Raw genomic sequence first — 56865 nt, 5'->3', positions numbered from 1 at the left:
GCTGCTCGTCGCGGTGCACGACTGGGACGGTCCGCGCGTCCTGGGTCTGATCCACCTCAAGGACGTCGTCAAGGACGGGATCAGGGACCGGTTCGCCGAGCTGCGGCGGATGGGCATCCGCACCATCATGATCACCGGTGACAATCCGCTGACAGCACGCGCGATCGCCGCCGAAGCGGGCGTCGACGACTATCTCGCGGAGGCCACGCCCGAGGAGAAGCTCGGCCTGATCAAGCGGGAGCAGGAGGGCGGGAAGCTGGTGGCGATGACCGGCGACGGCACCAACGACGCGCCGGCTCTCGCGCAGGCGGATGTGGGCGTGGCGATGAACACCGGGACCTCGGCCGCCAAGGAGGCCGGGAACATGGTGGACCTGGACTCCAACCCCACCAAGCTGATCGAGATCGTCGAGATCGGCAAGCAACTCCTCATCACCCGGGGTGCGTTGACGACCTTCTCGATCACGAACGACGTGGCGAAGTACTTCGCGATCATCCCGGCGATGTTCACCGGCGCGTATCCCGGCCTGGAGGCGCTGAACATCATGGGCCTGCACAGCCCCACGTCGGCGATCACCTCGGCGATCATCTTCAACGCGCTGATCATCGTGTCGCTGATCCCGCTGGCGCTGCGCGGCGTGCGCTACCGGCCCGCGTCGGCGCACGATCTGCTGCGCCGCAACCTCGCCCTGTACGGCCTCGGGGGCCTGATCCTGCCGTTCGTCGGCATCAAGCTGATCGACCTGGTGATCTCCACGGTCCCGGGGCTCGGCTGACCACAAGGCTGACCTCAATAACGCTGACCTCAAAAACCATGTGACGCCCGGCGCCCGATCGTTGAGACTCCACGCGTGGCCACCATGAGCGTCGACGGGGGCCGTGCTCGCGGCAGGCGGTGTGGTCCTGCTGATGGAGGGAATGGCCCTGGGGATGGCCGTCGCGGCACTGGTGGCGGTGCCCTTCGGCGTGGCCGAAAGCGGAACGGCGCTGATCCAGGAGTCGCTGCTCTGGTCGCAGTGGATCGCGGTGCTGTGCGTGATGGCCGCGTCGGCGGGCGCCGCACGGGGCACCCGCCCGGACCTGTGATCGGGGGAAGGCCAATGATGTTGGGCGAGCCGGGCGTTGACGGGCTGAGCGAGGTTGTGGGCGCGCTGCGGGAGTGGCAGTACGACGGGGCGCCGATGCAGCTGCATCCGGGGGACCTGGGCTGGTTCTGGCGGTTCGGTGCGCAGGCTACGGCCGCGGCGGTCCGGACGTGGAGCCGGGGCGGACGGACCCTCGCCGTCGGGCTGCTTGACGGTCCCGGTCTCTTGCGGCTGACGATGGCACCGGATGCCCGGCGGGACGAGGAGCTGGCGCGGCAGCTGGTCGAGGACGTGACCCGGCCGGAGCGCGGCGTGCTGGGAGGGGGGAAGGTGGCAGTCGACGCGCCGGCGGGCGCGCTGGTCCACGATCTGCTGTCCGACCACGGCTGGGGCACCGACGAGCCGTGGACGCCGCTGCGCCGCGACCTCATGGAACCGGTGAGCGACCCCGGCGTTCGGATCGAGGTGATCGCGCCGGAGCGGGCAGATGTGCGGACCGCCGTACAACGGGCTGCGTTCGGCAAGTCGACGTTCACGGACGAGCGCTGGCGGGCGATGGCGGCCGGATCGCCGTACGCCGACGCGCGATGTCTGGTCGCGTACGACGGTCGGGGCAATGCGGTGGCGGCGGTGACGGTGTGGTCGGCCGGTCCGGGCAGGCCCGGGTTGCTCGAGCCGATGGGCGTGCACCCAGAACATCGCGGTCACGGTCACGGCAAGGCGATCACCGTCGCCGCTGCGGCCGCGCTCCAGGAGCTGGGCTCGTCGAGCGCGATCGTCGCCACCCCGAGCCGCAACGCCGGCGCCGTCGCCACGTACAAGTCGGCCGGATTTCAGCAACTCCCCGAGATCCGGGACCGGTTCCGGGATGCCTAAGCGCTCCGCGGGAAGTGCGGTTATGAACGCGCGGGCCGGTGGGGGCTGGTCACTCCCCCAAGTTCTCGGCTTCGGTCGAACAGGGGGACCCCCTTCGCGGCGGAGCCGCACATGTCACAGCCCCGCGCCCCTTACGGGGCGCGTACCGCACCGGACTTCACCGAGGATGCTTAGCCAGGGCGTTTCTGTTCAATCACCTGGCCAGTCCCGCAGGGTTGTCTTCGGCGGCCCGCAGGACGCCGAGCTGGAGCGGCTGCTTGCGCTCGGCGCAAGGCCCGCCGACGTCGGCCAGACGGGCAACGAGAGCTGGCACGTCCTTGCCGACCCGGAAGGCAACGAATTCTGCCTCCTGCGCCGCCGGATCAAGCCCGTCTGACGAGCTCAGGACAGCACGCGGTAGGTCACATACGTGACCAGGTCGCGAACACGAACGCGCGCGCCCGTCAGGGCCTCATCAAGGACCGCGCCGTCCTCTTGAGGCACTGACCGGCTGCCGGTTGGATGGACGACGTGAACAGCTTCTCGCGCCGTGACGACCGGCCGCCTCATACGGCGGTGCCGGTTCCGCGCGCTGTTCACCCGACGGTGCGCTGACACCGCACCTCTCCCAACGGCCGTACGCGGCTTTCGCGTTGCCGTGCCTCCGCACACGCACAGCCCTCACCGGGGGCCGCCTGGCGTGCGCGCCCACTCACGAATCCCAGGAACAAGACCATGTCTTCTGCGTCTTCTGCACCCCTGTCCGGACGGACCGTCCTGATCACCGGAGCCACCTCCGGGATCGGCTACGAGACCGCTCGGCTCCTCGCCGAACGCGGGGCCACCGTGCTGGTGCACGGCCGCACCGCCGACGAGGCGCAGGCGGCGACCGACCGCCTCGTCGCCACCGCCGGCATCGACGCCGACCGGCTCTGCCCGTTCGCCGCCGACTTCACCCACCTCGACGAGGTCGAGCGCCTTGCGCACCGTGTGGTCACCGAACACCCGCGTCTGGACGTGCTGGTGAACAACGCGGGCATGGCCGCCCCGGAGCGGCACACCATCACTCCGGACGGCAACGAGATCGCCTTCCAGGTGAATTTCCTCGCGCACTACCTGCTCACCGGCCTCCTTGAGCCCGCGCTCACCACCGACCCGGGTGGCCGCGTCGTCAACGTCTCGTCCTCGCTGCACCGCACGGCGTCCATCCAGTGGAACGACCCCAACCGCGCCCGCCGTTACTCACGCCTTGCCGCGTACGCCCAGTCGCAGCTGGCGCTCACGGTCTTCGCCTCGGACCCGCGCGTCACGGCGGTCTCGGTGCACCCCGGTGTGTGCGAGACGGCGCTGATGTCTCTGTACGCCAACGAGGGTGTGTCCCCCGTACAGGGCGCCGCGCACGTGGTGCGTCTGTGCGACCCGGCGACGGAGATCGTCAACGGTGCGTACTACGACCGTGACGAGCGGGTGGAGCCGGCCGCGGCCGCCACGGAGGACCGCACCGTCAAGCGCCTCAACAAGCTCGCCGACCTCCTGGTCGGCCACACCGCCACCACTTGAAAGACACGACCTGAAAGGCATCACCACGATGTCCAAGCGCGCCCGGAAGAAGAAGGCCCGCCGCAAGAAGAAGGCCAACCACGGCAGCAAGGCCGGCCAGAGCTGAGGCCGCGGGTGCGGCCTTCTGCGCCACCGCAGAAGGCCGCACCCGCAGGGCGCCCCATCGCTTCACCCCCAGGAGGACCGTTCCGTGATCCAGCTCCAGCAGCACCGGCTGCCCGCACTCGCCGCCTGGTTCCCTGCCGGGGCGCCCGGCGCCGCGTCCCTGCCCGACCACGTCATCACCACGGGGGTGGGGAGCTGGTGGGCGGACCGGGCGCCGAGACCGCGGGTCGTGGCGGTCGGCTGCGCCGGACATGTGCTGCTGCGCGGCGACCCGGACGCCGTGGATCCCGCGGAGCTCGCCCCGTTCGCGGGGAGCCACGTCATGGCCGCGGATCGATTCCTGCCCCTGCTTGCCACCGCGTTCGACCGCGTCGTACCCGCCGAGCGCATGCTGTACCTCCACCGCGAACGGGTGTCCGCACCCCGGCCGCCGAGGGGCGTGACCGTGCGCCCGCTGGCCGCCGGCGACGCCGCGGCGCTCGCCGAACTCTCCCTGACCATCCCGAACTCCTCATGGATCCACGCCAGTTGGGGCGGCCCGGCGGGCCTCGCCGCCTCCGGACACGGCTGGGCCGCCTTCGACAGGGGCGGCCGGATCGCAGCCGTCGCCTGCGGCTACTTCGTCTCGGGCGCGTACGAGGACGTCGCCGTCGTGACCGCGCCCGAGCGCCGCCGCGAGCGCCTCGCCCTCGCCTGTGTCACGGCCCTGTGCGGGGACATCGCCGACCGCGGCCGCACGGCGAGCTGGTCGTGCGCGCGTGACAACAGGCCGAGCCGCCTGCTCGCCTGGACGGCCGGCTTCCGCCTCCAGCGCGAGTACGTCCACCACATCACCGGCAGGCCCGCCGTCAGGCGGCCGTCAACATGGCCGGGTGCGGCGTCAGTGGCGCGTCAAGGGTCGGCTGCGGCGGAGCACCTGGCCATGTGACGCCCCTAGCGTCGCCTCATGGCCCGACGCATGACGCGCCCCGCACGGCGCACCCCTGGTGGCCCCGATGCTCCCGGCCCCACGGAGCACGACAGGTGGACGCACGACCGGTCGACACACGGCCCGTGGACGCACGACCGCACCTGGGCCGGTGACGCCCGGTCCGCCGCGGGCTGCGCCGCGCTGCTCTTCGGGCTGCTGCTGGTGCTCGACGCGGCGACCGGCAGGCTCGACGCCCGGGGTGCGCTCCTGTGGCTCGGCCTGGGTGCGCTGCTCTTCGCCGTGCTGACACCGCCGCGCGTCAGGGCCCGCCCGGGGGTCCTTGTCTCCCGCGGCCCGCTCCGGCGGCGAACCGTACGGCTCGACGATCTCGTCGCCGTGCGCCGCAGCGACGGCATCGCGCCTCGCCTCGTCCTGCGGGACTCCTCCGGCGGTCAGGTCGTGCTCGATCCCGATGTCCTGGTCGCCAATCCGCCGCTGTGGCGTCTCGTGGAGGACGGCGCCCGCGCCTCCGCCGAGCGCGGATCGCTGCTGTGCGGGGCGACGGCACTGCGCCGGATCGCGGAGCGCGTCGAACATGACACAGCCGAAGGAGTCTTCAAGGCGTCCGGACTCCAGTAGCCGAGGGGCGCGTGGATCTCCGAGGGACGCGTATGCGCCGGTCAGAGGCCCCTTCGCCGTAGCCGTCCGCTCGTTTGAGATCAAGAGAGTTCGGAAGAGGTCAAGGTCACAGCCCTACTCGGCACCGAGTGCCAGGGGTTCCGCCCTAGCATCAGGGGCATGACGGTCCTGCCTGACGACGGGCTTACGCTGGCCGCCGAGTTCCCTGATGCGACCCATGAGCAGTGGCAGCGCCTGGTGGAAGGCGTACTGCGCAAGTCGGGTAAGGACGTATCGGGCTCGGCCGCCGAGGAAGCGCTGTCCACCGCGCTCGAGGACGGGCTTCGCACCCGCCCCTTGTACACCGCCCGAGAAGCCGCGCCCGAGGCCGGCTACCCGGGTTTCGCCCCCTTTGTCCGGGGCGGCACCGCCGCGGGCACTGCCGCGTCCGGCTGGGACGTGCGCCAGCGGCACGCGACCACGGACCCGGCGCGCACCAACGAGACGGTGCTCGCGGACCTGGAGAACGGCGTCACGTCGCTGTGGCTCGGCGTGGGTCCCGGCGCGCTTGCGGTGTCCGGACTCGCCCGGGCGCTCGACGGCGTCTTTCTCGACCTGGCCCCCGTCGCTCTGGACGCGGGCGCCGAATTCGAGCCCGCCGCACGTGAGTTGTTCCGTCTGTACGAGGTGCGCGGCGTCGCCGAGGACGCGGCGCGCGGCACTCTGGGCGCGGACCCCCTCGGGCACGAGGCGCGCACCGGTGAGCGGCTCGACGCCGCTGCCGCCGTCGAACTGGCCCGCGTCTGCGGGCAGCAGTACCCGAACCTGCGGGCGCTGACCGTGGACGCCCTGCCGTACCACGAGGCGGGCGGCTCGGCCGCGCAGGAGCTCGGCGCGTCCCTGGCGACCGCGGTCGCCTATCTGCGCGAGCTGACCGAGGCCGGGCTCTCGGTCGAAACGGCGTGCGCCCAGCTGGAATTCCGGTACGCGGCCACCGCCGACCAGTTCCTGACCATCGCCAAGCTGCGTGCCGCGCGGCGCCTGTGGGCGCGCGTGGCCGAGGTCTGCGGCGCGCCGCAGGCCGGTGCCCAGCGGCAGCACGCCGTGACATCGCCGGTGATGATGTCGCGTCGCGATCCGTGGGTGAACATGCTGCGGACGACGGTGGCCTGCCTCGGTGCGGGCGTCGGCGGTGCGGACGCCGTCACCGTCCTGCCGTTCGACCACTCGCTGGGCCTGCCGGACGCCTTCGCGCGCCGTATCGCCCGCAACACGTCGACGATCCTCCTGGAGGAGTCGCATCTGGCCCGGGTGATCGACCCGGCGGGCGGCTCCTGGTACGTGGAGCGGCTCACGGACGAACTCGCCCACGCCGCCTGGGAGTTCTTCCAGGAGATCGAGGGCGCGGGCGGCCAGGCCGCGGCCCTGCGCTCCGGTCTGATCGGCGAGCGGCTCGCCGCGACCTGGGCCAGGCGCAGCCAGAAGCTCGCCACGCGCCGTGAACCCATCACCGGCGTCAGCGAGTTCCCGCATCTGACGGAGCGTCCGGTCGAGCGCGACGCGTCCCCCGCCGAGCCGTCGGGCGGCCTGCCGCGGGTGCGTCGCGACGAGGCGTACGAGGCGCTGCGGGCCCGTTCGGACGCGCACCTCGCGGCGACCGGGGCCCGCCCCCGCGTGTTCCTCGCCGCGCTCGGCCCCGCCGCCGCGCACACCGCGCGGGCCTCCTTCGCCTCCAACCTCTTCCAGGCGGGCGGCATCGAAGCCGTCCACGACCCGGTGTCGGTGGACGCGACGACGGCCGCCGATGCCTTCAAGGCCAGCGGCGCCACGGTGGCGTGCCTCTGCTCCAGCGACGCGCTCTACGAAGAGCAGGCCGACGAGGTGGCCGAGGCGCTCAAGTCGGCAGGCGCGGGGCGGGTGTTCCTCGCGGGGCGGCCCGCCGAGCGCGCCGACGTCGACGCGTACGTCTTCGCGGGCTGTGACGCCGTGTCCGTGCTCTCCTCCACCCTCGACCACATGGGAGTGGCGTAATGCGGATCCCCGACTTCTCCGGTGTCGACCTGACGTCGGAGGCTCCCTCCGACGTCTCCAAGGACCAGTGGCGCAGCGCCGTCAAGGAGTCCTCGGGCAGGGCCGACGACGACCTCCTGTGGGAGACCCCGGAAGGCATCGCGGTCAAGCCGCTCTACACGGGCGCCGACCTGGAGGGCCTGGACTTCCTGGAGACGTATCCGGGTGTGGCGCCGTATCTGCGCGGCCCCTACCCCACGATGTACGTCAATCAGCCCTGGACGATCCGGCAGTACGCGGGATTCTCCACCGCCGAGGAGTCCAACGCCTTCTACCGCCGCAACCTCGCGGCAGGACAGAAGGGCCTTTCGGTCGCCTTCGACCTGCCGACGCACCGCGGGTACGACAGTGACCACCCGCGCGTGACGGGCGACGTCGGCATGGCGGGCGTGGCGATCGACTCCATCTACGACATGCGCCAGCTGTTCGACGGCATCCCGCTGGACAAGATGACGGTGTCGATGACGATGAACGGCGCGGTGCTTCCCGTACTCGCCCTCTACATCGTGGCCGCCGAGGAACAGGGCGTACCGCCCGAGAAGCTGGCCGGGACCATCCAGAACGACATTCTCAAAGAGTTCATGGTCCGCAACACCTACATCTATCCGCCCAAGCCCTCGATGCGGATCATCTCCGACATCTTCGCGTACACCTCGCAGAAGATGCCGCGCTACAACTCCATCTCGATCTCCGGCTATCACATCCAAGAGGCGGGCGCGACGGCCGACTTGGAGCTCGCCTACACCCTCGCGGACGGCGTGGAGTATCTGCGGGCCGGGCAGGAGGCGGGCCTGGACGTCGACGCGTTCGCACCGCGTCTCTCCTTCTTCTGGGCGATCGGCATGAACTTCTTCATGGAGGTCGCCAAGCTCCGCGCGGCGCGCCTCCTCTGGGCGAAGCTGGTCAAGCAGTTCGACCCGAAGAATGCCAAGTCCCTTTCCCTGCGCACCCATTCGCAGACCTCGGGCTGGTCGCTGACCGCGCAGGACGTGTTCAACAACGTCACGCGTACGTGCGTGGAGGCGATGGCGGCGACCCAGGGCCACACCCAGTCGCTGCACACCAACGCCCTGGACGAGGCGCTCGCCCTGCCGACCGACTTCTCCGCGCGCATCGCCCGCAACACCCAGCTGCTCATCCAGCAGGAGTCGGGCACGACGCGGACCATCGACCCGTGGGGCGGCAGCGCCTACGTCGAGAAGCTGACGCACGACCTGGCGCGCCGCGCCTGGCAGCACATCGAGGAGGTCGAGGCGGCCGGCGGCATGGCCAAGGCCATCGACGCGGGCATCCCGAAGCTGCGCGTCGAGGAGGCCGCGGCCCGCACCCAGGCGCGTATCGACTCCGGACGCCAGCCCGTCATCGGCGTCAACAAGTACCGCGTGGAGACCGACGAGCAGATCGAGGTCCTCAAGGTCGACAACTCGTCCGTACGCAGCCAGCAGATCGCGAAGCTGAAGCGGCTGCGCGAGGAGCGCGACGAGGCGGCCTGCCAGGACGCGCTGCGGGCGCTGACCGCGGCGGCCGAACGGGACCCCGGCCCGGGCCTGGAGGGCAACCTGCTGGCGCTTGCGGTCGACGCGGCCCGCGCCAAGGCGACCGTCGGCGAGATCTCGGACGCCCTGGAGGCCACGTATGGCCGCCACGCGGGGCAGATCCGTACGATCTCCGGTGTGTACCGCACCGAAGCAGGCTCGTCCCCGTCCGTGGAGCGCACCCGTACCCTCGTCGAGTCCTTCGAGGACGCGGAGGGGCGCCGGCCGCGCATCCTGGTCGCCAAGATGGGCCAGGACGGCCACGACCGCGGCCAGAAGGTCATCGCCACCGCCTTCGCCGACCTCGGCTTCGACGTGGACGTCGGCCCACTGTTCCAGACCCCGGCGGAGGTCGCACGGCAGGCGGTGGAGGCGGACGTACACATCGTCGGCGTCTCCTCGCTGGCCGCAGGGCACCTGACCCTCGTACCGGCGCTGCGCACCGAGCTCGCCGCCGAGGGCCGCGAGGACATCATGATCGTCGTGGGCGGCGTGATCCCGCCCCAGGACGTCCCGACACTCCTCGAGATGGGCGCCGCGGCGGTCTTCCCGCCCGGCACGGTGATCCCGGACGCCGCGTACGACCTGGTGAAGCGGCTGGCGGCCGACCTCGGCCACGAGCTGTGAGCATGGCGGCGCCGCGGATCGACATCGACGCGTACGTCAAGGGCGTACTCGACGGGAAGCGAGCGCAGATCGCGCGCGCGATCACACTCGTCGAGTCGACCCGCCCCCAACACCGTTCCCTCGCCCAGGAGTTGCTGACCCAACTGCTCCCGCACAGCGGGCGGGCGCGGCGGATCGGCATCAGCGGGGTGCCCGGCGTGGGTAAGTCCACGTTCATCGACGCGCTCGGCACGATGCTGACGGGTCTCGGCCACCGGGTCGCGGTCCTCGCCGTCGACCCGTCGTCGACCCGTACGGGCGGCTCGATCCTCGGCGACAAGACGAGGATGGAACGCCTGTCGGTCGACCCCGCCGCCTTCGTACGCCCCTCCCCCACCGCGGGGACGCTGGGCGGGGTCGCGAAGGCGACGCGCGAGTCGATCGTGGTGATGGAGGCGGCGGGCTACGACGTGGTGCTCGTGGAGACGGTGGGCGTGGGCCAGTCGGAGACGGCGGTGGCCAACATGGTCGACTCGTTCCTGCTCCTCTCCCTGGCCCGCACCGGCGACCAGCTCCAGGGCATCAAGAAGGGCGTCCTTGAACTGGCGGACGTCCTCGCGATCAACAAGGCGGACGGCCCGCACGAACGGGACGCCCGCTCGGCGGCGCGTGAACTGGCGGGCGCCCTGCGCCTGATGCACCCGGCGGACGCGGCATGGACTCCCCCGGTACTCAGCTGCAGCGCCCGCGAATCCAGCGGCCTGGACGAGGTCTGGGACCGCCTGGAACAGCACCGCACGCTCTTGGACTCCACGGGCCGCCTGGCCGCCAAGCGACGCGACCAGCAGGTCGACTGGACATGGACCATGGTCCAGGACGAACTCCTGGACCGCCTCCGCGCCCACACCGAGGTACGGCTGCTGGCCCCTGGCCTTGAACAGGGTGTGCGGGAAGGGACGTTGACGGCGACGTCGGCGGCCGAGCGGATCCTGGAGGCGTTTCAGGGGATCGAAGGGGCGGGGCAGTGAGCCGGTTTCCAGCTGCGGGTGCGTCGTGGCTGGTCGCGCCCACGCGGCGGAGCCGCACATGAGCACAGCCCCGCGCCCCTTCGGGCGCGGCCCGCGGCCTGCGGGGGCCGGCCGCCCTCCCTCGCGCTCACGCCTTAGGCCCGGGCAATGTGACAGCCGTCCGCACGCGTGCTTTCACCCCCAAACGCCCAGCGAAGGAGCTAGCTCACCCCATGACGCCCGACTCCGTCGACGCCACCGCCCCGGTTCTCCTGCACACCCGCGGCCGCGCAGGACACATCGTCCTCAACCGGCCGCGCGCCATCAACGCCCTCAACCACGCCATGGTGCGTCTGATGGACCACGCCCTCACCGACTGGGAGCGGGACGACGCGATCCGGACCGTGGTGCTCACCGGGGCCGGTGAGCGGGGGCTGTGCGCCGGGGGTGACATCCGCTCCATTCACGACGACATCCGTGCGGGCGGCGGCGCCGCCTCGGTGGCGTTCTGGCGCGACGAGTACCGGCTCAATGCCCGCATCGCCCGCTTCCCGAAGCCGTACGTCGCCGTGATGGACGGCATCGTGATGGGCGGCGGTGTCGGCGTATCGGCGCACGGCAGCGTGCGGATCGTCACCGAGCGGTCCCGGATCGCCATGCCGGAGACCGGGATCGGCTTCGTGCCGGATGTCGGCGGTACGTATCTGCTGACGCGGACGCCCGGCGAGCTCGGCACCCATCTCGCGCTGACCGGCGCCGCGGTGGGCGCGGCGGACGCACTGCTGTGCGGCCTCGCCGATCACTTCGTGCCCTCGGAGCGGCTTGCGGACTTCACCCAGGCGCTTGCCGACTCGGACGTGGACGATGTTCTTGACGCGTACGCGGACACAGCGCCCCCAGGTGAACTGACCGCCCACCGCGAGTGGATCGACGCCTGTTACGCCGCCGACTCGGTCGAGGAGATCGTCGGCAGGCTGTACGACTGCGGCGACCCGGCGGCCAAGGAGGCGGCCGAGACCGTTCTCGCCAAGTCCCCCACGTCCTTGAAGGTCACCCTCGCCTCGCTGCGCCGGGCCCGCGCGCTCGCCACTCTTGAGCACGTACTTGAGCAGGAGTACCGCGTCTCCCGCACCGCGATCACCGCACCGGACATGGTCGAGGGCATCCGCGCCCAGGTCGTCGACAAGGATCGAAACCCGCACTGGTCCCCCGCCGAACTCGCCCAGGTGACCGACGCGCAGGTGGCCCGCCACTTCGAACGGCACGGCGACGGCGGGCTCGGCCTGGCCCCCGCGACGGGCCCGCGATGACCACGCTGCACACGCCGCGTCTCGTGCTCCGACGCTGGCGCGAGTCCGACATCACCCCCATGACCACCATCAACTCCGATCCTGAGGTGATGCGCTGGATCGGCGACGGCTCGGTGCGCGACCAGGAGGAGCAGACGCGGAGCAGTGTGGGGCTGTGGGAGCACGGGTGGGAGACCGAGGGGTTCGGGCTTTTCGCCGTGGAGATCCGCGCCACCGGTGAACTCGCCGGGCTCACCGGTCTTTCCGTGCCGCACTACCTGCCCGAGGTGCTGCCTGCCGTGGAGATCGGCTGGCGTCTGGGCCGCCCCTTCTGGGGGCGGGGCCTGGCCACCGAGGCGGCGCGCGCCGCGCTCGACTTCGGCCTCACCGTCCGCGGCCTGGGGCGGATCGTCAGCATCGTCCAGGTGGGCAACGACGCGTCGGAGCGCGTCATGAACAAGCTGGGCATGCGCGTGGAGCGAGGGACAGTGGATCCCGCCTGCGGCCGCGCCATCCGCGTGCACGCGGTCACCGCGCCCGCTACGGCGGATCGATCTCCGTGACGACGGCGATGAGCTGGAACGGCAGCTCCTTGTCCCACTGGGAGACGCCGAGGGCCACCCACCGCCCGTCGACGCGCCACAGGTGCAGGTCCGGCACCGAGGCGCTCAGCGAGCCCCACGGCTCCGGTATGTCCTCGCCCGCGCCGTCCTCGCCGCCGCTCAGCGTCCGCTCGAAGAGGCTGTCGAGGCTGAATCTGTCCGGCGCTCCCCAGCGGTCGGCCAGGAGCACCGAGAGGCCGTCGCGCTCGGCCTCGTACTGCTCCTCGGCCGCCTCCCGCTCCGTGCCGTCGCCCTCCCAGAATTCCTCGCTCGTGAGTAACTCGGCGATGTGATAGCCGGGACCACCGGCGCCCGCGTCCGACCTGCCGTGCTCCGCGGGGAACTCCCGGGAGCACAGCAGGTCGATCGTGGCGAGATGCTGTGCCGTACTCATGACATCCAGTAAAGCGGCCACCACTGACAACTGGCCCGCCGTCAGGCCCCCGGGGTCACGATCCGGCCGCCGGGCCCCAGGGTGACGATCCGGCCTCAGGCATCGCGCCGCCGCACCGCCCACCACCCGGCGAGCAGCGCGGCCGCCGCCCACGCCGCCGAGACGGCAAGTCCCGCCCAGGGGCCGAGCGTTCCCGTCGGGTCCTCGTGGAGGACCTGCTGGCCCGCCCTGTCGGGCAGGTAGGCGGCCACTCCGGTCGCGATGTCCCCGACCACAAAGGACACGATCAGCGTGAAGGGGATGAGGATGCTCAGTACGGCGACTCCGCTGCGCAGCACCATGGTCAGGCCCGCAGCGAGCAGCGCCATGAGGGCGAGGTAGATCCCGCCGCCGACGCACGCGCGCACCGCCCCGTCATGGCCGAGGCCGATGGCCGCGTCCCCCATGAAGGCCTGCCCGGACAGGAACGCCGCAAAGCTGGTGACGATGCCCGTGGCCAGGGCGAGCGCGCCCACCACCGCGACCTTGGCGCCGTAGAAGAGCCCTCTCCTCGGCACCGCGGAGAGCGAGATCCGCAGGGCGCCGTTCACGTACTCGGATGACATCGCCGTCGTACCGAAGCTGATGGCCGCGATCTGGCCGAAGTTGAGCGCATAGAAGGCGCCGAAGAGCGGTTCGAAGTCGGCGTTGTCCGACTCCGCCTCGCCGACCGTGGCGAACGCGAGGACCGTGATGGCGACGGTGGCGACGAAGACGGAGATCAGCGAACCGAGGCTGGCCCGCACCGACTTGATCTTGATCCACTCCGAGTGGAGCACGGCGGTCGTCGACATGGTCAGGCCTCCTGGCGTGGCTTGGGGGCGGCGGCCGCGAACTCGGTGTCGCCGGCCGTGAGGGAGAGATAGGCCTGCTCCAAGGGGGCCTGCTCGTCGGAGAGTTCGAGGATGGGGATGCCGTGCCCGGCCGCGATCGAGCCGATCTCCTCGGCCTTCACGCCGTCGACGGTCCAGCGGCCGTCGTCCCCCGCCGCCAGCACGTGCCCCTTTCCAGCCAGGACGTCGCGCAGGCGGTCGTGTTCCGGAGTGCGAAGGCGGACCCGGGGGCTGCTGTGAGCCTCGATGAAATCCCGCATCGGGGTGTCGGCGAGCAGCTTGCCCCTGCCGAGGACGACGAGGTCGTCGGCGAACGTGGCCGTCTCGTTCATCAGATGGCTGGACACCAGGACCGTGCGGCCCTCGCGGGCGAGCCTGCGCATCAACTCGCGGATCCAGATGATGCCTTCGGGGTCCAGGCCGTTGGACGGCTCGTCCAGGAGCACGACGCGCGGGTCGCCGAGCAGCGCGCCCGCGATGCCCAGGCGCTGGCGCATGCCCAGGGAGTACGTCTTGATGCGGCGCCCGGCCACCTTGGTGAGCCCCGTCTCCTCCAGGACCTCGTCGACGCGGCGCACGGCGATGCGGTTGCTGACGGCGAGGGCGAGCAGGTGGTTGCGTGCGGTGCGCGAGCCGTGGGCGGCCTGGGCGTCGAGCAGCGCCCCCACGTGGCGCAGGGGTTCGTCGAGGGACGCGTAGGAGCGGCCGCCGACCGTCGCGGTCCCCGAAGTGGGCCGGTCGAGGCCGAGGACGAGGCGCATGGTGGTGGACTTGCCGGCGCCGTTGGGGCCGAGGAATCCGGTGACCCGGCCGGGCCGGACGGTGAACGTCAGTCCGTCGACCGCGCGGGTGGTGGCGTACTCCTTGGTGAGCTGTTGGACGTCGATGCTGGTCATGGGCCAAGCCTCGCGGCCGGGGCACCATCGGGGCTTCCCCCGCCCGGGGATACCCTCTCCCCCTCACGGGGGAGCCGTGCGCCGCCTCCCACCTGGCACGATGGCGGGATGCCCCGCTTCCTCAGGCCTCTTACGCGCGCCGTCACCTACACCCGGTGGCTGCACATGCTCGTCGGCTCGGGCATCGCGTTGATCTCCGCGTTCGCCTACCCCGGCCTGGACGACCCCTCGTTCAGTGACTGGATGGTGATCGTGACGCTGCCCATCCCCCTGGTCGCCGCGGCGGCTCTGGTGCCCGCCATGCGCCGGGCGGAGGGGCTCCAGGCGCGGCTGATGCTCATTCCCGGGCAGCACGCGCGCGTGAAGGGCGGTGGCGATGACTCGGGCATCTCCGTGACGCCGTCGGCCTCCTGGAGCGACCGCGGCAGGACGGCGCTGTGGCTGGTGCTGCGCCTGGAGGCGGGATGCGCGGCCGGCTTCGTCACCGTCCAGTGCTTCGGGACCGCCCTCGGCCTCCTGGGCGGGGCGACGGAACCTCCCGACAGCTCGGGCGTGCTCGTCCCTCTCCCCGGCCAGGGCTGGGCCAACCCGCTGCTCGTGCCGATTCCCCTCGCGGTGCTCATGGCGCTGGTCGTGGTGGCGGGCCGGCTGATGACCGCCGCCGCCCGCAGGCTGCTCGGCCCCTCCCCCTCCGAGCGGCTCGCCGCCCTGGAGGAGCGCACCGAGCAGCTCCTCGAACGCGCCCGGATCGCGCGGGAGCTGCACGACTCCATCGGTCACGCCCTGACCGTCGCGGTCGTCCAGGCGGGTGCCGCGCGGGCCGCCGCCGACCCCGAGTTCACCGACCGCGCCCTCGACGCGATCGAGGAGACCGGCAGAGCCGCCCTCGAAGACCTGGAGCGTGTCCTGCGGGTGCTGCGCGAGGACGAGCGGCGGCCCGCGAGCCGGCGCCCCACGCTCGCCGACGCCGAACGCCTCCTGGAGTCCGCACGCGCCTCGGGAGCGAAGGTCGACACCGAGGTGACGGGCCCCCTGGAGAGCGTCCCCGGACCGGTGTCCCGCGAGGGCTACCGCATGCTCCAGGAGTCCCTCACCAATGTGCTGCGCCACTCCGGTCCGGTGCCGGTGCGGGTGCGCATCGCGGTCGACGGCGGGGTCCTGGACATGAACGTGCGCAACGCGCTGCCCGCAGGAACACCGGCGACCGGCCGGGGCGGCAGCGGTCTTCGCGGCATCCGCGAGCGCGCCACGCTGCTCGGCGGCCGGGCCACCACGGGGCCGTACGACGGCGAGTGGCAGGTGCACGTCGAGCTGCCCCTTGGGTGATCTACGCTGACCGGATGCCGGTCACAGTGCTCCTGGTCGACGACGAACCCCTCGTACGCACGGGCCTGCGCGCCGTTCTGGAGGCGCAGCCGGACATCGAGGTGGTCGGCGAGGCGGCCGACGGCGCCGCGGTGATCCCCCTGGTGCGGCAGCTGCGGCCCGACGTGGTCGCCATGGACGTACGCATGCCACTCCTCGACGGCATCGAGGCCACGCGCGCGGTCCTGCGCACCGTCCAGGACCCTCCGAAGATCCTCGTCGTGACGACCTTCGAGAACGACGAGTACGTGTACGAGGCGCTGCGCGCGGGCGCCGACGGTTTCCTGCTCAAGCGCGCCAGGCCCGCGGAGATCGTGAACGCGGTCCGTCTTGTCGCCGAGGGCGAGTCGTTGTTGTTCCCCGCTGCGGTGCGGCAGCTGGCGGGCGAGTACGGGCGGCGCCCCGGCAACGCGGCGGCCAGGGACGCGCTGGACCGGGCGGCGCTGACCGAACGCGAGGCGGACGTGCTGCGGCTGATGGCGCGCGGCCTGTCGAACGCGGAGATCGCCGCGGAGCTGATCGTCGGCGCCGAGACGGTCAAGTCCCATGTGAGTTCCGTGCTCGGGAAGCTGGGGGCCCGCGACCGGACGCAGGCGGTGATCGCCGCGTACGAATCCGGTTTCGTCGCGCCGGGCTGAGCGGCGGCCGACCGGCAATCTCCGTCACCGGCGGGCCCGGCACTCGCAGCGGCCCGCCCCTGCGAGTACGATCCGCCCATCATGCGCACGAGCTGGGAGGACGGACGTTGGGGCGGCTGACCGGCGGGGATCCCTCTCTGCTGCGGCGGATCAACTCCGCGGTGGTGCTGCACGCGCTGCGTGCGGCGGACTTCGCGACACTCACCGAGATCACCCGGGTGACCGGCCTGTCCAGGCCCACCGTCGAGGGGGTCGTCGAGGGGCTCATCGAGGCCGGGCTCGTGGTGGAGACCGCCGCCGAGGAAGGCGCTGCCCGACGCCAGGGACGCCCCGCACGGAGGTTCCGCTTCCGCGCGGAAGCAGGCCATCTGCTGGGCCTGGAGATCGGCCCGCACCGGGTGGCAGCGGTGTTGTCGGACCTCGACGGCCGGGTCCTTGGCACGACGGCCAAGGACGTCGACGAGACCGCCCCGGCGGACGAACGCATCGAGCGCCTGCGCACGGCGGTCGCGGACCTTCTGCGCCGCGCCGGGATCGCCCGCAGCTCGCTGCGCGCGGTCGGCGTGGGCAGCCCCGGCATCGTGGAGGCGGACGGCACGGTGCGCCTGGGCACGGCCCTTCCGGAGTGGACGGGGCTTCCCCTGGGCGAGCGCCTCCGCCGGTCGTTCAAGTGCCCGGTCCTGGTGGAGAACGACGCGAACACGGCGGCCGTCGCCGAACACTGGAAGGGCGCGGCGACCGAGGTCGACGACGTCGTTTTCGTACTGGCCGGTCTCAGCCCGGGAGCCGGTGCGCTGATCGGCGGCCGGCTGCACCGCGGCTACGGCGGCGCGGCGGGCGAGATCGGCGCCCTCCATCTACTGGGCCGTGACGTCACCCCCGAGACGCTCCTCTCGACCACGGACGAGCCACTGCACCCGCTCGACGAGCAGGCGGTGGCCGAGGTGTTCGCACACGCGCGTGAGGGCGACGAGCGGGCTCAGCAGGCCGTCGAGCGCTTCATCCAGCGCCTGGTGCACGACGTGGCGGCACTGGTCCTCGCCCTGGACCCCGAACTGGTCGTGGTCGGCGGCTGGGCGGCCGGCCTGGACGGCGTACTGGATCCCCTGCGAAGGGAGTTGGCCCGCTACTGCCTGCGCCCACCCCGGGTAGCACTGTCGATGCTCGGCGAGGCAGCGGTGGCAACGGGCGCACTGCGCCTGGCCCTCGACCATGTCGAGGAGCAGCTCTTCGCGGTGGAGGGGACGGTTACCGCGCGGCGGTGAGGCCGCACGGGATCGGGCGTCAGGCCGGGCCCCAGCTTCAGGAGGCGGGCGCTCCGGGCTGCGGTGGCGACCGGCGCGCGGCGTTGAGTCCGTGTGGGACGCACGGCGGCAGGCCGCGCGTGACCACCGGGCGGCCGACTTCAGAAGGCGCGGCGCGGCGGCGGCACGCTGCGTTGAGGCGGTCGCTCGGGATGCCCGGCGGCAGGACGGCCGAGGGCGAGCGACCAGCATCAGGAGGCGGGCGCTCCGGGCTGCGGTGGCGACCGGCGCGCGGCGTTGAGTCCGCGCGGGACGCCCGGCGGCAGAACGGCCGAGGGCGGGCGACCAGCATCAGGAGGCGGGGGTTCCGAGCTGCGGTGGCGACCGGCGCGCGGCGTTGAGTCCGCGTGGGACGCCCGGCGGCAGGACGCGCCTAAAGCCGGAGTGCGGCTTCAGAAGGCGCGGTGTTCCGGGCTGCGGTGGCGACGGCGCGCGGCCCCTCTCCCTCGACCTCATCAAGGAGCAGCCGTTCAGCGTGAGAGCGGCGGTCACCGCGCGGCGTTGAGGTCGTGCGGGATACCTGGCGTCAGGCCGCACCCAAAGCCGGACGGCCGACTTCAGAAGGCGCGGCGCGGTGACGGCACGCTGCGTCGAGGCCGCTCGGGATGCCCGGCGTCAAGCCGTCCGAGGGCGGGCTGTCCCGGTTCAGGAAGCGCGGCGTTCCGGGCCGTGGTGGATTTCGACGCCGCCTGCGTCGCCGAAAGTGAGGCGGCAGGTGTCGGCGCGGTATGTCGCCACCGAGACCGCGGCCGTGCGGCCCTCGGAGAAGAAGCGGGTCGTCACGACGAGGACCGGTGCTCCGGGGAGGCGGTCGAGGGCCTTGGCGTCGTCCGCGCGGGCCGAGCCGAGCTCGACGGCCCGGTCCTGTCCCTCGAGGCCGAGCCGCTGCAGCTCGCGCAGCACCGCACGCGCGCGTGCCGCTCCCGACGGGGCGTCGATGGCGGAGAGTTCGGGGACCGACGACATGGGTACGTAGAGGAGTTCGGCCGCTACGGGCTGGCCGTGCGAGACGCGCGTGCGGCGCACGACGTGCACCGGCTCGTCGGGGAGGGACGCGAGGACCCGGGCCACGTCCGCGGGCGGGACCGCCGGCGCGCAGTCCGCGGGCTGCCAGGCGTCGCCGACCGCACCCGGCCACGTGCCCTGCGCCGACCCGACGGCCACGCCCATCCGCGGCGGGGCGACGGTCGTGCCGACACCGCGGCGCCGCTGCAGCCTGCCTTCCAGCTCCAGCTGCTCGAGCGCCTGACGGAGCGTGGCTCGTGCGACGCCGAACCGGGCGGCGAGATCACGTTCGTTGGGCAGGATCTCGCCCACGGCGAACTCGGAGTCGAGTGCCTCGCTGAGCACCGTCTTGAGGTGCCAGTACTTCGGCTCCGGCGCCGTTTCCAGCTGCGTGGTCCCCACCCTGTCCTCCGCAATCGCCGTGTACCCGCGGCGTTTAAGCGCCCTTGTTTATTAAAGGTTCCTGCACTATCTCTGGCGACCATAGGCCCGCACCCACCCTTGGTCAAGACCAATCCTCGATCCGTTACAGCGCGCACAGGGCCGATGCCACAGAGCATTCACGCGATGTTGGCGCCGCGTCACGCACTCGTAGCGAACAAGACAAAACCCCCGCCCTGAGTGGACGGGGGTTGGCCGAATGCCGCTACGGGACCGCCAATTGGCCGCTAATTGGACGCTATGAGGCCAGACCGGCGAGTTTGTCCGGGTTGCGGATGATGTACAGGTCCTTGATCTGGCCGTCGGTGACGTCGAGTTGGAAGACGACGTCCGGCTTTCCGTCGACCAGGCCGAGCACCGCACCTGCGCCGTTGAGCTCGACGAAGCGGAACTCGACCTCCGCGTCGGCCGGAATGCCCTTGCGGGCCGCGCCGATGAGGAAGCGGCCCACCTTGTCGGCCGTCTCGATGACCCGCAGCGGAGCCTTGGCCTTGCCGCCGCTGTCGCCCACCAGGCGGACGTCCGGGGCCAGCAGGGACATCAGCCCGTCCAGGTCGCCTTCGGCCGCCGCGGCCAGGAAGCGCTCCGTCAGGTCCCTGCGCTCGTCCGGGTCGACTTCATAGCGCGGCCGCTTCTCGTCGACGTGCTTGCGGGCCCGCGCGGCGAGCTGCCGCACGGCCGGCTCGCCACGGTCCAGCGTGGCGGCGATCTCCGAGAACGGGAAGCCGAACGCCTCCCGCAGCACGAACACCGCACGTTCCAGGGGCGAGAGGGACTCCAGGACCACCAGGACGGCGAGCGACACGGAGTCGGCGAGCACCGCCTGCTCCGCGGTGTCGGGGACGGTCGGCCCGAAGTCCGTGACCAGCGGCTCGGGCAGCCATGGCCCCACGTACGACTCGCGCCGCGACTGCACATGGCGCAGCCGGTCGATGGCGAGGCGCGTCGTAATGCGCACCAAGTAGGCACGCGGTTCGCGTACTTGCGCGTGGTCGGCCGCCGACCAGCGCAGCCACGCGTCCTGCACGACATCCTCCGCGTCGGCCACCCGGCCGAGCATGCGGTAGGCCACGCCCATCAGGACGGGCCGGTGTTCTTCGAAGTCGCTGGTCGCGGTGTCCATTGCCACCTCTCCATCCCAGCCGACGGATTCCCCGCTGTCCAGGCGAAAAGGGTGCGGCGCGGCACACACCCTTGAACAGCGCCGCACACACCCTTGAACTGGGAGCTACTGAGCGGTAATTGTTGCTGACAAGGTGTCTACAAGGTGACCCGTTTGTTGAGGGGACCGTCGTCCGGCGGCGGGGACAGGAGCAGCAATGGCCACAGAGGTGTCCTTCAGCATCGAATCGCCCGACGGCCCCCGGACACTGTCCGTCGCCCACGAACGCGCGGGGAAGGGCGAGCCGCTGCTCCTGCTGCACGGCATCGGGCACCACCTCCAGGCCTGGGACCCGGTGTTCGGGATTCTCGCCACGGAGTACGACGTCATCGCCGTGGACCTGCCGGGCTTCGGCGCGTCCCCCGCGCTGCCCGAGGGTCTCGCGTACAACGCCTCGACGGTGGTGTCCGTGCTCGGCGCGCTGTGCGAGGCCCTGGAGATCGAGCGCCCGCACGTGGCGGGCAACTCGCTCGGCGGCCTGCTCGCCCTGGAACTGGGCCGGGAGAAACTGGTGCGCTCGGTCACCGCGCTCTCCCCGGCCGGGTTCTGGAGCCCCGCCGAGCGGCGGTACGCGTTCACCACGCTGCTCGCGATGCGGCACGGAGCACGGCTCCTCCCGCTGCCCGTGATCGAGCGGCTCGCCGCGACGGCCGCCGGGCGGGCCGCGCTGACCAGCACCATCTACGCCCGTCCTGGGCGCCGTTCACCCGAGGCCGTGGTCGCCGAGACGCTCGCGCTGCGCGGCGCCACAGGGTTCGAGGAGACCCTGGCCGCCGGCCGCGACGTACTCTTCGCCGACGACGTGCCCGGACTTCCGGTCACCGTCGCGTGGGGCAGCCGTGACCGGATCCTGCTGCGCCGCCAGGGCATCCGGGCCAAGCACGCGGTCCCCGACGCCCGGCTCGTGCGGCTGCCCGGCTGCGGGCACGTCCCCATGAACGACGACCCGGCTCTGGTCACGCGCGTCATCACCGACACCTGCCGCCGCGCCGCGGCCGCGTAGTACTCCCGAGCCCAGGGCGACACCGGCGCCGACCAGCGCGCTGCCCACGGCCTGCGGGACGCCGTAGGTGCCGGTGCCGACCAGCGGGGCCGTGCAGGCCGCCGCCACGGGAATGAGGCCGGAGAAGAGGGTGGCCCGCTCGGCGCCGATGCGCTGGATGCCCGAGTACCAGCAGACGAACCCGACGACGGTGACGATCGCCGCCTGCCACAGCAGTGCCGCCGCCTCGGTGGCGTCGGGCATCCGCAGCCACCCGCCTCCGTCGATCACGACCCCGATGACGGCGGACTCCAGCGCGGCGATCCCGCACACGGTGGCGGAGAGCAGCTTCGGGCCGAGCGGCCGCAGGACGGGGACCGCGAGCACCGCGAACCCGACCTCGCCCGCGAGCGCGCCCACCGAGAAGGCGATGCCCACCGCGTCGGTGCGCCCCCACCCCTGCACGGTGAAGGCACCCGCGGCGACGATCAACGCGCCGTACATGACGGCTCGTTGTGGGCGGCGGCCCTCCAGGAGCGGCACGATGACGGCCACGACGACCGGCGCGCACCCTACGAGGACACCCGGTACGGCAGGTTCCGCCGTGCGTTCGGCGGCGAGGATCGCCAGGTTGAAGCCGACCATGCCGACGGCCGCGAGGAGCGCGAGGCGCCCCCACTGGCGGTGGGTGAGACGGCGCAGCGGTCGGGTGCCGCCGCGGCCGAGCAGCGGCAGGAGCAGCAGGCAGGCGAGGGCGTAGCGGAGGAACTGCCCACCGGCGTACGGGTAGTCGCCGAGGAGGCTGTTGGCGGTGAAGGAGCCGCCTACGAGGAGGCAGGCGATGGCGGCGAGCAGGGAGCCGCGGGTGAGGTTCGCGTTCATGCCCCTGACGCTAGGAAGGGACGCGGACCGGTTTAAGGTCCACTTCCGGGGTCTGTTGGGGGACCACTTTCCGACCGGGGCCGCGTCCCCGGGGCGGCTCAGGGGGTGCGTGTACCGGTGACATCGGGTTCGGGTGGCGAGGGCGGCGAGGGTGAAGTTGCCGATGGCGCGCACACGGCGCCGGGCACCCCGGCATGGGAGCTGCTGCTCCCCGCCGCGGCCGCGCCCGCCCGCAGCCGTGGCCGCAGCCTCCAGTCGGCGCTGCGCGACGCGGTCAGGTCCGGGCGGCTCGCTCCGGGGACGCGGCTGCCGTCTAGCCGTGCCCTCGCCGCCGACCTGGGCGTCTCACGGGGGCTTGTCACGGAGGCGTACGAGCAGCTGACGGCCGAGGGCTATCTGCGCAGCGACCGCGGGGCGGGGACCTGGGTGGGCGGCGCGGCACGGGCGGCCGAGCGAGGGGCGCGCGATCTGGCTCCGCGTCCGGCCCACGCGCGCGTGGACTTCATCGCGGGGACCCCCGACCTGTCCCTGTTCCCGCGTTCGGCGTGGGCGGCGGCGCACCGCGGCGTCCTGGCCGATCTGGCGCACGACCAGCTCGGCTACCCGGACCCGCGCGGCCTGCCCCGTCTTCGTACGGCCCTTGCCGAACTCCTGACGCGGCGCCGGGGTGTGGTCGCCGACCCGGAGGGCGTCGTCGTGTGCTCCGGAGTGGCGCAGGCGATGGCGCTCATCGGGTTCGTGCTGCACGCGCGCGGGGTGCGCACCGTCGGAGTCGAGGACCCCGGAAGCCCGCAGCACGACGAGCTGTTCGCCTCCGCGGGCGTCTCCACCGTGCCGGTGCCGCTCGACGACGAGGGTGTCCTCACCGACGTACTGAGGGAGCGTGGTGTGCGCGCGGTCGTCACCACGCCCGCCCACCAGTTCCCGCTGGGCATCGGGTACTCGGCCCGGCGGCGCGCCGAACTCCTCGACTGGGCCCGCGCCGTGGACGGCCTGGTCGTCGAGGACGACTACGACGGGGACTTCCGCTACGACCGCACCCCGGTGGGCGCGCTGCAGGGGCTCGACCCCGGACATGTCGCATACACCGGCTCTGTCAGCAAGTCACTTGCTCCGGGGCTGCGTCTGGGCTGGCTGCTCGTGCCCGACGCGATGACCGAGGAGGTCGTCGCCCGCAAGCGCATGATGGACCTCGGCAATCCCGTCCTCGACCAGGCGCTCTTCGCCCGCCTGGTCGAACGGGGGGACTACGACCGGCAGTTGCGCCGCTGCCAGCGCGCTTACCGGGAGCGGCGCGACGCGCTCGTCACGGCCCTTGCGGAGCACTTCCCCGGATCCGAGGTCAGCGGCATCGCCGCCGGACTCCATGTCATCGCCCGGCTGCCCGGCCTCTGGGGGCCGCAGGATGCCTTTCTGCGGCGGGCGGCGGCGGCCGGGGTCGCGGTGCGGCCGCTCAGCCACTACGAGCACGCCGACGACGCGGCGCGGGGCCCGGGCCTCGCGCTCGTCCTCGGTTACGCCCATCTGTCCCCCGCGCGCATCGCCGAGGGGGTGCGTCTCCTTGCCGATGCGGTGCAGGAGTTGGACCACGCCGGTGCGGTTCAGGAGTTGGACCACGCGCGCGTGCAGAGCACCAGGCGGTAGCCGTCGGGGTCCTCGACGGTGACGCCCCATTCGTTCCAGTACGGATTGGGCGACAGGACGCGCTTGCCGCCGTGCTCCTCCAGGCGCGCCACCATCTCGTCGGGCACGGGCCCGTCGAGGTAGACGACGAGCAGGTCCTCCTCGGTGGGCCGGGGCTCGACGGGACGCGCCGCCTCGTGGACGAGTTCCAGGTGCCAGGAGGCGTCAGGACGGCCGAGCATGAGCAGGTCGTGCTCGCCGGGAGCGGAACCGCCGTTCGCGCGGTAGACGACGTCAAGGCCGAGCCCGCCCGCCCAGAAGCGCTCCGCCGCCGCGAGGTCACGGGACGGACGGGCGACACGGATGTGGCTCTGGCCGTTGAACGGCATGGGACTCCCCCTTCGGTGCGGCACGCTCGGCCGCGCACTGCCGGCGCGCTCTGCCGCGCGCCACTGGTGTGAGCGTAGGCAGCGAGTGATCTTGCAGCCATCGGCCGTTGGGCCTCGGTCCGTCGCCCCAGGGGTATGGGGCGGGGGACGTAGGCCATGTGGTGTTCGCACACCGGTTCCCTTGTCCCCATGGGCAGTTGTTCACTTGTGGTTTGCGTGTGCGCCGCGGCGCACCGTTAGTTGTGGCCCTGCACACTGGTCGGACCTGTCGCTGGAGGCGCATTCATGTCACACCCGATGCCGAGCCCGTCCCCCCGCCGCCGCAGCGTGCTGCGCGGCTCCCTCGCCCTGCCCGCGGCGCTTGCCGTGCCCGCCGTGGCCGGGGCCGCTCCCGCGTTCTCCCTCTCGGGACGCCCGCGGGCCGAGTGGGGCGTGCAGGCCGGTGACGTGACCGCGCACGCGGGCCTGGTGTGGGTGCGCTCCGACCGTCCGGCCCGCATGATCGTCGAGACGTCCGCCACCGAGTCGTTCCGCAACCCCACCCGCCGGCACGGCCCGGTGCTCGGCCCGGACACGGACTTCACGGGAACCACCCGGCTGCGCGGGCTGCCCGCCGGCGAGCAGATCCACTACCGCGTGGTCCTCGCCGACCCCGACGACCCGAGACGTACCGGCGAACCGGTCACCGGCACCTTCCGTACGCCACCGAAGAAGCGCATGGACGGCGTGCGCTTCCTGTGGTCGGGCGACATCGCGGGCCAGGGGTGGGGCATCAACCCGGACCGCGGCGGCTTCACCGTCTTCGAGGACATGCGCCGCAGGAACCCGGACTTCTTCCTGTGCAGCGGCGACACCATCTACGCCGACGGGCCCATCCTGCCGAGCGTCACGCTGCCCGACGGCCGCGTGTGGCGGAACGTCACCACGGAGGAGAAGTCGAAGGTCGCCGAGACGCTCAAGGAGTTCCGCGGCGCCTTCCGATACAACCTGCTCGACGAGAACGTGCGGCGCTTCAACGCGCAGGTGCCCTCCATCGTGCAGTGGGACGACCACGAGGTGCGCAACAACTGGTACCCGGGGCAGATCCTGGAGGACGACCGCTACACGGAGAAGAACGTGGACGTGCTCGCGGGGCGCTCGTTGCGGGCGTTCAGCGAGTACTTCCCCATCTCCACGCTGCCGGCGGGCGACAAGGACGGGCGGGTGTACCGGGTCCTTCGGCACGGTCCGCTGCTCGATGTGTTCGTCCTCGACATGCGCTCGTACCGCAACGCCAACTCGCCCGGCAGGCAGCCCGAAGAGGCCACCGGCATCCTCGGCGCCGAGCAGCTGAGCTGGCTCAAGCGCGAGCTGTCGCGCTCGCGCGCCGTGTGGAAGGTGATCGCGTCGGACATGCCGCTCGGTCTGATCGTGCCCGACGGCAAGGTGAACTTCGAGGCGGTCGCCCAAGGGGATCCCGGCGCACCCCTTGGCCGCGAGCTGCAGATCGCCGAGCTGCTGCGGCACATCAAGCACCGCGGGATCACGGGAACGCTGTGGCTGACCGCCGATGTGCACTACACGTCGGCGCAGCACTACGACCCCTCGCGGGCGGCGTTCAAGGACTTCGCGCCGTTCTGGGAGTTCGTGTCGGGGCCGCTGGCCGCGGGCGGTTTCCCGGCGCTGAAGCTCGACGGGACGTTCGGTGCCGAGCAGCGGTTCGTGAAGGCGCCGAACCGCGCCAACACCTCACCGGCCGAGACGCCGCAGTACTTCGGCGAGGTCGACATCGACGGCGGGAGCGGCGAGCTGACGGTGCGGCTGCGGCAGGAGGGCGGCGAGGTCCTCTTCAGCAAGGTGCTGCAGCCGGGACGGGTGGGGCAGGACTGAGCGCAACCCGCGGACGGTCGGCCGGCGTCACCTAGAACGTCAAGTCCGGACCCGAAGCGGGAGCGAATAGTCATCAAAGGGGCAAAGGGCGTCTTAACCCATCAGTCACAAAGCGTTCGTGATCACGCAACACCCTTCCTTCACAGTGACGGTATGAGTGCTGACATGTCTGATGTGACGCGAACGAAGCATGGCCGCCCCGTCCACCACTGGCGGCGGGACCTGGTCGAGTTGGCCGCCCTCTTCACGGCCGTGGCCGTGGCCGACGCGGTGGCGAACCTGATCGGGCACGGCCCCGACGGCGCCGCCCTGCTGGTGATCTCGGCCGTGGTGCTGATCGCCACGGCCGGGTTCCACACATGGTGGGCACGGCGCCACAACCACGCACCTCCGACGGCGGACGATACCGGTGCCCGGCCGGCCGGGCACCACACGGAACACTCCACCGGAGCGACCACCCTGTGGCGGATGCGCACCACGGTGCGCGACGAGCCGGGCTCGCTGGCCGCCCTGTGCACGGCCCTGGCACACGGCCGGGTCGACATCCTCAGCCTGCAGGCGCACCCGCTGGCCGAAGGCACCGTGGACGAGTTCCTGCTGCGCGCGCCCGAGGAGCTCTCCGCGGCCGAGATCACCCGGGGGGTCTCGCACGCCGGCGGCTCGGGCACCTGGATCGAGCGGGCGGACGCCCACGACCTGGTGGACGCCCCCACCCGCATCCTGGGCCTCGCCACCCGTACCGCCCTCGACGCGGCCGAACTGCCGCTCGCGCTGCGCCAGTTGCTGGGCCGGTGCACCATCCGCTCACTGCCCGCCACGTCTCAGGACACGGCCGCTGCGGATGCCACCGCCGACGGCGCACCCGTCGAGGGCGTCCTGGAAGGGACCGTGCTGCGGCTGCGGGCACCGGAGGGCGAGGTGATCACGGTGGAGCGGCCGTATCTGCCGTTCACGCCCACCGAGTTCGCCCGCGCCCGTGCCCTGGTGGAGCTGGACACCCGGCTCGGCCCGCGCATCCCGCGCAGCCAGGACGTGCTGACCCTCGCCGAGGGCAACTCCATCACCGTGCGCCGGGCCGACACCGCCGACGTCGAGGCCGCCAAGGCCATGCACGACCGCTGCTCGCGGCGCACCCTGAGCATGCGCTACCACGGCCCGGTGCGCGACGCCGACCGCTACCTCAACCACCTGCTCAGCCCGCGCTTCGGCCGCACCCTGGCGGTGCAGACCGCGTCCGGCCGCATCGTGGGCATCGGGCATCTCCTCTGGGACGGCGACGAGACGGAGATCGCGCTGCTCGTCGAGGACGAGTGGCAGCGCCGCGGCATCGGCACCGAGCTCCTCGGCCGCCTGGTGGGTCTGGCGGTCGAGGCGAGCTGCGAGAGCGTGTACGCGGTGACGCAGGCGTCCAACACCGGCATGGTCGCCGCGATGCGCGGTCTCGGCCTCCCGCTCGACTACCAGATCGAGGAGGGCACGCTGGTCATCACGGCCCGGCTCGACGCGACGCCGGTCATCTCGCGGCTGCCGTACGACGCGAGCTTCGAGCCCCAGCGGGCGGAGTAGCGGGGACCGGGCCGAGCGCCTGGTCGAGGTCCTGCCAGAGGTCCTCGACGTCCTCAAGCCCCGCCGACAGGCGCAGCAGGCTGTCGCTGACGCCGGACGAGCGGCGGTCCGCCGGGTCCACGACGCGGTGGCTGATGGACGCCGGATGCTGGATGAGCGTGTCGACGCTGCCGAGACTGACCGCCGGGGTGATCAGACGCACCCCGGCGGTCACCGCGTGCGGGTCGCCGCGCACCTCGAAGGCGACCATGGCGCCGCCGATCCGCGGGTAGTGCACGCGCTCCACCCTCGGGTCGGCGGCCAGCCTGCGCGCGAGCTCCGCCGCGTTCGCGGAAGCGGCCCGCACCCGGACCGGCAGCGTGGCAAGGCCGCGAAGGAGCAGATAGCCGGCGAGCGGATGCAGCACCCCGCCGGTGGCGAACCGCACCTGGCGCAGCTGCCGCGCGAACTCCCCGTCGCACGCCACCACACCGCCCAGGACGTCGCCGTGACCGCCCAGGTACTTGGTGGCGCTGTGCAGCACGAGCCGCGCCCCGCTCTCCACCGGACGCTGCAGCACGGGCGTCGCGAAGGTGTTGTCGGCGAGCAACGGCACGGTCCCGCAGGCGTGGGCCACCGCCTCCAGATCGAGTTCGGCGAGCGTCGGGTTGGCGGGCGACTCGACCATCACCAGGCCCGTATCAGGCCGGATGGCGTCGGCGATCCCGGCCGGGTCGACCCACGTCACCTCGGAGCCGAGCAGGCCCGCCGTAAGCAGGTGATCGCTGCACCCGTACAAAGGGCGGACCGCGACGACGTGCCGCAGGCCCGCGGCACCACGGACCAGCAGGACGGCGGTCAGCGCCGCCATGCCGCTCGCGAAGGCGACCGCGCTCTCGGTGCCTTCGAGCCGGGCGAGCGCGGTCTCGAACCGGGCCACGGTCGGATTCGCCAGACGGGCGTATACGGGCGGACCGTCGTCCAGGGCGCCGTCGGCGGCGAACGCGTCGATCCGCGCGGCCTCACCCCGGGTGTCGTACGAGGGGTAGGTGGTGGACAGGTCGATCGGTGCGGCGTGCAGGCCGAGTCCCGCGAGGTCGTCGCGTCCGGCGTGCACCGCCTCGGTGGCCAGGGCGCGTGCCGCCGTCGGGGCGCGGTGGCCGGATCCGGTACGGGGTTCCGTGTTCGTGTCCATGCCGATGATGCTGAACAAAGGCCGATGACCGGTCGTTGAATCCCGTGCTACGTTCGGCGAGTGGCTGAAAATGTCGTACTGGACGCGGTGGATCTCCGCATATTGCGGCTGCTGCAGAACGATGCCCGGACCACCTACCGCGATCTCGCGGTACAGGTCGGCGTCGCGCCGTCGACCTGCCTCGACCGGGTCTCCCGGCTGCGGCGCTCCGGTGTGATCCTCGGGCATCAGCTGCGGCTCGATCCGGCGAAACTCGGCCGCGGCCTGGAGGCGCTGCTCTCCGTGCAGGTCCGGCCGCACCGGCGTGAACTGGTCGCCCCGTTCGTGGAGCGGGTCAGGGCGCTGCCGGAGTCCCGCTCCGTCTTCCACCTCACGGGCCCCGACGACTATCTCGTGCACGTGGCGGTGTCCGATGCCGCCGATCTGCAGCGGCTCGTCCTGGACGAGTTCACCTCACGGCGCGAAGTGGCCCGCGTGGAGACGCGGTTGATCTTCCAGCAGTGGGAGTGCGGGCCGCTCCTGCCGCCCCGGTCCGAAGCCGCCGAGCCGGGGGAAGCCCGCAGCGAATCTTGATGACGCGGGCCGGTCCGTCGTACGAGTATGTCCGCATGTCAGACACGAAGCTCCCGGTCCAGAACCCGCTGCCGCGCGAGATCGCCGACGCGTACGTCGACGAGCTCATCGTCCTCAACCCGATCGAGGGCACCTACCTCGGCGTCAAAGCCAGCCACAGCAGGCTCCCCGACGCCTCGCCCGCCGGCCAGGAGGCCCTCGCCGAGCTGGCCCGCACGACCCTCGCCCGGCTCGACGAGGCCGAGCGCGCGCCCGGCGCCGACAGCGACGCCGAACGACGCTGCGCACGGCTGCTGCGCGAGCGGCTGACCGCCGAACTCGCCATGCACGACGCGGACGAGGGGCTGCGCGCGGTCGGCAATCTGCACACCTTCCCGCACGCCGTACGGGAGATCTTCGCCGTGACGCCCGCCGAGACGGAAGAGGACTGGGCGACGATCGCCGAACGCCTGCGGGCGGTGCCCGCCGCGTACGCCGGATATCGCGCATCACTCGAACTCGGCCTGGAACGCAAGCTGTTCGCCGCGCCGCGCCCCACCGCCACCTTCATCGGACAGCTCGGCGAGTGGGCCACGTCCGGCGGCGACGACCGCGGCTGGTTCGAGGAGTTCGCCGCGGACGGTCCCCCGGCGCTGCGCGCCGAGCTCGACGCCGCCGCGCGCGCCGCAACCGAGGCCGTCGTCGCCCTGCGCGACTGGATGCGGGACGTCTACGCGCCCGCGATCGAGGGCGCCCCCGACACGGTGGGCCGCGAGCGCTACGCCCGCTGGTCGCAGCACTTCAACGGGGCCGACCTCGACCTCGACGAGGCGTACGCGTACGGCTGGTCCGAGTTCCACCGGCTCCTTGCCGAGATGCGGGCCGAGGGCGAGAAGATCCTGCCCGGCGCGGCCACGCCGTGGGTGGTCCTCGCCCATCTCGACGAGCACGGCGCGCACATCGAGGGCGTGGACGAGGTACGGGTCTGGCTCCAGGAGCTGATGGACGAGGCGATCGAGGCGCTGGACGGCACGCACTTCGAACTCGCCGAGCGGGTACGGAAGGTGGAGTCCCACATCGCGCCGCCCGGCGGCGCGGCCGCTCCCTACTACACGGGCCCTTCCGAGGACTTCTCGCGGCCGGGGCGGACCTGGCTGCCGACGATGGGCGAGACCCGCTTCCCCGTGTACGACCTGGTCTCCACCTGGTACCACGAGGGCGTGCCCGGCCATCACCTCCAGCTGGCCCAGTGGGCGCACGTCGCCGAGAACCTCTCCCGCTACCAGGCCACGCTCGGCATCGTCAGCGCCAACGCGGAGGGCTGGGCGCTGTACGCGGAGCGGCTCATGGACGAGCTCGGGTTCCTCACCGACCCGGAGCGCAGGCTCGGCTATCTGGACGCGCAGATGATGCGCGCACTGCGGGTCATCGTCGACATCGGCATGCACCTGGAGCTGGAGATCCCGGCGGACTCGCCCTTCCGCCCCGGCGAGCGCTGGACACCGGACCTCGCGCAGGAGTTCTACGACGCGCACTGCAGCCGCCCCACGGACTACGTGGCCAGCGAGATGACCCGCTATCTCTCCATCCCCGGCCAGGCCATCGGTTACAAGCTGGGCGAGCGTGCCTGGCTGCTCGGCCGCGAGAACGCGCAGCGGCGGCTCGGCGACGCGTTCGACGCGAAGGCGTGGCACATGGCCGCACTGTCGCAGGGGTCGCTGGGATTGGACGACCTGGTGGACGAGTTGTCGGCGCTCTGATCGGCTCCACCCTCAGCGGCGGAACCCGCCCTCGGAGCCGATCACCTGCCCGGTGATCCACGCGGCTTCATCCGTGGCCAGCCACGCGATGAGCCGGGCCGGATCATCGGGCACGCCCCACCGCCCGGCGGGGAATCGTGCGGCGATCGCGTCGTAGTCCTCCCCGACGCGGTAATCCGTGTCCACCGGGCCCGGGTTGACGGTGTTCACCGTGACCGCGAGGTCGGCGAGCGTCGTCGCCAGGGAACGCGTCGCGGAGGCGAGCGCGCCCTTCTGCAGGCTGTACGCGATCTCGTCGGGCATGCCGCCCGCGATGTCCTGCCCGGAGGTCATCATCACGACGCGGCCGCCGGGCGTGCGGGGCGGCAGCGCGGCCCGCAGCCGGGCGTACGCCTGCACGAGCAGGATCACCGAGCGGGTGTCCACCGCCCAGTGGGTGTCGAGCATGGCGGCGTCGATGCCGTCGAGGGTGCCGTCGTCGCCGCTGACGGCGTGGTTGGCGACGAGGATGTCGATCCGCCCGCCGAGCGCGTCGGCGGCCGTGGCGATCAGTTCACCCGGTGCGGCGGGGTCCGCGAGGTCGCCGGGCCCGTCGTGGACCCGCGCCCGCGGGTCGCCGAGCACGGCCCGCACTCCGGCGGCGACGTCCGCGGGACGGTCGGCGCCCCACGGCATCGCGGCGTCGTGCGGCACGTGGTGATGCAGATAGAGGTTCGCTCCGTACGCGGCAAGACGCCGGGCCACGGCATAGCCGATGCCGCCGCGCCTGCTGGCTCCCGTGACCAGGGCGGTGCGCCCGCGCAGGGGCAGCGGATCGCGCCGCAGCTCTTCGGGGGTGGGGTGCGGGAGAAGGGGCATGACAGATCATCATGCGCGGTACGGGGCCCGGGCGCACGGGAGTTTGCGGCGCCCGGGAGCGGCGCGGCTCAGCAGCCGCAGTCCTCCGCGTCCTCGGGCGCGGTGAGCGGGTCCGGGGCACGCCGCTCACTGCCCTCCCACGTCTCGAACTCGAAGCCCTCGCGCACCCAGTACTCGAAGCCGCCCAGCATCTCCTTGACCTGGAAGCCGAGTTCGGCGAGGGCGAGGGCGGCACGGGTCGCGCCGTTGCAGCCGGGGCCCCAGCAGTAGGTGACGACCGGGACGGACTTGTCGAGGAGCTGCTCGGCCTGCTGCGGGATGAGCGCGGTGGGCAGGTGGATCGCGCCGGGGACATGGCCCTGGTCCCAGCTCGCGGTCGACCGGGAGTCGATCACGACAAAGCCCGGGTCGCCGTCGGCCGCGAGTGCCGCGGCGACATCGGACACATCGGCGTGGAAGGCGAGACTCGCACCGAAGTACGCGGCAGCCGCGGCCGGCGATGCGGGCGACACGCGGAGAACGGGGTTGGGGGCGGCGGTGGCGGCGGGGCTCGGGGTCTGCGTCGTTGTGCTCATGGCCAGAAATCTACGGGCGTGACGGCCGCCTCTGAAGGGCCGATCCTCGGTGCAGAGGATGATCGGCCGGGGATTCCCCGGCACTTTCCGCACACCGCCGGTCAATGCCCGATCCGGTGCGCGTACGTCGCGGAAGCCGGGCGAGAGCCGCACCCGGCGGCCCCGGAACCGCCCCACGCAGAAAGCCGATCCCCGGTCAACCCCTTGATCGGCCGGGAAATCCCCTGTTACCTCTCCCTCATGACCGGTTATTCCACGGACGCCACCGACTGGCGCATCCTCGACGTCCTCCAGCGCGAGGGCCGTGCCAGCTATGCCGAGCTGGCCCGGGCCGTTGCCATGTCCCCGAGCGCCGTCACCGAACGGGTCCGCCGGCTCGAGGAGGCGGGCGTGATCCAGGGGTACGCGGCCGTGGTGGACCCCGAGCGGCTCGGCCTGCCGATCCTCGCGTTCGTCCGCCTGCGCTATCCCAACGGCAACTACAAGCCGTTCCACGACCTGGTGGAGGTGACCCCGGAGATCCTGGAGGCGCACCACGTCACGGGCGACGACTGCTTCGTGATCAAGGTCGCGGCGCGCTCGATGAACCACCTGGAGGAGGTCGCGGGGCGGATCGGCGCGCTGGGGTCGGTGACGACGAGCGTCGTCTATTCGTCGCCGCTGCCGAGGCGCCCTCTGGGCCGCTGAGGCGGCGACCGCCTCAGGCCCCGCCCCGCTGGCGCACGACCGATCCCGCGCGCCCCTTCTCGACCTCCAGCTGGGCGTGCACCCGGCGCCGCAGGTCCGCGACGTGGCTGACGATGCCGACGCTGCGGTCCCGCTCGCGCAGCGAGTCCAGTACGTCGAGGACCTCGTCCAGGGTCTGGTCGTCGAGGCTGCCGAAGCCCTCGTCGATGAAGAGCGTGTCGAGGCGTACGCCGCCGGCCTCGTCGGTGACGACGTCGGCGAGGCCGAGCGCGAGCGCGAGCGAGGCGAAGAACGTCTCGCCGCCCGACAGCGTCGACGTGTCGCGCTCGCGGCCCGTCCACGCGTCGACGACGTGCAGTCCCAGGCCGGAGCGGCCGCGGCCGGTGCGGTCGTCGGAGTGGACCAGGGTGTAGCGGCCCGACGACATGCGCTGCAACCGTGCGGTCGCGGCTGCGGCGACCTGTTCAAGGCGGGCGGCGAGGACGTACGACTCCAGACGCATCTTGCGTTCGTTCTCCGCCGATGTGCCCGCGGCGAGTCCGGCGAGCCGCGCCACGCGGTCGTACGCGGCGCGCAGAGGGGCGAGCCTGCGGGCGCCCGCGGCCGACCTGCCGGAGAGCCGGTCGAGTTCGGCGCAGCGCCGGTCCGCCGCGTCGAGCGCCGACGCGGCGGCGCGGGCCCGCGCGTCGGCCCGTTCGGCCGCGTCCTGGGCGGCCCGCAGATCGGCGGGCGGCTGCTGTGCGGCGGCAGCCGCGTCCGGTTCGGCGAGCAGGGAACGTACCGCCGCCTCCTCGTTCTGCCATGCGTCGATGCGGTGCTGCAGCGCGCGGTGCTGCGCGTCGTCCAGGAGTGCTTCGGCGGCGTCCCCCGGCGTGTCGAACCCTGCGCGGAAGGCGGCGTCGGCGAGTCGCGCGTCGGCGTCCTTGAGCCGCTGGGCGGTGTCGTCGGCGGTGCGGGCCGCCTCGGAGGCCTCGGTCAGGAGCGCCGTCTGCCGCTCCAGCTGCGCGGCACGGGCGGCGACACTGCCGCTGGCGCCCCGCGCGCGGGTCAACTCGGCCTCCAGGGCTTCCTGTTCACGGTCGAGCGCCTCGCGTCGCGTGGCGCGGGATGAGGCCCTGAGCGCGGCCTCGTGCCGCGCGGCGACCCTGCGGTCGTGCTCGCGCTCGGCCTTGTCGAGGGCCTCACGGGCGGCACGAAGACCGGAGGCACGGTCGCGCACCTCGGCGTGTTCACCCCGCAACTGCTCGACAAATGCGGCGATTTCCTCGACGGACGGGCCCTGCGGGGCCTCAGACAGAGCCCGCGAACCGTCCGGCGCGGTCGCCGCACCCGATGCGGCGGCACCCTCGGCGGCAAGGGATCCCCGGATCTCGCCGAGGTGCCGCTCGGCCTGGATGCTCAGCGACTCGGGAAGGGCCCGCGAACCGTCCGGCGCGCTCGCCGCACCCGATGCGGCGGCACCCTCGGCGGCCAGGTCCTCCCGAATCTCGCCGTGCTGCCACTCGACCTGGGTGCTCAGCGACTCGGGCAGAGCCCGCGAGCCGTCCGGCCCGGTCGCCGCACCCGATGCCGCCGCACCCTCGGCGGCAAGGGACTCCCGGATCTCGCCGAGGTGCCGCTCGGCCCGGGTGCTCAGCTCGTCCGCCTGGCGGTAGGCGGCGAGGGCGGCCTCCTCGGTGGCGCGGTCGACATGACCGTCGGACTTCGGTGCGGGCGCCGGGTGTTCGGCCGATCCGCACACCGCGCACGGCGTGCCGTCGGTGAGCCCTGCGGCCAGCTCGGCTGCGATGCCGTTGAGCCGCTGCTCCTTGAGGGTGAGCCACTGTTCGTGCGCGGCGGTGGCGCGCTCCCGTGCGGCGAGGGCGCTCTCGTGCGCGCGGGCCGCCTCCCCCGCGAGCCGGTCGCGGCGGCGCGCAGCCTCCAACCTGCCCTGGGCGGGCCCCAGTTGGCCCGCGAGATGCTCCGCGCGCGTGGCCGCTTCCTGGGCGGACTCGATACGTCCCTGGAGTCCGGCGCGGGTAGCGTCCCAGCCGTCGAGCCAGCCCGCCGCTTCCCGCAGCAGTTCGTCGTCGGCGCGTTCCTCGCGCTCCAACGCGACACGCTCCGTGCCGAGTTCGGCGATGCGGCGCTCGGCGCGCCGGGCCGATTCGAGGCTGCCGAGCTCTTCGGCCGCCTTGCGTGCGGCGGCGGCGAGTCCAGCGGCTCCGGCGTCCGCGAAGGTGGCGGGCAGCTGTCCCCGCGCGCGGGCCTCCTCGGCGGTGGCGCACCGGTGCTCCTCCTCGGTGGCCCGGCGCAGGCCGAGCGCCGGGGCGACCGTCTCGGCCTTGCGCGACCGCTCCATGCGGTCCTTGTTCCGCCGGTGGTCCTCCGCGTGTTCCTGAAGCCGCCCGGACCGCTCCTGGGCCTGGGCGAACCGCCCTTGCAGCCGGTCGAGTTCGCGTACGTCGTCGAAGCGGCGCGCCGCGGCGGCCTGCCCGGACTCGGCGGCCGTGAGCGCGCACCGGGCGATCGCGCGCCGTTCACGTGCGCTCGTGCGGGCGACGGCGGCCCACGCGAGGACGGAATCGGCGAGCCCCGGGTCTCCGGGCGAAAGCTCGGGCAACGGCAGCTCGGCGGCGTCGCTCCCCGCCGCCTGCTGCATCCGGTGCGCGTCGGCGAGCAGCTCCGCGTCGCCCTCGCGCACCGCGCCCTCGGCCTCGCGCCGCTGCTCGGCAAGGCGCTGCTCGACCGCGGCGAACCTGCGGGTGTCGAAGAGCCGCCCGAGCAGTTTGCCGCGGGCCTCGGCGTCGGCCCGCAGGAAGCGCGCGAAGTCGCCCTGGGGCAACAGCACGACCTGGCAGAACTGCTCCTTGCTCATGCCGAGGAGCTGGCTGATCTCCTCGCCGATCTCCTGATGGGAGCGGCTGAGGTCCTTCCAGCCGCCCTCGTGCCCGGCGTCCGCGGCCGCGTACTCGCGCAGCCGGCTCTGCGCCTTCTCCATGGTGGTACCGGTGCCGCGCTTCTTCGGGCGCTCCCAGGGCGGCTGCCGGGTGACCTCCAACCGGCGCCCGGCCACGGTGAGTTCGAGGCACACCTCGGTCCGCGCGCCGGCCTGCGCGTGGTCGCTGCGCAGGGTCACGCCCTGGCCGCCGCCCTGCCGGGGTCCCGGTACCGAGCCGTACAGGCCGTAACAGACGGCGTCCAGGACGGAGGTCTTCCCGGCGCCGGTCGGGCCATGCAACAGGAAGAGCCCGGCGGCGGAGAGCTCGTCGAAGTCGATGTCCTGGGTGGTGCCGAAGGGGCCGAACGCGGTGATCCGGAGCCGGTGCAGCCTCATCGGGCGACCTCCCGCAGCGTGTCCTCGGTGCGCACGGTGTCGAACGCCGCCTCCAGGACCGCCCGTTCGCGCACATCGGGTCCGGCGCCGCGCACATGGGTCACGAAGTCCTCCGCGATCTCCTGATCGCTGCGGCCCTTGAGGCGTTGTGCGTACGAGACGTCCGGGTCCTCGGGGGACCGTTCCGGGTCGAAGACGAGACTGAGCGTGTGCGGGAAGCGCTCGCAGAGGCGGGCCATGGGGTCGTCGGGGCGTACCGGGTCGGTGAGCGTCGCCTCGAGCCAGGACTCCTCGTGGCGGGCGAGGTCCGGGTCGGCGAGCAGCTCGTCGAGCCGCCCCCGGACACGGGCGAGCGGCCGCGGCACCGGACAGTCGATCCGCTCCGCGTGGATCTCCCCCGCCGCGCCCAGGTCGATGAGCCACATGGTCTTGCGGTGGGCGGACTCCGAGAAGGAGTACGGCAGCGGGGAGCCCGAGTAGCGCACCCGCTCGCTGATCGCCTGGCTGCCGTGCAGATGGCCGAGCGCCACATAGTCGACGCCGTCGAAGACGCCGGACGGCACGGCGGCGACCCCGCCGACGGTGATGTCCCGCTCGCTGTCGCTTGCCTCGCCGCCGGTGACGAAGGCATGGGCGAGGACGACGGAACGAGTGCCCCGAGCACGGGTGGCCAGGTCTGCCCGCACCCGGTCCATGGCGGCACCGATGACCGCCTCGTGCCCGGCGCGCGCCACCCCGAACTCGTCCTTGACCAGGGCCGGTTCGAGGTAGGGCAGGCCGTAGAACGCCACGTCACCGTGGTCGTCGGCCAGGACCACCGGTTCACCGCAGGCGGCGGGCGCGGTCCGCAGATGGATGCCCGCGCGGCCGATGAGACCGGCGCCGACGCCGAGGCGGCGCGCCGAGTCGTGGTTCCCGGAGATCATCACGGTCGCCGCGCCGAGGTCGGCGAGCCGGTGCAGCGCGTCGTCGAACAGCTCGACGGCGGCGAGCGGCGGCACCGCCCTGTCGTACACATCCCCGGACACGACGACGACGTCCACGTCGCGCTCACGGACCGTGGCGACGAGGTGGCCGATGAAGTCGGCCTGGGCCCCGAGCATGTTCACCCGGTGGAACGCCCGGCCCAGATGCCAGTCGGACGTGTGCAGAACTCTCAAGACGCCGCTCCGGCCCGCATGGTTTCCCCTCCTACGCCGCCGGAGCCAGCACCGACACAGCACGGGCCTCGCCGACAGCACCCACCACGCTAGCGCCTCAGTGCACCCGCCCGATCACGAACCTCCATCCGTCACCGGTGCCGACTCCGGTTGCGGGGTGTCGGACGGGGGCGGCTGCACGGGTTCCGACGGGGGAGTCTGCGGCGCTTCGGACGTGGGCGGGGTGACCGGCGGTGACGAGGGGGCGGACGTCGACGGGCACGGACTTGCCGAACCGTCGGGCGCGGGCGACCCGGTGCCGTCGGCGGGCGCCGAGACGCAGGGCTTGGGACTCTCGGACGCGGACGGCGACAGGGACACGGAAGCGGTCGGCGTCGGCTCGGTCGCGGGCGGCGTCGTCTTCTTGTCCCCGGCGCCCGTGTCGCCCTTGTCACGCTCGAACCAGTCGCCGCTGTGCGGGTCGAACATGATGAAGACGTTCACCACCTGGACGGCGGGCGCCACGACCACGACGTTCGACGACCGGTAGCCGGGCCACTTGTCGCCCGTCTGCTTCGGGGTGCCCTTCTGGGCGACCGGCGGTGTCAGCGGATTGCCGCAGGCGCAGCGCACCCGCGGTACGCCGCGGTCGTCGACGAGCACGGCGGTGCCGGCCTGCAGGACGGCCTGGTAGGCGGTCGGGGCGCCGTCGCGGTAGCCGTGGTTGGTGACGCGGGTGTCGACGCGCAGCTGTACGGGGGTGAGCGAGCGCAGGTAGGCGGGCACGGCGGGCGGATCGATGTCGAGGACCGAGGCGAACGCCTTGTTCTTCGCCGCGTCCTTCTGGAGTGCGGAGACCTGCTTCTCCACGTCGCAGCTGCTGACCTTGCGCGTGCCTCCGTAGAGACCGGGTGCCGATCCGTCGACGCCGCGCGTCACGTTGGCGGACGCCGTCGAGCTCGGCAGCGCGGTCGGGGACGGCGGCGTGCCGTCGTCGCGGGCGGTCGACTCGGTGAAGGGGTCAGGACCTGACTTGGCCGCAGGCTGGAGGAGTACTTCACCCGCGGTGTCCGATGTGTCGTCGGGGCGCGTGAGGACGACGGTCAGGACCACGGCGGCCACGACGGCGGCTGCGAGCACCGCCACGCGCGGCGCCGACTTCCACCAGGGGCGCTCGGACTTCTCTCCGGGACCCTCGCCCGGACCGGTGGCTCCCCCCTCCGGCCTACCGGGGCCGGAGGGACCGCCCGAACCACCGCCCGATCCACCCCCCTGGCTCCCGCCGCCGGGCGGACCGCCGGGCGGACCCGTCGGTCGACCGGCCGACGGCGTGGTCGCGTCGGGCTGGGTGGCGCCCGGCTGCGAGGGGCCCGAGAGCGGGCCGGACGGGGGCCCGGTGGGGCGGCCGGACGACGGCGGTTCGACGCTCACGATGTCTTCCCTGCGTAGGGGATCTGCGGGGCCTACAGAGAGTGCACACCTACTCACACCCATTTGCCCGTTACGCGCCTATTGTGTGCTCCGGTTCCTGGCGGCCCGCAAGCTGACGCGGTCGGCCCTCCCGAGGGGCGAGCGGACGAAGCGCTCCTTAGCGTGACAACGTGAGCGACCGGAAACCGCCCAGGCGGGCCCCCCACGGATGGCCGCACGCCCTTGTGGCCGTGCTGGCCGCGCTGCTGGTCATGGTCGTCGTCGCCACGCTCGGCCTGTGGGCGGCGGGCGCCGCCGATCTGCCCGACGGCGCGTTCCCGAGCGTCGTCGCCGCCGTGGTCGTCATGGCGGTGGGCGGCTCGGTCAAGCTGTCCGGGGACGCCGGTGCGATCGCCGAGACGAACGCGGACCTCTCCGTGCTCCCCCTCTCGGTCGGCCTCGCCGGGGCCCTGGTGATCGCCGCCGGATTCCTCAGGCCGCTGCGGCACCGGGCGGTCGCCGGCACGGGCGAGCTGGCCGGCTGGGCCGCGCGGATCGCGGCCCTGTGGGTGCTGCTCCTGATCGGCCTTGGCCTCACGGCCAGCCACGAGTTCGCCGTCTCGCTCCCCGAAGGACAGGTCTCCGACATCGGCGAACTGCTCGACGCCTCGCCCAAGGTCGGCTTCGAGACGGAGGCACCCCTCACCCTCGTCTTCGGTCTTCTGTGGCTTTCGGGTGTCCTCGCCGTGGCCCTGCTGGTCTCGCGCGGGGCGCCGCTCCCCGCACGTCTGCTGCGCTTCCAGGAGTCGGTGCGGCCCGCGGCCTTCGCCATGGTGGTGCTGCTGCTTTCCTATGTCGCCCTGGGCCTGGTCATCGGCCTGGTCGTGGCTGCGACACAGGGGCATGCCGCCGAGACGCTCGCGGTGCTGCTGCTCGGGCTGCCCAATCTCGTCTGGCTCGCCTTCACGATCGGGCTCGGCGCGTCCTGGGAAGGCCGCGTGGAGGGCCCGTTCGGTCTGCCCATGCCGAAGGTGCTCGACGACGTCCTGCGTACGCCGGAGAACTCCACGCTCAATCTGAGCACACTCGCCGAGCACGACGGCCGGGTGTGGTGGCTGCTCGCCGTCGCCGCGGTCCTGGTGCTGGGGGTCGCGTTCCTGATGGCGGCGCGCTCGCCCGCGCGGATGCGGGCCTGGCAGCACGCCGTACACATGGCGGTGGCACTGATGTTGACGGTGCTCACCGTCTGCCTGCTGGCCCGCGTCTCGGCGCACTACGGCCTCTCGCTCCTGGGCATCGGAGACCTCGGCGGCGGCCTGTCCGGCGTGGTCCTGCTGGACCCCAAGCTGTGGACTGCATTGGGCCTCGCCTTGGCCTGGGGCCTGGTCACGGGCTTCATCGGGGGCTTGCTGGCACGGCGGGTGCACCGGCATGGCGAGGTGGAGGCGAACCCGAAGGACGGCTGACGAAGGCGCGCCCCGACGGTGGGCGCCCCGAAGGGGCGCGGGGCTGTGTCGATATGCGGCTCCGCCGCGTGGGCGCGACCAGCCACAACGCACCCGCAGATGCACACAGCAATCCCCCGCGAAACCCTCAGCCCGACAGCCGCCGAAAGACCGGCCGCGCCCAACGGGGCGGCTCCGGCGGCACCCCCGGGTCCGCCGGGGCGGCCTTCTCGACAGGGACGTCAACCCGTGTCGGCGAATGCCCGGCGCCCCCGCCGGCCGCCGCACGCAAGGCGGCAACAAACTCCAGACAGGACCCGTACCGATCTTCGGGACTCTTGGCCAACGCCTTCGCCAGAACACCGTCAAGGCCCCCGGCCAGTTCCGGCCGCAGCTCGCTCAGGCGGGGCGGCTGGTCGTACTGGTGGGCCCACAGCAGAGCCATGTCGTCGTCGCGCTGGAAGGGCGGGCCGCCGGCCAGGGTCTCGTGGACGACGCAGGCAAGGCTGTAGACGTCGCAGCGGCCGTCCACCGGGCGCCCCGAAATCTGCTCCGGCGCGACATAGTCGAGGGTCCCGACGAACTGGCCGACGGTCGTGAACCCGGTCAGCGAGAGCGACTTCTTCGTCAGCCCGAAGTCCGTCAGATAGACATGCTCCGGATGGTCGCTGTCCGTCCCCTTGGCGACGAGGATGTTGCCGGGTTTGACGTCACGGTGGACCAGGCCGTGGTCGTGGGCCGCGTCGAGCGCGGAGGCAACTTGCACGGCGATGCGCAGGGCCGCCCCCGCGGGGAGCGGCCCCGACCTGTCCAGCAGGTGACGCAGGTCGAGCCCGGGAACGTACCGCATGGCGATGTAAAGCACCCCGTCCGTCTCACCCGCCTCGAAGACCGGCACGATGTGCGGGTGCTCGATCGACGCGGCCACGCGTGACTCGTGGGTGAAGCGCTTCCGGAAGGTGTCGTTGCGGGCGAGTTCAGGCGCTAGCAGCTTCAGCGCAACGGTGCGGTCAAGGCGCAGATCCTTGGCGCGGTAGACGACGGCCATGCCGCCGCGGCCGACCTCGCCCTCGATGCGGTAGCCGGCGATCTGCTTGCCGATCAGCTCCGACGGCCGCCCGGAGTGCACGCTCTGGCTCGTCTCGCGCGGTGCGCCTCCCATCACGCGTCACCGGGCCGGTGCGGCGGTGCGGGATCGGCGGTCACGGGCGGGACTATGCGGGTGGGTTCTTCCCCGTATGGAACACGACGGTCCGGACCATCACCGCGCGGACCGTCCGCCGACTCCACGTCCGCAAAGGCCTCGACCACTTGCGTCGCCTCCGGTCCGGGCTCTCCGCCACGCGGGGCACCGGACGGGCCTTCACCGCGCGGGGCACGGCCGGACGGAACCTCGTCACGCGGGCCATCGCCACGCGCGGCACGCACCGGACCCGCCTCCGGCACCGCCCCAACCACCCGCGTCGCCTCCGGGCCAGGTTCTCCGCCATACGCAGTCGGGCCGCCCGCAGCCTCGCCACGCAGGCCGTCGCCGCGCGGGGCACGCACCGGACCCGCCTCTGGCGCGGACCCGACCACCCGCGTCGCCTCCGGGCCAGGTCCTCCGCCATACGGGGTCGGGCCATCCGGAGCTTCGCCGCGCGGGGCACCCGCCGGACCCACCTCCGACACCGCCCCGACCCGCCTCGGCTCCGGTCCGGGTTCTCCGCCGTACGGGGCACGGCCGGACGGAACCTCGTCACGCGGGCCATCGCCACGCGCGGCCCGCACCGGACCAGCCCCCGACACCGCCCCAACCACCCGCGTCGCCTCCGGGCCGGGTCCTCCGCCATACCCAGTCGGGCCGCCCGCAGCCTCGCCACGCGGGCCATCGCCGCGCGGCGCCCGCACCGGACCCACCCCCGGCACCACCCGCGTCGGCTCCGGGCCCACTGCGGCCCCGTTCGCGGGCGGGCCTTCCGCCGCGGCGCCGTGGACGCCCGGTCCGCCCCCCGCAGCACCGTCGGCGCTCGGGCCTTCCCACGCACCGCCCCCCTCAGGGCCGTCGGGGCCTTCCCCCGCACCCCCATGGACGCTCGGTCCACCCCCCGCGGCGAACGTGCTCAGGCGTGTGCCGTCGCAGTACACCCAGCGCTCGTGCTCGGCGTCGTACAGCCAGACCGATTCGCCGTCGACGACCATGCCCACGCGCAGTCCGTGGGTCCTGCGGCGGAATGTCTCGCCGTCGCTGCCGCCGCTCGCCAGTTCCTCCGCCGCGCGCCGGTAGCGGCCCAGCGCGTCCTCGGCCCGTGCGAGCAGTGGACGCGGGTCCGCCGTGCGGGTCAGGGTGTGGCCGGCTGCGGGCGGGGCGTGGGGGACGGCGACGAGGAGCCTTGCGTCGACCCAGGCCGACCAGCCGTTGGCGCAGACGATCTGCCCCCAGTCGCCGAGCCGGTCGACCAGCTGGACGGGCAGCAGCGCGTCGAGCGGGGTCGTGGGCCGGTTCACGTCCGGTGTCTCCCAGGCAGAAAGACCGTCCTGGGGGACGACGTGGGTGGGGCGGAAGTCCACGGGGGTGGTCATCGGATGTACTCCTCCTACTTCCGCATCACGGCGGGTTCGTGCCGGCGCAGCAGCCTGGCGACCACGTATCCGAAGACGACGGAGAGGACCACCAGCATCCCCATGTTGATCAGCCACATGCTCGTGGAGTGGCGGAACAGCGGGTCGGCAGTGAGGTCACCCGGCACGATTCTGGCCAGGCCGATCGTGCCCGCCATCGCGCCGAGCGCCCAGCGCGACGGCACGAGCCACGCCAGCTGCTCGACCCCGGGCACGCCGTGCAGCTTCAGGAGGGCCCCGCAGAACACGACTTGGACGATGGCGAGGAGCACGAGGAGCGGCATCGTCACCTCCTCCTTGCGCACCAGCGCCGAGACGAGGAGCCCGAGCATCATGGCCGTGAACGACAACAGGGCGACGGCCAGGGTGATCTCGACAAGGGGTGGCATCAACACGCCTTCGCCGCCGGGCGCGTTGAGGTCGACGCCGAGCAGGGCGACCAGGGTCAGCACGACGGCCTGCAGCACGGTGATCGTGCCGAGGACGACGACCTTGGACATCAGGTACGCCGATCTGGAGAGCCCGACGGCCCGTTCGCGCCGGTAGATGACGCGCTCCTTGACCAGTTCCCGCACGGCGTTGGCCGCGCCGGTCAGGACTCCGCCGACGCAGAGGATCAGCAGCGCGTTCATCGCCGTTTCCTGGGTCAGCTTGCCGCCGGCGAGCGCGCGGGCCATCGCGCCCATCACGAACGGCAGCGCGATCATGATCGCGAGGAACGTCCGGTCGGCGCCTAGCGCGGCCGCGTAGCGCCGCACCAGCGTGCGCAGTTGAGAACCCCAGCTCTGCGCCTTCGGCGGCGCCGCGAAGGCGACGCCCGGGGACGCACCGCCCCCCGCCTGCGCCTGATACGGCTGCGCGGCCTGATACGGCTGCGCGGAGGAGTTGACGATGTACTGCTGGTGGAACGGCGACCTCCGGTAGTCCCCGGCCCAGTCCCGGTCGCGGTCCCCCTCGAAGGCCTCGAACGCCTCCGGCCACTCCTCGAAGCCGAAGAACGGCAGCGAGTCGCGGGGCGGCCCGTAGTAGGCGATCCGGCCGCCCGCAGCGAGCACGAGGAGCCGGTCGCACACATCGAGGCTGAGCACGCTGTGCGTGACGACGATGACGGTACGGCCGTCGTCGGCGAGGCCGCGCAGCATGTGCATGACCGAGCGGTCCATGCCGGGGTCGAGTCCCGACGTCGGCTCGTCGAGGAAGAGCAGCGACGGTTTGGTGAGGAGTTCGAGCGCGACGCTCACACGCTTGCGCTGTCCGCCGGAGAGGCTGTGGATGGGCTGGTCGACGCGCTGCTCGAGGCCCAGTTCGCCGATGACCTCGTCGACCCTGGCCCGGCGTTCCGCCTTCTCGGTGTCCTGCGGGAAGCGCAGTTCGGCGGCGTAGCCGAGGGCGCGGCGCACGGTGAGCTGGGAGTGCAGGATGTCGTCCTGCGGTACGAGACCGATGCGCCTGCGCAGCTCGGCGTAGTCGCGGTAGAGGTCACGTCCGTCGTAGAGGACGGTGCCTTCGTCGGCGGGGCGCAGGCCGGTGAGGGCGTTGAGCAGGGTCGACTTCCCCGCGCCGCTGGGGCCGACGACGCCGAGCAGGCACTTCTCGCCGACGGGGAACGAGACCTTGTCGAGGAGCGTCTTGCGGCCCCGGTCGACGGCGACCGTCAGCTCCTGCACGTCGAGCGACACCTCGCCGGTGTCGACGAACTCCTGCAGTTCGTCGCCCATGAGGCAGTACGCGCTGTGGCCCACGCCGATGATGTCGCCCTGGGCGACCGGGGCGCGGGCGACCGGCTGGCCGTTGAGGTAGGTGCCGTTGTGGCTGCCGAGGTCGACGATCTCGTACGTACCGTCCGGCAGGACCCGCAGTTCCGCGTGCCGGCGCGAGACGATCAGTTCGTCGATGACCAGGTCGTTGTCGCGGGCGCGGCCGATGCGGACGGTGCGGGCGGGCAGCGGGCGCACGGTGGTCGGCTGCCGGAAGGTGCCGGTGGCCGACGGCGTACGGACGGCGGAGGGACGTTCGGGGGCGGCAGGCGCGGCGGGGGCGGGCGGCTCGCGGCCGACGAGGACCGCGCGGGGCCCGTCGGCGAGGTTGCCGAAGCGGATGACGCTGCCGGGTCCGACGCCCCACTCGTGGATGCGCCGCCCGTCGGCGTACGTGCCGTTCGTGCTGTGCTCGTCCTCGATCGTCCAGTGGTCGTGCTCGGCGTGCAGGACCGCGTGGTGCCACGAGACGCGGGCGTCGTCGATGACGATGTCGCTCAGCGGGTCACGGCCCACGTGATAGTCCCGGCTCGGACTCATCACCGTGGAGCCGGTGTCGGTCTCTAGGACGAGTTCGGGCGCAGTCGGCGTGACGGACCGCTCTCCCATGCCCCGAATTCTACCTATTCGGGCATGTTCACGCCTGGGCGCGACCGGGAAGCCGGGCCCTCCACGGCCCCCTCAGGCGTCCCCGTACGCCTCTCCCCCGAGCTCGAACGACGCGCTGCCCGCGGTCGCGTCCGCGAGCCAGGCCCGGAAGTTCTCGACGTCGGACTCGGGAAGCCCGATCTCGATGGCCACCGCGTCTCCGTAGCGCACATCGCGCACGTCGCGCCCCGCCGACCGCAGATCGTTCTGGATCTTGCCCGCGCGCTGGTGATCGACGGTGACGGTGGCGAGCCGGAAGCGTCTGCGGGTCAGCGTGCCGACCGCGTCCAGGGCCTCGCCCACCGCTCCGCCATAGGCCCTGATCAGCCCGCCCGCGCCGAGCTTGACCCCGCCGTAGTAGCGGGTCACGACGGCCACCACGTAGCGCATGTCGCGGCGCAGCAGCATCTGCAGCATGGGCACACCGGCCGTGCCGCCGGGCTCCCCGTCGTCGCTGGCCTTCTGCACCCCGGCGTCGGCCCCGATGACGTACGCGAAGCAGTTGTGGGTCGCCGACGGGTGCTCCTTGCGGATCCGCGCGACGAAGGCCTGCGCCTCCGCCTCGTCGGCCGCCGGCGCGAGGGCGCACAGGAAGCGCGAGTGGTTGATCTCGGTCTCGTGCACGGCCTCGCGGGCCACTGTGCGGTACTCGTCCTGCATCGTGCCAGGGTAGGCGCTCGCCCCGCACTGGCCGACCGCGGATGCTGTGGCCGACCGCACGGGGGAACCGCTCCCCCGTTCGAGCCGTGTCCCGGTACGGTGATCCGTTGTGACGTCATCTACGCATCGCGTGCCCCAAGTCCCGTCCGGTACTGACGTGTTGGAGTCGCTGCTCGCGGCGGCGCCGGTCACCGTCGTGGAGACCCGCGAGGACCCCGCGGATCCGTTCCTCTTCCCCGAGGAGGCGGACGCCGTGGCGAAGGCCGTGGAGAAACGGCGCCGTGAGTTCGCCACGGTCCGGCAGTGTGCCCGCGCCGCGCTCGCCGAGCTCGGGGTACCGCCCGTGCCGATTCTGCCAGGACCCAAGGGTGCGCCCGGCTGGCCCGACGGCATCGTCGGCAGCATGACGCACTGCGCGGGCTACCGCGCCGCCGTGGTGGCCCGCGCCGCACAGGTCACATCGGTCGGCATCGACGCGGAGCCCGCCGCCCCGCTGGCCGACCCCGATGTGCTGAGGCTGGTCACCGACGAGACGGAGCGCGCGGCCCTTGCGGGTCTCGGTGTGCGGCATCCGGACGTGCCCTGGGACCGGCTCGTGTTCAGCGCCAAGGAGTCCGTCTACAAGACGTGGTTCCCGCTCACCGGGCGCTGGCTCGGCTTCGAGGACGCGCGGGTGGAGCTCGCACCTGACGGCACGTTCACCGCGGCGCTCCTCGTGCCGGGGCCGACGGTCGCGGGCGCGGAGATCACCGGCTTCTCCGGGCGCTGGCTGATACGCGACGGAATCGCCGTCACGGCCATCGTCCTGCCCGTCACTCCTCCCCCGCCCGGTACGTAACCGTCCCGGTCCCCGCCCGGTAGGTGGCCGTCCCCGCCAGCCAGGTGCCGAGCACCCGCACGTGCCGGATCGCCATCGGGTCGACGGTGCGCGGGTCCGCGGAGAGCAGGACCAGGTCCGCGGGCGCACCGGGCTCCAGGGCGAGCCGGTCGTCGGCGCCCGCCTGGTGGGCGACGCCGCTGGTGGCCGCCGCGAGCGCCTGCTCGACGGTCAGCCGCTGGTGCGGGATCCAGCCTTCCCGCGGCTCCCCGTCGAACGTCCGCCTGGTGACGGCGACTTGGATGCCCTCCAGGGGCTCGTGCGAACTCACGGGCCAGTCGCTGCCGAAGGACAGACGCACGCCGTCGCGCGCCAACTGCCCCATCGGGAACTGCAGATCGGAGCGCTCGACGCCGATCCGGGGCAGCGAGAGCTCGGTCTGCAGCGGATCGGGCTGCGCCCACAGGGGTTCGAAGTTGGCGATCACGCCGAGCGCGGCGAACCGCGGCAGATCGGCGGGGTCGACGACCTGGACGTGGGTGATCACGGGCCTGCGGTCCCAGGCGGGGTTGGCCCGGATCGCGGATTCCACCGCGTCGAGCGCGGCCCGTACACCCGCGTCCCCGATGGCGTGGATGTGCGTCTGGAAGCCGTCGGCGTCGAACTCCCGCACCGCTTCGGCGAGTTGCTTCGGCTCCCACACGGGCATGCCGCAGCTGTGCGGAGCGTCCAGGTACGGGGTGAGCATGGCGGCCGTACCGCCCTCGATGACGCCGTCGCTGAAGAACTTGACCGTCCGCGCGGACAGCAGCGGGCCGCCTTCGGCCGCGACCCGCCCGCGCGTCGCGTCGAACGCCTTGCGCTGCTCGCGCCACCGGTCGGGGTCGGCGCGCTGGGCCAGGTCGGCACGGAAGCCGAGCGCGCCGCGCCGGGCCGCGGCGAGATAGGCGTCCACCATGTCGGGTTCGACCCAGGCGTCCTGGACCCAGGTGATGCCCGCGCTCGCGTACGCGCTGCCCGCTCGGCGCAGAGCTTCGACCAGTTCGTCCGCGTGACGTGACGGCACCTGGTCGAGCACCAGGTCGCAGGCGTGCCACTCGCGCAGGGTGCCCATCGGGGAGCCGTCGGGCCGCCGGACGATCCAGCCAAGGCGGGGGTCCGGGGTCGTGTCGCGCACCCCGGCCCTGCGCAGCGCCTCCGTGTTGCACCACACCGTGTGGTAGTCGTCGGCGCGCAGCACGACGGGCCGTTCGAACACGGCGGCGTCCAGCCAGCGGGCGTCGAACTCCCCGTCGGGGGCGAGCGCGGGGTCGTAGGACGCGCCGACGATCCACTCCGCGTGCGGGTGTTCGGCGGCCCACCGGCCGACCTCCGCGACGATCGCGTCGACCGATGCCAGGCCCTTGATCTGCGGCCCGAAGCTCTCCAGGCCGCCGAAGAGCGGGTGCGCGTGGCCGTCCCCGAAGGCGGGAAGCAGCAGCCCGTCCCCCAACTCGACGACCTCGTCGGCCACTTCGGCCAGCGCACGGGCCTCACTCCCGAGCGCGACGACACGACCGTCGCGCACGGCGAGCGCCGTGGTGTCGCCGTAACGGTCGCTCCCCGTACGGACCGCCCCGAGGAAGACCCTCGTCGCCACCGCCTTCGCCATGCCGCAGTTCCCCTCCGTCACACGCCTGACCTCCCCCATCACACACGCTTCGCGTCAGCGGCCGTCAGCCGCTCGTACGCCACAGGTCCGGAGAAGCGTAAAACTAAAGCCTTTAGATGCCGGTGCTCAGCGCGGAACTCATCGCGCGGGAGGCGGCCGAGGTCATCGAGGGCGTACGCCGCCTGATCGTCGAGGAGATGGACGTCTCCGCCTTCGACACGCCGCCCTGGCCCGACGCCCTTGCGGCCTGGGCGCGTTCCTACCTCGACGCGTTCGCGCGCCATCCGAACTCCATCGACCTGCTCGCCACGACGACCATCAGTTCACCGGCCACCCTGACCATGTACGAGGCGGTCGTCGCCGCCCTTGCCCGCGGCGGCTGGCCGCAGGAGCGCCTCGTCGCGACGCTGACCAGCCCCGTCCTCGCGGCCGCGGTGGAGAGCGCCGTCGGCGGCGGCAAGGCGGGGCGGGCCGATGAGGCGTTCGCGTCGGGGCTCGACGCGCTGATCCGGGGGCTCGTGGCCCAACTCGCGCAGGTGCGCGGGGAGTAGGGGTCAGCGGCCGCGGGCCGGGGCGGCGAGCGTCTCCCAGAACATCGCCTCGTAGCGCTGGAGCAGCTTCCCGTGGCGCAGGGCCTGGCCCGTCACGCCCGGGCCGCTGTCGAGGCCCTCCTGCACCGCCGCGAGCGCCTGCCGTTCGAGGTCGGGCGCGGGCTCGGCGAAGAAGGCGAAGAACGCGCAGGCCTCGTCGCTGAAGCCGTAGTGGGCGGGCAGGGCCCGGGCGAGGGTGGCGCAATAGCCGCCCCAGGCGGCGAAGTTGGCGGTGAGGGCGAGGACCACGTCGGCGGGTTCGCCGTTGAGGGCGAGCCAGGCGACGTACGCCGGATAGGCCTGGCAGCCGGCCTGCGGCTCGTACTCCTCCGCGGCGGCCTTGTCCACGCCGCAGGCCGTGACGAGCGCGCCGAGCCGGTCGAAGGCGAGCGTCTCGCCTTCGGTGAGACCGCGGAAGAAGTCCGCACACCCGGGTGCGCCCGCGGCGGCCGAGCGTGCGGCCAGATGCGCGAAGGAGCGGCGGTCGGCGGGGATCACGGAGCGCTGCTCCAGAGCGAGAGCGGTGATCGCGGAGGGGTCGGCGTCGCCGTCGGCGAGCCTCGGCACGAGCGGGTTGGCCGACGGGTCCGGTGCGAGCTCCGCCCGTACGGCATCGAGCAGTTCCTGTGCTGTCCGCGTCATGGTCCGGCCTCCTGGGGGGGTTCGGCGGAACTTCTCGGCACCTCTGTTAGTTTCTACATTGCTGTAGAAGTAAGTGAGGCGCCGGCCCCGACAACACAACGGGCCGGGACCTCGGCAACGTAAACAACGTAAGACAACGTATGGAGTTCTCATGGCCCTCTGGGACCGCGTCAAGGAATCCGCATCGACGATGCAGACCCAGCTCATGGCGAAGAAGAACGACCTGAAGAGCGGCGCCTTCCGTGACTCCAGCATGGCGATGTGCGCCCTGGTGGCGGCCGCCGACGGTTCCATCGATCCGTCCGAGCGGCAGCGCGTGGCCCAGCTCATCGCCACCAACGAGGTGCTGCAGAACTTCGACGCGGACGATCTGCGGCGCCGCTTCGACGAGAACATCGCCAAGCTGACGGCCGACTTCGCGTTCGGCAAGGTAAGTGTGTTGCAGGAGGTGGCCAAGGCGAAGAAGAAGCCCGCCGAGGCCCGTGCCGTGATCCAGATCGGCATCGTCATCGGCGGCGCCGACGGCGACTTCGACAAGACCGAGCAGGCCGTCGTGCGGGAGGCGTGCTTCGCGCTCGACCTGCCGCCGCACGAGTTCGACCTCTAGCGGGCGCTGCGGGCCCGGCCGGTCACAGCGGGGTGGCCGCCCGGAGGATCAGGACCATCGTGACCGCGGAGTTCGCCGATGACATCGCGGATACGACGGTCCCCGCGGCGGCGCACGACAGCGCGAGCCCCACGCCGGTGAACCCGGTGACCCCCGTGAACATCGCGGGCCGGATCCGCGTGGTGGGCGCGGGCGCGAGGAGTGCGGCGACCCGGCGCGGCACGGGTCCCGGCGCGGCGAGCCCCGCCAGCGTCGGCGCCGGAATCGCGCCCGCCCCGGATCCCGCCCCGGACGCCAGCGCCGCCTTGCCGATGGCGCGCGCGACGACCGTGCGGTCCCGCACGGCGCGGGCCGCGTCCTCGTCGGCCCACCGTTCGGTCGTGAAGGTCAGGGAGGTGCGCAGCGGGCGCAGGAACGGGTTGGCGCGCGCGGCCAGTTGGGCGGCCAGCAGGAAACGGTGGTGCCGGGCGGCGAGATGGGCCCGTTCATGGGCGAACAGGGCGCGCCGCTCGGGCGGTTGGAGCCCGGCGAGAAGCCCCGTGCTGACCACAATGCGGCCCCGCCGACCGCCCCGGAGTCCACCTGGCAGGGCGTAGGCGTACGGGACGTCGTCGGTCAGCACGGCGACCGGCGAGTCCGGCAGCCCTTCCAGGGCGCGCAGGCTCCGCCGCCGGACCCGGAAGTGACTCAGGAGCGCCCGCGAGCAGGCCACGCACACGACGATCAGCGCGGGAATCGCCGCCTTCCCCGCAAACTCGTCGTAGGGCACGGCCGCCCGCACCTCGGGGTCCGACCAGCCGTCCGGCAGCGGGTTGCCCGGCAGTTGGGCGGTCCCCACGACCATCAGGAGGGCCAGGCACAGCGTGCTGCAGACCGCCATCACCCCGGCGACGGCGCCGAGCAGCCGGGTCGCGGTGCGCGGATGCAGATGCTGCTCGGCAAGCCGCGCTATCGGCCACGCACTCAAGGGCAACACCAACGGCAGAAAAACAAATACCCCCATCGCCGGTCAGCCCTCCACTCCACCCGAGCCCGAGCCCGACCCCGCAGCGTCGACCACGCCCGGCCGGGCGGCATGGGCTGCATCCGGGCCCGCAGCCTGGGCCGCATCCGCCCCCGCAGCACGGGCCGCATCCCAGCCCGCACCATCAGCCACATCCGCACCCGCACCCGCACCCGCACCCGCACCCGCGACATGCTCCGCATCCGACCCCGCACCATGGGCCGCATCCGGGCCCGCACCATCAGCCACATCCGCACCCGCGACAAGGTCCGCTGCCGCACCCGCGCCATGGGCCGCGCCCAACCCCGCAGCACGGGCCGCATCCCAGCCCGCACCATCAGCCACACCCGCACCCGCGACATGGCCCGCTTCCGCACCCGCAGCACGAGCCACATCCACCCCCGCAACCCCCACAACCCCCGCCGCCCCCAGCAACCCCCGCAACACCTGCTCATCATCAGCCGACAGCGTGGTGACGAAGCTGGCGAGTACCGCCTCGCGGTCGGGTTCGCCGTCGAGGACCTTGCGCATGCGCAGCGCCGCTAGGCCCGCCTCGTCGGCCGCCGACGTCCACGTGAAGTGGCGGCCCGCGCGTTCGCGGGTCACCGCGTTCTTGGCGAGGAGGCGGGTGAGGATCGTCATCACCGTCGTGTACGCGAGGTCGCCGCCGATCCGTTCCTGGACCCAGGCCGCGCTCACGGGGCCCTGCGCACCGTGCAGCGCGGCAAGCACCTGCGCCTCCAACTCGCCCTGCGCGCGCCGCCGAAGACGCGGTCGCCGCTCCCCGTGCTCATGCTGCGCCATGCTCGTCTCCTCCTCGACGCCGGTTCCCGACGGCTCGGCCGACGGCTCTCTTGACGGCTCCTCACGGAGCGCCACATCGTAACGGGGCACGGAATCGGGACGTGGTATCGGGACGCGGCACCCCGCGAGCTTCTACAGTGCTGTAGATTTTACCCCTCCGGCCCTGACCACGGCCGGTCGGCACTAACACCTCAGGACTCAGGAGGACATCGTGGGAGTTTCCCTGGCCAAGGGCGGCAACGTCTCGCTCAGCAAGGAGGCGCCGGGCCTCACCGCCGTCCTGGTCGGTCTCGGCTGGGACGTCCGCACGACCACCGGCACGGACTACGACCTGGATGCCAGCGCCCTGCTCTGCGACGAGTCGGGCAAGGTCGTCTCCGACCAGCACTTCATCTTCTACAACAACCTCACGAGCCCCGACGGTTCCGTCGAGCACACCGGCGACAACCTCACCGGTGAGGGCGAGGGCGACGACGAGGCCGTGAAGGTGAACCTCGCGCAGGTCCCCGCCACGATCACGAAGATCGTCTTCCCGGTGTCCATCCACGACGCCGAGAACCGCGGCCAGAGCTTCGGCCAGGTCCGCAACGCGTTCATCCGCGTGGTCAACCAGGCGGACAACGTGGAGATAGCCCGCTACGACCTCTCCGAGGACGCGTCCACGGAGACCGCCATGGTCTTCGGCGAGCTCTACCGCCACGGCCCGGAGTGGAAATTCCGCGCGGTCGGCCAGGGTTATGCCAGTGGGCTGCGCGGCATCGCGTCGGACTTCGGCGTCAATGTCTGATGTACGTACGCATCCCGTAATCGCCCGGCCATCGGCTAAGGAGCAGGACGTGTACGGCGATCCGGCAACAGTGCGCAAGATACTGACGGAGCTCGGAGACACCTGGGCGGTCGTGGGCCTGTCCTCGAACCAGGAACGAGCGGCGTACGGAGTCGCGAGCGTGCTGCAGCGCCATGGCAAGCGCATCGTCCCCGTCCACCCGAAGGCCGAGACGGTGCACGGCGAGGAGGGCTACCCGTCCCTTTCCGCCGTGCCCTTCGAGATCGACGTCGTCGATGTGTTCCTCAACAGCGGGCTTGCGGGCAAGGCCGCCGAGGAGGCCGTCGAGATCGGCGCGCGGGCGGTCTGGTTCCAGCTGGGCGTCATCGACGAGTCCGCGTACGAGAGGACCCGGGCGGCGGGCCTGGAGATGGTCATGGACCGCTGCCCGGCGATCGAACTGCCCATGCTGCGCTAGACCACGGGCCTCCCGGCCGCACCGCCGCTTCCGGTGGCGCCCGGGAGGCCCACCCCGGCCGGCCCACCCGCCGCAACTCCTTACCCGGCCGCTCGGCCACGCTCGGCCACGGCGCGCCGACTCACGAGCGGTACGTCACGGACGACGAGGTCCGGCTCCGGCCCCGCCCCGGTCGTCGCCCATCTGCGAGGAGCGTCGCCCGGTCAGCAACCCCAGGTGAGCAGGGCGGTGGTCACCGTCATACCGCCACCGAACCCGGCAAGGACGACCAGCTCGTCGTCGGCCAGACGATGGGCACTGCAGGCGTGGTCCAAGGCCAGCGGAATGGAGGCCGCACCGGTGTTGCCGTGGAACTCCACGGGCAGATGTGCCTGGGCCCTGCTCAGTCCGAGCAGCTTCCAGACGTCCTTGAGCATGGCTCCGTTGGCCTGGTGCGGTACGAAGTGGTCGACCCGCTCCGGCCCTACGCCGAAGTGCTCCAGCAGTCCGGACACCGCTGACGGGAGGTGACTCATCACGTAGTCGCGGACGTTGCGGCCCTGCATCTGGAAATAGTGCTGGCCGAGTTCCACGGTCTTCTCCGATACGGGGAGCCTGCTGCCGCCGGCGGGAACGCCGATCAGTTCGTGCAGGTGGCCGTCGGTTCTTATGCCCGTGCCGAGGACACCGCGCCCGTCGGACACCGAGCCGAGGACGATCGCGCCGGCCCCGTCGCCGAAGAGCGGCGCCGTCCTGCGGTCCTGCCGGTCGATGATGCGCGAGTAGACCTCGGCCCCGATGACCAGGGCGTAGCAGTCCTTCTCGGCACCGGCCAGCAGACGGGTCGCCACCTGAAGCGCGGCGACGAATCCGGCGCAGACCGCGTTCACGTCGAATGCGGCGGCTCGCGAGGCCCCGAGCCGGTCCTGAACGAGGGTTGCGGTGGCCGGTTGCGGGTGGTCAGGGGTGGAGGTGGCGACGATGATCCACCGAACCTGCTCGGGGTGGAGGCCTGCGACGTCGAGCGCCCGCCGGGCGGCCGTGCCGGCCAGGTCCGACGAGGCCTGGTGATCGGCCGCGTAGCGCCGCTCACGGATGCCGGTTTTGCGTTCGATCCAGCTCGGGGTGACGCCGGCGAGTTCGGCGACCGCCGCGTTGGAGACGACGTGCTCGGGCAGACAAGATCCGGTACCGAGCACCCCGACGGGGCTGAGGGCAGGCGAATAGACAGTCACAGTCCACGTCTTTCTGTCGAGGACGACCGGGCGGGCGCGGCCCTGTTCCGGGGCGGTCAGCCGGCGCCGACGCCGAGGAGACGGTCGACGACGACGCGCAGGACATGTGCCTGCTGATCCGTCAGATAGAAATGGCCGCCAGGAAAGACGTGAAGGTCGAACCGGCTGGTCGTGTGCTCGCCCCAGTGGCGCAGTTCATCGACGGGCACGCGCGGGTCGGCGTCGCCGGTCAGCGCCGTGATCGGGCAGTTCAGCTTCGGCCCGGGCCGGTAGTGATATGTCTCTGCCGCGCGGTAGTCACTGCGCAGCACGGGCAGGACGAGGGCGAGGAGTTCGGGGTCGTCGTAGACCTGGGTGCCTGTGCCGTCCAAGGCCTTGAGGTCGGCGACGAGGTCGCTGTCGGGGCTCAGATGCCACCGGTCGTTTCGGTTGCGGTGCGGGGCACGGCGCGCCGAGACGAAGAGGGCGCCCGGTGCACGGCCCGCCGCTTCGAGCCTGCGGGCCACCTCGTACGCCAGTGTGGCCCCCATGCTGTGCCCGAACAGGGCGAAGGGCCGGTCGGTCCAAGGCGTCAGCACCTCGCTGATCCGGTCCGCAAGGTCAGTCAGGTCGGTGACGCACCCCTCTGCACGACGGTCCTGCCGGCCCGGGTACTGCACGGCCAGCGCCTCCACCGGGGGTAACAATTCTCTTGAAAAAGGGTGATAGAAACTCGCGGAGCCACCGGCGTGTGGAAAGCAGATCAGCCGAATCTCTGGATCTGCGGCAGGACTGAACCGCCGTATCCAGAGTTCGCTCTCGTGGGCACCTTTGTGCATTTTTCCCCGTCCAGATCAAGCTGCCCGAATTTACCGGACAGCTCTCCTGCAGCAGACACAGTGAACTGCGCGCCTCGGTCGGCCTCATTGCACGTACCGGGCCCGCGAAAGTCGTACGACTGAAAGTAGCTCGGCGCAACGAGCCCCGGCGGACATCGTGACTGCGTGGCGCCCGTCTCCTCAGGGCCAACTCACCCCTGGATTCCGGTAGGAGAACTTTGTAGGACGCCGGCTGGGTGAGGCAACCCCTATCCCGCCCCCTACCGTCGACCTGTGGGAGCGGACAGAACCGCTGCTGCCGCGCAAGGAACGCCGCTTTCGGCACCCGGGCCGGGGGCCTCTCCCGGACCGACAGGTGCTGTGCGGCATCGCCCGCATGCACAACATCAACCTCACTGGATAGACGACCCGTCCCAACGCGCCCGAACGCACCCTCACCACACCAAAGATCATTTGCGGAACAGCCCTTAGGGGTGGTGACGGCAGGTTAGGGGGAGCAGTGGCGGGAGGTAGGGGTTTCCTCCGTCATTTCTGCTTCATACGCTGCCGCGACAAGCACACATTCATGTTCTTCGGCGAACCGGCCGGAGAGGCTTGTTTCCTACGTCCGCGACACACGAGGGAAGTTACGTGAAGGACATCATCAACGCCATCCTGTCCGGCGGTGCAACTTCCCAGGACTTCAGCGCTCTTCGGCTTCCGGAAAGCTACCGGGCCGTAGTGCTGCACAAGAACGAGGCAGACATGTTCGAAGGCATGGCCACGGTGGACAGGGATCCGCGCAAGTCGATCCATGTGGACGAGGTCCCGCTGCCCGAACTCGGCCCGGGCGAGGCCCTGGTGGCGGTCATGGCCTCCTCCGTCAACTACAACACCGTATGGTCATCGATCTTTGAGCCGCTCCCCACGTTCGGGTTCCTGGAGCGCTACGGCCGCACGAACGAGCTGGCCAAGCGTCACGACCTGCCGTACCACATCATCGGCTCCGATCTCGCGGGCGTCGTGCTGCGCACCGGTCCGGGCGTCAACGCCTGGCACCCCGGTGACGAGGTCGTCGCGCACTGCCTCAGCGTCGAGCTGGAGTCGAGCGACGGCCACAACGACACGATGCTCGACCCGGAGCAGCGCATCTGGGGCTTCGAGACCAACTTCGGCGGCCTCGCCGAGATCGCGCTCGTCAAGTCCAACCAGCTGATGCCCAAGCCGGACCACCTGAGCTGGGAAGAGGCCGCCGCCCCTGGCCTGGTGAACTCCACCGCCTACC

49 protein-coding genes and 4 pseudogenes (2 of these 53 running past the window's edge) are annotated in these 56865 nt (G+C 72.2%); 30 read left to right on the top strand and 23 right to left on the bottom strand.

The window, feature by feature from the left end:
- The 12 genes from kdpB to AB0O76_RS26305 all read left to right on the top strand — a co-directional run.
- Positions 1 to 775, top strand: partial view of a potassium-transporting ATPase subunit KdpB gene (gene kdpB, locus AB0O76_RS26360; protein ID WP_365495965.1) — the end only. Its footprint begins 1262 nt before the window's first position; 775 of the gene's 2037 nt are visible here — the last part of the coding sequence; its start codon lies off the left edge, out of view; the stop codon is at positions 773 to 775.
- A gap of 103 nt (positions 776 to 878) precedes the next feature.
- Positions 879 to 1085, top strand: a complete 207-nt coding sequence (locus AB0O76_RS26355; RefSeq protein ID WP_365495963.1) for a hypothetical protein — start codon at positions 879 to 881, stop codon at positions 1083 to 1085.
- A gap of 14 nt (positions 1086 to 1099) precedes the next feature.
- Positions 1100 to 1960: a GNAT family N-acetyltransferase gene (locus AB0O76_RS26350; RefSeq protein ID WP_365495961.1), complete on the top strand. Its 861-nt coding sequence runs from the start codon at positions 1100 to 1102 to the stop codon at positions 1958 to 1960.
- A complete protein-coding gene (locus AB0O76_RS26345) occupies positions 1953 to 2336 on the top strand; it encodes a VOC family protein (RefSeq protein WP_365495959.1) in 384 nt (127 codons plus the stop codon). The genes AB0O76_RS26350 and AB0O76_RS26345 overlap by 8 nt, the downstream gene beginning before the upstream one ends.
- A gap of 338 nt (positions 2337 to 2674) precedes the next feature.
- Positions 2675 to 3499: an SDR family NAD(P)-dependent oxidoreductase gene (locus AB0O76_RS26340; protein ID WP_365495957.1), complete on the top strand. Its 825-nt coding sequence runs from the start codon at positions 2675 to 2677 to the stop codon at positions 3497 to 3499.
- 190 nt (positions 3500 to 3689) lie between these two features.
- Complete coding sequence (locus tag AB0O76_RS26335) at positions 3690 to 4532, top strand: GNAT family N-acetyltransferase (protein ID WP_365495955.1); 843 nt, start codon at positions 3690 to 3692, stop codon at positions 4530 to 4532.
- Positions 4533 to 4550: 18 nt separating this feature from the next.
- Entirely contained in the window at positions 4551 to 5153 is a 603-nt protein-coding gene (locus AB0O76_RS26330; RefSeq protein WP_365495953.1) for a hypothetical protein, read from the top strand.
- A 159-nt stretch (positions 5154 to 5312) separates the two neighbouring features.
- A complete protein-coding gene (gene mutA / locus AB0O76_RS26325) occupies positions 5313 to 7163 on the top strand; it encodes a methylmalonyl-CoA mutase small subunit (protein WP_365495951.1) in 1851 nt (616 codons plus the stop codon).
- The gene (scpA, locus tag AB0O76_RS26320) at positions 7163 to 9364 is read left to right on the top strand and encodes a methylmalonyl-CoA mutase (protein WP_365495949.1); all 2202 of its coding nucleotides are present in this window, start codon (positions 7163 to 7165) and stop codon (positions 9362 to 9364) included. The genes mutA and scpA overlap by 1 nt, the downstream gene beginning before the upstream one ends.
- A gap of 2 nt (positions 9365 to 9366) precedes the next feature.
- Entirely contained in the window at positions 9367 to 10371 is a 1005-nt protein-coding gene (gene meaB / locus AB0O76_RS26315) for a methylmalonyl Co-A mutase-associated GTPase MeaB (protein WP_365495947.1), read from the top strand.
- A gap of 212 nt (positions 10372 to 10583) precedes the next feature.
- Positions 10584 to 11660, top strand: a complete 1077-nt coding sequence (locus AB0O76_RS26310; RefSeq protein WP_365495945.1) for an enoyl-CoA hydratase/isomerase family protein — start codon at positions 10584 to 10586, stop codon at positions 11658 to 11660.
- The gene (locus tag AB0O76_RS26305) at positions 11657 to 12202 is read left to right on the top strand and encodes a GNAT family N-acetyltransferase (RefSeq protein WP_365495943.1); all 546 of its coding nucleotides are present in this window, start codon (positions 11657 to 11659) and stop codon (positions 12200 to 12202) included. Before AB0O76_RS26310 ends, AB0O76_RS26305 begins: the two co-directional genes overlap by 4 nt.
- Here the strand turns inward: AB0O76_RS26305 and AB0O76_RS26300 are convergent.
- The 3 genes from AB0O76_RS26300 to AB0O76_RS26290 form a co-directional block, all read right to left on the bottom strand.
- On the bottom strand, positions 12180 to 12635 hold the full coding sequence (locus AB0O76_RS26300) for a hypothetical protein (RefSeq protein ID WP_365495941.1): 456 nt from the start codon (positions 12633 to 12635) through the stop codon (positions 12180 to 12182). The two genes, AB0O76_RS26305 and AB0O76_RS26300, sit on opposite strands and share 23 nt — an antisense overlap.
- A gap of 95 nt (positions 12636 to 12730) precedes the next feature.
- Entirely contained in the window at positions 12731 to 13468 is a 738-nt protein-coding gene (locus AB0O76_RS26295) for an ABC transporter permease (protein ID WP_365495939.1), read from the bottom strand.
- A 2-nt stretch (positions 13469 to 13470) separates the two neighbouring features.
- Positions 13471 to 14403, bottom strand: coding sequence for an ATP-binding cassette domain-containing protein (locus tag AB0O76_RS26290; RefSeq protein ID WP_365495937.1), 933 nt, complete (start codon positions 14401 to 14403; stop codon positions 13471 to 13473).
- 108 nt (positions 14404 to 14511) lie between these two features.
- Between AB0O76_RS26290 and AB0O76_RS26285 the strand changes: the two genes are divergently transcribed.
- The 3 genes from AB0O76_RS26285 (at position 14512) to AB0O76_RS26275 (ending at position 17671) form a co-directional block, all read left to right on the top strand.
- A complete protein-coding gene (locus AB0O76_RS26285; RefSeq protein ID WP_365495935.1) occupies positions 14512 to 15729 on the top strand; it encodes a histidine kinase in 1218 nt (405 codons plus the stop codon).
- Positions 15730 to 15743: 14 nt separating this feature from the next.
- A complete protein-coding gene (locus tag AB0O76_RS26280) occupies positions 15744 to 16406 on the top strand; it encodes a response regulator transcription factor (protein WP_365495933.1) in 663 nt (220 codons plus the stop codon).
- A 107-nt stretch (positions 16407 to 16513) separates the two neighbouring features.
- Positions 16514 to 17671 carry an ROK family transcriptional regulator gene (locus AB0O76_RS26275; RefSeq protein ID WP_365495931.1) on the top strand — a complete coding sequence of 386 codons (1158 nt, stop codon included), beginning with the start codon at positions 16514 to 16516 and terminating at the stop codon, positions 17669 to 17671.
- Positions 17672 to 18355: 684 nt separating this feature from the next.
- Here AB0O76_RS26275 and AB0O76_RS26270 read toward each other — a convergent pair.
- Both AB0O76_RS26270 and sigJ read right to left on the bottom strand, forming a co-directional pair.
- Entirely contained in the window at positions 18356 to 19117 is a 762-nt protein-coding gene (locus tag AB0O76_RS26270; protein WP_365495929.1) for a GntR family transcriptional regulator, read from the bottom strand.
- Between the two features lie 277 nt (positions 19118 to 19394).
- A complete protein-coding gene (gene sigJ / locus AB0O76_RS26265) occupies positions 19395 to 20285 on the bottom strand; it encodes an RNA polymerase sigma factor SigJ (RefSeq protein WP_365495927.1) in 891 nt (296 codons plus the stop codon).
- 190 nt (positions 20286 to 20475) lie between these two features.
- On the opposite strand from sigJ, the gene AB0O76_RS26260 reads away from it, so the two are divergent.
- Positions 20476 to 21321 carry an alpha/beta fold hydrolase gene (locus tag AB0O76_RS26260; protein ID WP_365495925.1) on the top strand — a complete coding sequence of 282 codons (846 nt, stop codon included), beginning with the start codon at positions 20476 to 20478 and terminating at the stop codon, positions 21319 to 21321.
- Between the two features lie 24 nt (positions 21322 to 21345).
- On the opposite strand, the pseudogene AB0O76_RS26255 reads toward AB0O76_RS26260, so the two are convergent.
- Positions 21346 to 22182: pseudogene (locus AB0O76_RS26255) on the bottom strand (DMT family transporter); the annotation flags it as partial.
- A 201-nt stretch (positions 22183 to 22383) separates the two neighbouring features.
- On the opposite strand from AB0O76_RS26255, the gene AB0O76_RS26250 reads away from it, so the two are divergent.
- Positions 22384 to 23826, top strand: coding sequence for a PLP-dependent aminotransferase family protein (locus tag AB0O76_RS26250; protein ID WP_365495984.1), 1443 nt, complete (start codon positions 22384 to 22386; stop codon positions 23824 to 23826).
- Here AB0O76_RS26250 and AB0O76_RS26245 read toward each other — a convergent pair.
- Positions 23784 to 24194, bottom strand: coding sequence for a VOC family protein (locus tag AB0O76_RS26245; protein ID WP_365495923.1), 411 nt, complete (start codon positions 24192 to 24194; stop codon positions 23784 to 23786). The two genes, AB0O76_RS26250 and AB0O76_RS26245, sit on opposite strands and share 43 nt — an antisense overlap.
- A 285-nt stretch (positions 24195 to 24479) precedes the next feature.
- Here AB0O76_RS26245 and AB0O76_RS26240 point away from each other — a divergent pair, with 285 nt between their 5' ends.
- On the top strand, positions 24480 to 26063 hold the full coding sequence (locus AB0O76_RS26240; protein ID WP_365495921.1) for an alkaline phosphatase D family protein: 1584 nt from the start codon (positions 24480 to 24482) through the stop codon (positions 26061 to 26063).
- A gap of 165 nt (positions 26064 to 26228) precedes the next feature.
- Positions 26229 to 27629: a GNAT family N-acetyltransferase gene (locus AB0O76_RS26235; protein WP_365495983.1), complete on the top strand. Its 1401-nt coding sequence runs from the start codon at positions 26229 to 26231 to the stop codon at positions 27627 to 27629.
- On the opposite strand, the gene AB0O76_RS26230 is transcribed toward AB0O76_RS26235, so the two are convergent.
- The gene (locus AB0O76_RS26230) at positions 27577 to 28803 is read right to left on the bottom strand and encodes a PLP-dependent transferase (RefSeq protein ID WP_365495919.1); all 1227 of its coding nucleotides are present in this window, start codon (positions 28801 to 28803) and stop codon (positions 27577 to 27579) included. The genes AB0O76_RS26235 and AB0O76_RS26230 overlap by 53 nt on opposite strands.
- A 60-nt stretch (positions 28804 to 28863) precedes the next feature.
- Between AB0O76_RS26230 and AB0O76_RS26225 the strand changes: the two genes are divergently transcribed.
- Both AB0O76_RS26225 and AB0O76_RS26220 read left to right on the top strand, forming a co-directional pair.
- Positions 28864 to 29376 (top strand): Lrp/AsnC family transcriptional regulator, encoded by a 513-nt coding sequence (locus AB0O76_RS26225; protein ID WP_365495917.1) that lies wholly within the window; start codon positions 28864 to 28866, stop codon positions 29374 to 29376.
- A gap of 35 nt (positions 29377 to 29411) precedes the next feature.
- Positions 29412 to 31115, top strand: a complete 1704-nt coding sequence (locus tag AB0O76_RS26220; protein ID WP_365495915.1) for a DUF885 domain-containing protein — start codon at positions 29412 to 29414, stop codon at positions 31113 to 31115.
- 12 nt (positions 31116 to 31127) lie between these two features.
- Here the strand turns inward: AB0O76_RS26220 and AB0O76_RS26215 are convergent, their stop codons facing one another.
- Together AB0O76_RS26215 and AB0O76_RS26210 are read right to left on the bottom strand one after the other, a co-directional pair.
- Positions 31128 to 31973, bottom strand: a complete 846-nt coding sequence (locus AB0O76_RS26215; protein ID WP_365495913.1) for an SDR family oxidoreductase — start codon at positions 31971 to 31973, stop codon at positions 31128 to 31130.
- A gap of 68 nt (positions 31974 to 32041) precedes the next feature.
- Positions 32042 to 32548 carry a rhodanese-like domain-containing protein gene (locus tag AB0O76_RS26210; protein ID WP_365495911.1) on the bottom strand — a complete coding sequence of 169 codons (507 nt, stop codon included), beginning with the start codon at positions 32546 to 32548 and terminating at the stop codon, positions 32042 to 32044.
- A gap of 240 nt (positions 32549 to 32788) precedes the next feature.
- Here AB0O76_RS26210 and AB0O76_RS26205 point away from each other — a divergent pair, with 240 nt between their 5' ends.
- Entirely contained in the window at positions 32789 to 33235 is a 447-nt protein-coding gene (locus AB0O76_RS26205) for an Lrp/AsnC family transcriptional regulator (protein ID WP_135333921.1), read from the top strand.
- Positions 33236 to 33248: 13 nt separating this feature from the next.
- Here AB0O76_RS26205 and AB0O76_RS26200 read toward each other — a convergent pair whose 3' ends face one another.
- The 3 genes from AB0O76_RS26200 to AB0O76_RS26190 all read right to left on the bottom strand — a co-directional run bounded on the left by AB0O76_RS26200 (position 33249) and on the right by AB0O76_RS26190 (position 39121).
- On the bottom strand, positions 33249 to 36551 hold the full coding sequence (locus tag AB0O76_RS26200) for an SMC family ATPase (protein WP_365495909.1): 3303 nt from the start codon (positions 36549 to 36551) through the stop codon (positions 33249 to 33251).
- A complete protein-coding gene (locus AB0O76_RS26195; protein ID WP_365495907.1) occupies positions 36548 to 37711 on the bottom strand; it encodes an exonuclease SbcCD subunit D in 1164 nt (387 codons plus the stop codon). The genes AB0O76_RS26200 and AB0O76_RS26195 overlap by 4 nt, the downstream gene beginning before the upstream one ends.
- 114 nt (positions 37712 to 37825) lie before the next feature.
- On the bottom strand, positions 37826 to 39121 hold the full coding sequence (locus tag AB0O76_RS26190) for a DUF6777 domain-containing protein (RefSeq protein ID WP_365495905.1): 1296 nt from the start codon (positions 39119 to 39121) through the stop codon (positions 37826 to 37828).
- 251 nt (positions 39122 to 39372) lie between these two features.
- On the opposite strand from AB0O76_RS26190, the gene AB0O76_RS26185 reads away from it, so the two are divergent.
- Positions 39373 to 40566, top strand: coding sequence for a streptophobe family protein (locus tag AB0O76_RS26185; protein ID WP_365495981.1), 1194 nt, complete (start codon positions 39373 to 39375; stop codon positions 40564 to 40566).
- Positions 40567 to 40693: 127 nt separating this feature from the next.
- Here the strand turns inward: AB0O76_RS26185 and AB0O76_RS26180 are convergent, their stop codons facing one another.
- The 4 genes and pseudogenes from AB0O76_RS26180 to AB0O76_RS26165 all read right to left on the bottom strand — a co-directional run bounded on the left by AB0O76_RS26180 (position 40694) and on the right by AB0O76_RS26165 (position 46211).
- Positions 40694 to 41707: a serine/threonine-protein kinase gene (locus AB0O76_RS26180; RefSeq protein WP_365495903.1), complete on the bottom strand. Its 1014-nt coding sequence runs from the start codon at positions 41705 to 41707 to the stop codon at positions 40694 to 40696.
- A gap of 923 nt (positions 41708 to 42630) precedes the next feature.
- Positions 42631 to 43107, bottom strand: a pseudogene (locus AB0O76_RS26175) (hypothetical protein); the annotation flags it as partial.
- 14 nt (positions 43108 to 43121) lie between these two features.
- Positions 43122 to 45512, bottom strand: coding sequence for an FHA domain-containing protein (locus AB0O76_RS26170; RefSeq protein ID WP_365495901.1), 2391 nt, complete (start codon positions 45510 to 45512; stop codon positions 43122 to 43124).
- Positions 45513 to 45584: 72 nt separating this feature from the next.
- Positions 45585 to 46211: a YigZ family protein gene (locus AB0O76_RS26165; RefSeq protein WP_365495899.1), complete on the bottom strand. Its 627-nt coding sequence runs from the start codon at positions 46209 to 46211 to the stop codon at positions 45585 to 45587.
- Positions 46212 to 46368: 157 nt separating this feature from the next.
- Here AB0O76_RS26165 and AB0O76_RS26160 point away from each other — a divergent pair, with 157 nt between their 5' ends.
- The gene (locus AB0O76_RS26160) at positions 46369 to 47049 is read left to right on the top strand and encodes a 4'-phosphopantetheinyl transferase superfamily protein (RefSeq protein WP_365495897.1); all 681 of its coding nucleotides are present in this window, start codon (positions 46369 to 46371) and stop codon (positions 47047 to 47049) included.
- Here AB0O76_RS26160 and AB0O76_RS26155 read toward each other — a convergent pair.
- Positions 47024 to 48700, bottom strand: coding sequence for an amidohydrolase (locus AB0O76_RS26155; RefSeq protein ID WP_365495895.1), 1677 nt, complete (start codon positions 48698 to 48700; stop codon positions 47024 to 47026). The two genes, AB0O76_RS26160 and AB0O76_RS26155, sit on opposite strands and share 26 nt — an antisense overlap.
- Positions 48701 to 48795: 95 nt before the next feature.
- On the opposite strand from AB0O76_RS26155, the gene AB0O76_RS26150 reads away from it, so the two are divergent.
- On the top strand, positions 48796 to 49230 hold the full coding sequence (locus AB0O76_RS26150) for a TetR/AcrR family transcriptional regulator C-terminal domain-containing protein (RefSeq protein WP_365495893.1): 435 nt from the start codon (positions 48796 to 48798) through the stop codon (positions 49228 to 49230).
- Between the two features lie 3 nt (positions 49231 to 49233).
- On the opposite strand, the gene AB0O76_RS26145 is transcribed toward AB0O76_RS26150, so the two are convergent.
- Positions 49234 to 49911 carry a transcriptional regulator gene (locus AB0O76_RS26145; protein WP_365495891.1) on the bottom strand — a complete coding sequence of 226 codons (678 nt, stop codon included), beginning with the start codon at positions 49909 to 49911 and terminating at the stop codon, positions 49234 to 49236.
- Positions 49912 to 50062: 151 nt separating this feature from the next.
- Between AB0O76_RS26145 and AB0O76_RS26140 the strand changes: the two genes are divergently transcribed.
- The gene (locus AB0O76_RS26140; protein WP_365495889.1) at positions 50063 to 50518 is read left to right on the top strand and encodes a TerB family tellurite resistance protein; all 456 of its coding nucleotides are present in this window, start codon (positions 50063 to 50065) and stop codon (positions 50516 to 50518) included.
- Positions 50519 to 50540: 22 nt separating this feature from the next.
- On the opposite strand, the gene AB0O76_RS26135 is transcribed toward AB0O76_RS26140, so the two are convergent.
- Both AB0O76_RS26135 and AB0O76_RS26130 read right to left on the bottom strand, forming a co-directional pair.
- On the bottom strand, positions 50541 to 51521 hold the full coding sequence (locus tag AB0O76_RS26135) for a M56 family metallopeptidase (RefSeq protein WP_365495887.1): 981 nt from the start codon (positions 51519 to 51521) through the stop codon (positions 50541 to 50543).
- Positions 51522 to 51941: 420 nt separating this feature from the next.
- Positions 51942 to 52325 (bottom strand): annotated as a pseudogene (locus AB0O76_RS26130) (BlaI/MecI/CopY family transcriptional regulator); the annotation flags it as partial.
- 211 nt (positions 52326 to 52536) lie between these two features.
- Between AB0O76_RS26130 and AB0O76_RS26125 the strand changes: the two are divergent.
- Both AB0O76_RS26125 and AB0O76_RS26120 read left to right on the top strand, forming a co-directional pair.
- A complete protein-coding gene (locus AB0O76_RS26125; protein WP_360771434.1) occupies positions 52537 to 53112 on the top strand; it encodes a TerD family protein in 576 nt (191 codons plus the stop codon).
- A 49-nt stretch (positions 53113 to 53161) separates the two neighbouring features.
- Entirely contained in the window at positions 53162 to 53569 is a 408-nt protein-coding gene (locus tag AB0O76_RS26120) for a CoA-binding protein (protein WP_365495885.1), read from the top strand.
- Between the two features lie 203 nt (positions 53570 to 53772).
- Here the strand turns inward: AB0O76_RS26120 and AB0O76_RS26115 are convergent, their stop codons facing one another.
- Together AB0O76_RS26115 and AB0O76_RS26110 are read right to left on the bottom strand one after the other, a co-directional pair.
- The gene (locus AB0O76_RS26115; protein ID WP_365495883.1) at positions 53773 to 54783 is read right to left on the bottom strand and encodes a ketoacyl-ACP synthase III; all 1011 of its coding nucleotides are present in this window, start codon (positions 54781 to 54783) and stop codon (positions 53773 to 53775) included.
- Positions 54784 to 54839: 56 nt separating this feature from the next.
- Positions 54840 to 55601: a thioesterase II family protein gene (locus tag AB0O76_RS26110; protein WP_365495881.1), complete on the bottom strand. Its 762-nt coding sequence runs from the start codon at positions 55599 to 55601 to the stop codon at positions 54840 to 54842.
- 262 nt (positions 55602 to 55863) lie between these two features.
- Between AB0O76_RS26110 and AB0O76_RS26105 the strand changes: the two are divergent.
- Positions 55864 to 55971 (top strand): annotated as a pseudogene (locus AB0O76_RS26105) (IS5/IS1182 family transposase); the annotation flags it as partial.
- A gap of 260 nt (positions 55972 to 56231) precedes the next feature.
- Positions 56232 to 56865: the 5' portion of a crotonyl-CoA carboxylase/reductase gene (gene ccrA / locus AB0O76_RS26100; RefSeq protein WP_365495879.1), read on the top strand. The gene runs 710 nt beyond the window's last position; only the first 634 of its 1344 coding nucleotides appear in the window; the start codon lies at positions 56232 to 56234; its stop codon lies beyond the right edge, outside the window.

The organism is Streptomyces sp. NPDC086554 (assembly GCF_040686095.1).
GTDB lineage: Bacteria > Actinomycetota > Actinomycetes > Streptomycetales > Streptomycetaceae > Streptomyces.
This window is presented reverse-complemented; position numbering and strand designations above follow the sequence as displayed.

Coding starts and splice junctions, on each gene's coding strand:
- AB0O76_RS26350 (WP_365495961.1), top strand. CDS start 1,100: ATGATGTTGGGCGAGCCGGGCGTTGACGGGCTGAGCGAGGTTGTGGGC.
- AB0O76_RS26345 (WP_365495959.1), top strand. CDS start 1,953: ATGCCTAAGCGCTCCGCGGGAAGTGCGGTTATGAACGCGCGGGCCGGT.
- AB0O76_RS26340 (WP_365495957.1), top strand. CDS start 2,675: ATGTCTTCTGCGTCTTCTGCACCCCTGTCCGGACGGACCGTCCTGATC.
- AB0O76_RS26330 (WP_365495953.1), top strand. CDS start 4,551: ATGGCCCGACGCATGACGCGCCCCGCACGGCGCACCCCTGGTGGCCCC.
- mutA (WP_365495951.1), top strand. CDS start 5,313: ATGACGGTCCTGCCTGACGACGGGCTTACGCTGGCCGCCGAGTTCCCT.
- scpA (WP_365495949.1), top strand. CDS start 7,163: ATGCGGATCCCCGACTTCTCCGGTGTCGACCTGACGTCGGAGGCTCCC.
- meaB (WP_365495947.1), top strand. CDS start 9,367: ATGGCGGCGCCGCGGATCGACATCGACGCGTACGTCAAGGGCGTACTC.
- AB0O76_RS26310 (WP_365495945.1), top strand. CDS start 10,584: ATGACGCCCGACTCCGTCGACGCCACCGCCCCGGTTCTCCTGCACACC.
- AB0O76_RS26305 (WP_365495943.1), top strand. CDS start 11,657: ATGACCACGCTGCACACGCCGCGTCTCGTGCTCCGACGCTGGCGCGAG.
- AB0O76_RS26300 (WP_365495941.1), bottom strand. CDS start 12,635: ATGAGTACGGCACAGCATCTCGCCACGATCGACCTGCTGTGCTCCCGG.
- AB0O76_RS26295 (WP_365495939.1), bottom strand. CDS start 13,468: ATGTCGACGACCGCCGTGCTCCACTCGGAGTGGATCAAGATCAAGTCG.
- AB0O76_RS26290 (WP_365495937.1), bottom strand. CDS start 14,403: ATGACCAGCATCGACGTCCAACAGCTCACCAAGGAGTACGCCACCACC.
- AB0O76_RS26285 (WP_365495935.1), top strand. CDS start 14,512: ATGCCCCGCTTCCTCAGGCCTCTTACGCGCGCCGTCACCTACACCCGG.
- AB0O76_RS26280 (WP_365495933.1), top strand. CDS start 15,744: ATGCCGGTCACAGTGCTCCTGGTCGACGACGAACCCCTCGTACGCACG.
- AB0O76_RS26260 (WP_365495925.1), top strand. CDS start 20,476: ATGGCCACAGAGGTGTCCTTCAGCATCGAATCGCCCGACGGCCCCCGG.
- AB0O76_RS26245 (WP_365495923.1), bottom strand. CDS start 24,194: ATGCCGTTCAACGGCCAGAGCCACATCCGTGTCGCCCGTCCGTCCCGT.
- AB0O76_RS26240 (WP_365495921.1), top strand. CDS start 24,480: ATGTCACACCCGATGCCGAGCCCGTCCCCCCGCCGCCGCAGCGTGCTG.
- AB0O76_RS26235 (WP_365495983.1), top strand. CDS start 26,229: ATGTCTGATGTGACGCGAACGAAGCATGGCCGCCCCGTCCACCACTGG.
- AB0O76_RS26230 (WP_365495919.1), bottom strand. CDS start 28,803: ATGGACACGAACACGGAACCCCGTACCGGATCCGGCCACCGCGCCCCG.
- AB0O76_RS26220 (WP_365495915.1), top strand. CDS start 29,412: ATGTCAGACACGAAGCTCCCGGTCCAGAACCCGCTGCCGCGCGAGATC.
- AB0O76_RS26215 (WP_365495913.1), bottom strand. CDS start 31,973: ATGCCCCTTCTCCCGCACCCCACCCCCGAAGAGCTGCGGCGCGATCCG.
- AB0O76_RS26210 (WP_365495911.1), bottom strand. CDS start 32,548: ATGAGCACAACGACGCAGACCCCGAGCCCCGCCGCCACCGCCGCCCCC.
- AB0O76_RS26205 (WP_135333921.1), top strand. CDS start 32,789: ATGACCGGTTATTCCACGGACGCCACCGACTGGCGCATCCTCGACGTC.
- AB0O76_RS26200 (WP_365495909.1), bottom strand. CDS start 36,551: ATGAGGCTGCACCGGCTCCGGATCACCGCGTTCGGCCCCTTCGGCACC.
- AB0O76_RS26185 (WP_365495981.1), top strand. CDS start 39,373: ATGGTCGTCGTCGCCACGCTCGGCCTGTGGGCGGCGGGCGCCGCCGAT.
- AB0O76_RS26180 (WP_365495903.1), bottom strand. CDS start 41,707: ATGGGAGGCGCACCGCGCGAGACGAGCCAGAGCGTGCACTCCGGGCGG.
- AB0O76_RS26170 (WP_365495901.1), bottom strand. CDS start 45,512: ATGGGAGAGCGGTCCGTCACGCCGACTGCGCCCGAACTCGTCCTAGAG.
- AB0O76_RS26165 (WP_365495899.1), bottom strand. CDS start 46,211: ATGCAGGACGAGTACCGCACAGTGGCCCGCGAGGCCGTGCACGAGACC.
- AB0O76_RS26150 (WP_365495893.1), top strand. CDS start 48,796: ATGCCGGTGCTCAGCGCGGAACTCATCGCGCGGGAGGCGGCCGAGGTC.
- AB0O76_RS26145 (WP_365495891.1), bottom strand. CDS start 49,911: ATGACGCGGACAGCACAGGAACTGCTCGATGCCGTACGGGCGGAGCTC.
- AB0O76_RS26140 (WP_365495889.1), top strand. CDS start 50,063: ATGGCCCTCTGGGACCGCGTCAAGGAATCCGCATCGACGATGCAGACC.
- AB0O76_RS26135 (WP_365495887.1), bottom strand. CDS start 51,521: ATGGGGGTATTTGTTTTTCTGCCGTTGGTGTTGCCCTTGAGTGCGTGG.
- AB0O76_RS26110 (WP_365495881.1), bottom strand. CDS start 55,601: ATGCACAAAGGTGCCCACGAGAGCGAACTCTGGATACGGCGGTTCAGT.